This is a genomic window from Streptomyces sp. NPDC002867, from assembly GCF_053591895.1.
Map to the genome: position 1 here is coordinate 1 of NZ_JBSFUR010000007.1, position 55,507 is coordinate 55,507.

Genomic DNA, 55,507 nt, shown 5'->3' on the forward strand with positions numbered 1-55,507 from the left:
GTCCTCCGGGGGGGTGGGGTGGTGGGGGGTGATGTCCCCCGCCCCCCGCCCCGCCGCGCGCCCCCCCGCGACCCAGTCGGCGAGCTCCGCGCGCAGCGGTGTGCCGGCCGCCTGGCCGCCGAGAGTCCGGGTCACGAAGGTGCCGAGGCCGCGGCGGGGCTCGACGAGTCCCTCGCGTTCGAGTTCGCGGTAGGCCTTGAGCACGGTGTTCGGATTGATCGCCGTGGCCTCGACGACCTCGCGGGCCGTGGGAAGGCGGTCCCCGGGCCGCAGCAGTCCGAGGCGCAGGGCCTGTTTGGTCTGCTGGACGATCTGGAGATAGGTGGCGACGCCACTGCGCCGGTCGATGCGGAACTCGACCACGTCACTGCACCACCCTTTCACTAATTGAGTAGTGAAAGGGTGGTGTAAGAGAGGGGCGGTGTCAATGACGCCGCCCCCTCCGCCGGTGGGCGGACCGGATCAGGTCTCCGTGCGGTACATGAGATCCACCTCGTGGGTCACGAAGCCGAGTTGTTCGTACACCCGCAGCGCCGCCAGGTTGTCCGCGTCCACGTAGAGCATCGCCGTCGGCAGGCCCTGGGCCGCGAGGTGGCGCAGGCCGGTCGCCGTGAGGGCCCGTCCGAGGCCGCCGCCCTGGGCGTCGGGGCTGATGCCGACGACGTAGACCTCGCCGAGCTGTTCCTCCGCGTGCACCTTCGTCCAGTGGAAGCCGACGATCCGGCCCTCCCGCTCGGCCAGGAAGAAGCCCTTGGGGTCGAACCACGGCTCGGCCTTGCGGTCGTCCAGGTCCCGCTGCGTCAGCGAGCCCTGCTCGGGGTGGTGGGCGAACGCCGCGGCGTTCACCGCGAGCCATTCGGCGTCGTCCTGCCCCGGCACGAAGGTCCGTACGGTGACACCCGGCGGGTAGGTCGGCTCGGGGATGCTCTGGGGGCTCAACGGGCGGCGCAACTGGCGCAGTTCGCGGAAGAGCGTCAGGCCGAGGACCTGCGCCATGTGCCGGGCCGCGGACTTCCCGCCGTGCGCCCACATCCGCAGCCGCTTGCCCGAGGCGTCGAGGAGCGTCGTCCCCAGGGCCCGTCCGTGCCCGCGTCCGCGGTGGCTCGGGTGGACGACGAGCTCGGCGGCCGGGGCCTCGACGGGGTCGGTGTCCTCCAGCTGCGCGTAGCCGACGAGCTGTCCCTCGACGGAGACCAGGAAGTGCTGTACGCCTTCCCGCCGGCCGCCGCGCAGCTGCAGCCGGCCCTGCTCGGACACGGCCTGCATCCCGTCGGACCGGGCGGCCTCGGCGAGCAGTTCGGACACGGCCTCGGCCTGCTCGGCGGTGAGTTCTTCCAGGGACTGGATCTGCCGGCCGGGCTCCGGAATCACTGCGTCGATCGTCATGTGTCGAGGGTACGGCGGTGGGTGGCACCGCGGGCAGCGTCCGCCACGGGATGTGTCACCCGACGGGGGCGGCCTCCGGCCGCGTGGCCGAGTCATGCACCCGGGCGGGGGTGCCGCAGACGGCGGCTACGCCGTCGGAGTGACGCGGCCCGCCGAGGCGGGCGCCCGCGATGCGCCTACCGCCTCACCCCGAGCCGGGACGCGCCGTACCCACGTGCGGCTACCCGCGCCGCGTCCCACCCGCGACGCGCCCGGCCTGAGGGGAGCCCGCCCCGCGCCGGGCTCGCCCGCGACAGCACCGCCCGTGGCCCGCCCCGCCCGCCGATGCACCCCGCGTTGGAGGGGCATGGCGGGCCAGGCGGTCAATTCGACCGGTACGTCCCGTTCCTGAGTGATGGCAACCAGGTCGTAACCCGTATCCCCCTGTCGCGCTACGCGCGTTGACCCTAGGCTGCCGCTCGCCCCTCTCTCCCCGTTTGACCTGACAAGGAGACAGATGTCAGCGACACCACCCCACCACCGCGCGGACAGGCGGACCCGGCGCGTGCTCGTCGCCGCCGCCGGCCTGGCCACGGTCGGCGCGCTCGCGGCCGCGCTGCCGGCCGGCGCCACCGGCGCCGACCGGCAGGGCTCCGGTGACCACCACCCGCGGACCGTCGATGTGCAGCTGCTCTCCTTCAACGACCTGCACGGCAACCTGGAGCCGCCGGCCGGCTCGGCCGGCACCGTCTCCGAGAAGCAGGCCGACGGCACGGTCAAGACGATCCCGGCCGGTGGTGTCGAGTACCTCGCGACCTCGCTGCGCACCGCGCGCCAGGGCCACCCGTACTCCGTCACCGCCGCCGCGGGCGACCTGGTGGGCGCGAGCCCGCTGCTGTCGGGTCTCTTCCACGACGAGCCGACCGTCGAGGCGCTCAACAAGCTGGACCTCGACGTGACGGGCGTGGGCAACCACGAGTTCGACGAGGGCGCCGTCGAGCTGGCCCGCCTGCAGAACGGCGGCTGCCACCCGACCGACGGCTGCTTCGAGGAGGGCAGGGAGTTCGAGGGCGCGGACTTCCCCTACCTCGCGGCGAACGTCACCAGGGAGTCGACCGGCAAGCCGATCCTCAAGCCGTACACGGTCTGGAAGAAGGACGGCGTCAAGATCGGCTTCATCGGGGTGACCCTGGAGGGCACGCCGGACATCGTCAGTGCCAACGGCATCAAGGGCCTGAAGTTCCACGACGAGATCGAGACCGTCAACAAGTACGCCCGCGAGCTGGACCGCAAGGGCGTGAAGTCGATCGTCGCGCTCATCCACGAGGGCGGCTCGCCCGCCTCCACCTCGTACAACTACGACTGCGACTCGCCGGGCGCGGGCGACGGCATCTCGGGCCCGATCGTCGACATCGCCAAGGGCATCACGCCCAAGGTCGACGCCCTGGTCACCGGCCACACCCACCAGGCGTACGTGTGCACGGTCCCGGACCCGGCCGGCAAGCCGCGCATGGTCACCTCGGCGTCCTCGTACGGCAAGCTCTACACGGACACCACGCTCACCTACGACCGGCGGACCGGCGACATCGTCCGCACGTCGGTGAAGTCGGCGAACCACGTCGTCAGCCGTGACCAGGCCAAGGCCCAGGACATGACGGACCTGATCACGCGCTGGAACAAGCTGGCCGCCCCGATCGCGAACCGCCCCCAGGGCTTCATCTCCGCCGACATCAACGGCCGCGGCGCCACCACCCCGGAGAAGCCGCTCGGCGACCTGATCGCGGACGCGCAGCTCGCGGGCCTCGCCCCGGCCGACAAGGGCGGCGCCCAGCTGGCGCTGATGAACCCGGGCGGTATCCGCTCCGACCTGGTCTACAAGGCGTCGGGCAGCGAGGGCGACGGTGTGGTGACGTACGGCGAGGCCTTCACGGTCCAGCCGTTCACCAACATGATGAATGTCGTGGACCTGACCGGCGCGCAGCTGATCACCGCGCTCCAGCAGCAGGTCAGCGGCCCCAACGAGGCGTCACCGAAGATCCTCCAGGTCTCGAAGGGCTTCACCTACACCCTGGACCTGACGAAGACCGGCGCCGACCGGGTCGTCGTGAGCTCGGTGAAGCTCAACGGCGAGGCGATCGACCCGGCGAAGACGTACCGGGTCGCGATGAACGAGTTCCTCGCGGGCGGCGGTGACGGTTTCACGGTCCTCAAGGAGCACACCAACAAGCTGGTGGGCGCCTCCGACCTGGACGTCTTCAACGCCTACCTGGCGGCCAACTCCTCGGCGTCCGCGCCGATCGCGCCGCCGGCGGCGGACCGCATCACGGTCATCCGGTAAGCGGTCGGTACAGGACGGTGGGGCGGCGGTCCGGGGGGCCCGCCGCCCCATCGGCGTTTCCGCGGACACTTTCCGGCCGGTCCAGACCTTTGGGAGGAGCGAGACGTCCGGACCCTGGCGCGCATTGTCGTGTTCGCGTCATACTCCCCGCCATGGACCGACGGAGATTTCTCGTGGGCGCGGCGGCCTTCTCCGCCGCCGCCCTCATCGGCGCCCCCCACGCCGCCGCCGCACCGCGCCGCACCCTGTCCGCGCAGGACTGGATGGCCGGTGCCGCCGACTCGACTCCCCTCCAGCGCCTGACGATTCCCGGCACCCACGACTCCGGCGCCCGTTTCGGCGGGCTGTGGACGGAGTGTCAGAACACGACTGTCGCGGAGCAACTGAACAGCGGCATCCGCTTCCTCGACGTACGGTGCCGGGTGACCGGCGGCTCGTTCGCCATCCATCACGGGCCGTACTACCAGAACCTGATGTTCGGCGACGTCCTCATCGCCTGCCGCGACTTCCTCGCCGCGCACCCGTCCGAGACGGTGCTGATGCGGGTCAAACAGGAGTACTCCGAGGAGAGCGACGCGACCTTCCGCGCGGTCTTCGACGACTACCTCGACCGCCGGGGCTGGCGGTCGCTGTTCCGCATCGGCGACGGCATCCCCGCGCTCGGCCAGGCGCGCGGCAGGGTCGTCCTTCTCGGCGACAACGGCGGCCTGCCCGGGGTGCGGTACGCGGACGGCGCGCTCTTCGACATCCAGGACGACTGGAACGCGGCGCCGAACGCCAAGTATCCCAAGATCGAGGCGCACTTCCGCAAGGCCGTGGAGCAGCCGGGGAAGCTGTTCGTCAACTACGTCAGCACGGCGGCGTACCTGCCGCCGCGCTGGAACTCCGACAACCTCAACCCGCGCGTCCACGCCTTCCTCGACGGCTCGGTGGCGAGCGGCTGGCGCGGGCTCGGAATCGTCCCCATGGACTTCCCCAACACCCGCGCGGGACTGGTCGACTCCCTCATCCGCCACAACGGCTGACGGGGCAGCGGGACCGCCGCTACGGCCGTCGCCCTACTGAACGGTGGACGGCGGCGGCGTCGCGGCGCCCGGCAGGCGGATCACCGCGCGCGTTCCGCCGCCCTCCGCCGCGGCGAGCGCCACCTCGCCGCCCGCCTGCTGGACGGTGCGGGCCACGATCGACAGCCCGAGACCCGAGCCCGGCAGCGACCGCGCCGACGGCGAGCGCCAGAACCGCTCGAAGACGTGCGGCAGTTCCTCCCCCGAGATGCCGGGCCCGTGGTCCCGGACGGTCAGTTCGCCGTCCCGCAGGCGCACCTCGATCGCGCCGCCGGGCGGCGAGAACTTCACCGCGTTGTCCAGGACGTTGACCAGCGCCCGTTCCAGGGCGGCCTGGTCGCCGCGTACGTACCAGGGCCGGACGTCGGCCTCGAAGCTCAGCTCCGGTCCGCGCAGCCGGGCCCGCTCCAGCGCGCCGTCGGCGATCTCGTGCAGCGCCACGACCTGCACCTGGCGGCCGTGGGCCGCGCTGTCCGGACGGGACAGCTCCTGCAGGTCGCCGATCAGCGACGCCAGTTCCGTCATCTGCGCCTTGACCGAAGCGAGCAGGGCCCGGCGGTCGTCCGGCGGGATCGCGCGTCCGGTGTCCTCACTGCGGGCGAGCAGTTCGATGTTCGTCCGCAGCGAGGTCAGCGGCGTGCGCAGCTCGTGGCCCGCGTCGGCGATGAGCTGCTGCTGGAGGTCGCGCGACGAGGCGAGCGCGGCGGTCATCGCGTTGAACGAGCGCGACAGCCGGGCGATCTCGTCGTTCCCGTCGACCGGGATGCGCACGCTCAGGTCCTCGGTGCGGGCCACGTGCTCGACGGCGCCGGTCAGCCGGTCCACGGGCGAGAGCCCGGCGCGCGCGACCCACAGCCCGGCCGCGCCCGCGCCGAACACCCCGATGCCGGAGACGACGAGCAGCAGCAGGGCCAGTTCGCGCAGCGTGTTCTCGGTCTCCGCGAGCGGGAACGCGTACATGACGGCCGTGTCCCGGACCACCCCGCCGCCCGGCGGGGCCGCGACGGCCGCGACGGTCAGCACCCGCACCGACCGGCCTTCCGTGTCCGTGCCGTTGCGGTACGCCTCGATCGCCGGGTCCCCGGCCCGCGCCACGTCCCGGTCGGCCGCGGTGACGCGGACCGTGCCGGCGTAGTTCCTGGCGAAGACGCACGGCCGGTCGTCGTCGGCGCGCGCGAGCTGGAAGTAGTAGTCGGACCTCGGCCCCTGGAAATCGGCCGGGTCGCTGGTCTCCCGGGCACAGCTGCCCAGCGTGGTGGCGATGTCGATGGCCCGCAGCGGCGTGTTCTCGTTCGCCGAGTGCAGCTTGCCGTCCACCTCGTCGTACAGCTTGCCGCGCACGAGGAACCAGCACACGGTGGAGACGACAGCGACCGCCGCCGCGACCGCCGTCGCCACCAGCAGCGCGAGCCGGGAACGCAGCGGCAGGGCACGGAAGCGTGCGATCACTCCGGGCCGCCCGATCGCAGCACGTAGCCCACGCCGCGCACGGTGTGCACGAGCCGCGGCTCACCGGCCGCCTCCGTCTTGCGCCGCAGATACATCACGTACACGTCCAGCGAGTTGGAACTGGGCTCGAAGTCGAAGCCCCACACGGACTTCAGGATCTGCTCGCGGGTGAGGACCTGGCGCGGATGGGCCAGGAACAGTTCGAGCAGGGTGAACTCGGTACGGGTCAGCTCGACGTGGCGGGTGCCGCGGGTGACCTCCCGGGTCGCCAGGTCCATGCGCAGATCGGCGAACGACAGCACGTCCTCGTCCCCCGCGGCCTCGGCGGCGGCGGCGTACGCGCTGCGCCGCAGCAGGGCGCGGATACGGGCGAACAGCTCGTCCAGCTCGAACGGCTTGACCAGGTAGTCGTCGGCGCCCGCGTCCAGCCCGGTGACGCGGTCGCCGACCGTGTCGCGGGCCGTCAGCATCAGGATCGGCACCCGGGACCCGGCGGACCGCAGCCGGCGGGCCGCGGTCAGGCCGTCCATCCGGGGCATCTGGATGTCGAGGACGACGAGATCGGGGGCGTACGCCTCCGCCTTGGCGAGCGCGTCGACGCCGTCGACGGCGACCTCGGTGCCGTACCCCTCGAAGGCGAGGGAGCGCCGCAGCGCCTCGCGCACGGCGGGCTCGTCGTCGACGATGAGGATGCGGTCGCCTTCAGTCATGGACCCAGCCTCGCACGCGATCAGTTGTCCCCGCCGGAGCGCAGACCGTCCAGGTCGGCCTTGACCGTGTCGATGGGGATCGCGAAGCCGAGCCCGACGCTGCCCGCGGTGGAGCCGGTGGCGGAACTGGGCGAGTACATGGCCGAGTTGATGCCGATGATCTCGCCGTTCATGTCGATGAGCGCGCCTCCGGAGTTGCCGGGGTTGAGCGAGGCGTCGGTCTGGATCGCCTTGTAGGTGGTCCTGGAGTCGCCCGTGTCGCCGTTGAACTGCTGCCCGCCGAATTCGAAGGGCCAGTTCTCGCGGGGGCCCTGCCCGCCCGAGTCCTCCTCCTTGGCAACCGTCACGTCACGGTCAAGGGCGGAGACGATGCCGCTGGTGACGGTGCCGGTCAGGCCCTCGGGGGAGCCGATCGCGACGACCTCGTCGCCGACCTTCACGCTGCCGGAGTCCCCGAGGGCGGCGGCCTTCAGGCCCTTGGCGCCGTTCAGCTCGATGAGGGCGAGGTCCTTGTCGGGGTCGGTGCCGACGATGTCGGCGGTGTACGTCCTGCCGTCGCTGAGGCGCACCTTGATCGTCTCGGCGCCGGAGACGACGTGGTTGTTGGTGACGATCTCGCCGCCGGAGGTGATGATCACGCCGGAGCCGGTGGACTGCCCGGCGGCGGAGGTGGCGTTGATCTCGACGATGCTGGGCGAGACGGCCTGGGCGACGCCGGCGACGGTGCCCTTGCTGCTCTGCGAGACGTTGGTGCCGGAGGCGACGGAGCCGCCGATGGTGCCGCCGTCGCCGTCGGCGAACCGGTCGACGAGGGCGGAGGCGGCGCCGCCGATCACCGCCGCGGCGATGGCGATGGCGACGGCGGCGACGAGCGCGACGGGCCGCTTGGCCCGGTCCACCCGATGCGCCGCCGCGCCGGGCGGGAGCGGGGGCAGGGGCGGGGGCGGCGGGTAGGCGCCGAGATGGTGAGTGTGGTGGGTTCCCTCGTCGCCGCTTCGGCGGTGGTGGTCGCTCATGGAAACGACTGTCGTGGCTGGAGATGAGAGAAGTCTGAGGGACCGCTGAGAAGCCCGACAGAAGCGTGTATGCCCGATATGAAGGACGCGACTCTTTGCTCGGGGCTCCGCCCCGGAAGCCGGGCAGGTGGCAGCCCTGACGGGCGGCAGCTCCGCGCCGCTCCTGGCCCTGCGCCGTGGGACACGGCGACACCTTCGGCCCAGCGGGCGTTGGCGTAGCGCTCGCTGGGACAGCGTCGCAACACCAGCCGCGTTGGGGCGCCACCCACGGCCGCCAAGCCGTAGGGGGAGATCGAGGCGCGGGTCCGGGGCGGCGCCCCGGCAGGCGCATCGCGCTCGCGGGTGCGGTCACGCCCGGCGTGGCGCGCGGTCACGTCGAGCGGCGCGCGCCGCCGCGTCAGGCGTTGCAGCCGCAGGAGCGGCGGATCACCAGGCCCGACGGGAAGAGCTTCACCCGCTCGCGGCGCGAGCCCCCCACCCGCAGGCCGTCGTCCAGGACCAGGTCCACCGCCGCACGGGCCATCGCGGGCCGGTCCGAGGAGATCGTCGTCAGCGGCGGATCCGTGAGCGCCGCTTCCTTCACGTCGTCGAAGCCCGCCACCGCCAGCTCGCCCGGAACGTCTATCCGCAGCTCCCGCGCCGCCCGCAGCACGCCGAAGGCCTGGTCGTCCGTCGAGCAGAAGATCGCCGGGGGCCGGTCGGGGCCGGAGAGGATCTTCAGCGCGATCTGGTACGCGTCGTAGCGGTTGTACGGCGCCTCGAAGAGCCGGCCGTCGATCGAGCGCCCGGACTCCTTCATCGCCCGGCGCCAGCCCTCGACGTGGTCGGCGACCGGGTCGCCGACCGCCGGGGTGTTCGGGACGCCGCCGAGACAGGCGACGTACTCGTGGCCGTGCTCCAGCAGGTGCCGGGTCGCGAGCTGCGCGCCGCCGATGTCGTCCGTGACGACCGCGACGTCGTCGATCGCCTCGGGCCGCTCGTGCAGCAGCACGACCCGTGCGTCCCACGCCTCGATCTCGGCCGCGGCCCGCTCGCTCATGCCCTGGCTGACCAGGATCAGTCCCGAGACGCGCATACCGAGGAACGCCCGCAGATAGTGGACCTCGCGCTCGTCGCGGTAGTCCGAATTGCCGACGAGCACCATTTTCCCGCGCTCGGCGGCGGCCTGTTCGACCGCGTGCGCCATTTCGGCGAAGAACGGCTGCCGGGCGTCCGGCACGATCATGCCTATGAGATCCGTCCGTCGCGAGGCCATCGCCTGCGCGACCCGGTCGGGCCGGTACCCCAGCTCCTTGATCGCTGCGAGAACCCGCTCGCGCGTGGCCGGGGCGACCGGCCGGGGTCCGTTGTTGATGACGTAGCTGACGACGGCGGTCGAAGTACCCGCCAGTCGCGCAACGTCGTCCCGCGTCACCTTGGCCACGGCGCGAAGTCTACGCGGGGTGACCTACCTCTGGGCAGGGCGTACGGCCGCTTCCTCGATCACAGGAGGTTCGTCCGAGTGGGTGACGGCCGCCGACGTCTTCGCCTTGGCCTCCTCCGCCGCCCGTTCGACCTTCTCCGGGGCGACGAAGCGGTAGCCCACGTTGCGTACGGTTCCGATGAGGGACTCGTGCTCGGGGCCGAGCTTGGCGCGCAGCCGCCGTACGTGGACGTCGACCGTGCGCGTACCGCCGAAGTAGTCGTAGCCCCAGACCTCCTGGAGCAGCTGGGCGCGGGTGAAGACCCGGCCGGGGTGCTGGGCGAGGTACTTCAGCAGCTCGAACTCCTTGAAGGTCAGGTCCAGGACCCTGCCCTTCAGCTTCGCGCTGTAGGTCGCCTCGTCCACCGACAGGTCGCCGTTGCGGATCTCCATGGGGGAGTCGTCGGCGGTGATCTGCTGGCGGCCCATGGCGAGCCGCAGCCGCGCCTCGACCTCGGCCGGTCCGGCGGTGTCGAGCAGGACGTCGTCGATGCCCCAGTCGGCGGTGACGGCGGCGAGGCCGCCCTCGGTGACGACCAGGACGAGCGGGCAGCCCGGCCCGGTGGAACGCAGCAGCTGGCACAGCGACCGCACCTGCGGCAGATCGCGGCGGCCGTCGACGAGGATGACGTCGGCGCCGGGGGTGTCGACGAGGGCCGGGCCCTCGGCGGGGGCCACCCGTACGTTGTGCAGCAGCAGTCCGAGGGCGGGGAGAACCTCCGTCGACGGCTGGAGGGCATTGGTCAGGAGCAGCAGAGAGCTCATCGGATTCCACCCGTCCGGATCGTCGTGCGGTGCATGTCTTCGGATCGGTGTTCGGATCGGTGCTCGGTTCGCTCGTCCATGACGTCGGTTCCTCCTCGGTCCCTGCGAGGACGCCTGCGGCACTGCTTCGTACGGCGGCTCTCTCGCGCCCGAGAGCCTTTGTGAGCTTGTGTTCACCTGGCTGTAACAAACGGCCGGAAAACACAAAAGGACCCGGGGGCGGCATTGCCCGGATCCTCTGCCCAGCAGAATAGCCCACATGAGTTGCGCGGAAGAGGGCCGATTTCACACTGTGGACGTGTCCTCGATCTACCCCGGCCCCCGGCGCGCAATGTTGCGGGCTCTCGACGGCGTTCGGATCGAGGCGTTTCACGAGCCGTGCTCGGCCGGTCCGGCCGCGACGGCGATCGTCGTCGCCCACGGTTTCACGGGCTCCGTGGACCGGCCCGCGCTGCGGCGCGCGGCCGGCGTCTTCGCGCGGCGGGCGGGTGTGGTGACGTTCTCTTTCCGGGGGCACGGCCGCTCCGGAGGACGCTCCACCGTGGGCGACCGCGAGGTGCTCGATCTGGCCGCCGCGGTGGAGTGGGCCCGCTCGCTCGGCTACGCCAGGGTGGTGACGGTCGGGTTCTCCATGGGCGGCTCCGTCGTCCTGCGCCACGCGGCCGTGCAGAAGCGCGAGGGGCGCACGGAGGCACGGGCGGATGCGGTGGCCGCCGTGAGCGCCCCCGCGCGCTGGTACTACCGGGGTACGGCCCCGATGCGCCGACTCCACTGGGTCGTCACGCGCCCGGTCGGCCGGCTGGTGGGCCGCTACGGCTTCCGCACCCGTATCCACCACCGGGACTGGGACCCGGTTCCCCTCTCGCCGGTCGAGTCCGTGCCGCTGATCGCGCCGACCCCGCTGCTGATCGTCCACGGCGACAGCGATCCCTACTTCCCGCTCGACCATCCGCGCATGCTGGCCGCGGCCGCCGCAGGCTCGGCCGAGCTGTGGCTGGAATCGGGCATGGGCCACGCCGAGAACGCCGCGGACGAGGCGCTGCTCGTCCGCCTCGCGGACTGGCTGGTCGCCGCATGACCCATGATGGAGGGCGGCGCGACACGAAGGAGAGGAGTGCCGTTATGGCAGCGGGAACCATCCGCTATTGGGCCGCGGCCAAGGCGGCGGCCGGCGTCGCGGAGGAGCCGTACGCCGCGAAGACGCTCGCCGAGGCGCTCGACGCGGTGCGCGAACGGCACCCGGGCGAGCTGACGCGGGTACTCCGTCGGTGTTCGTTCCTCGTCGACGGTGACCCCGTCGGGACCCGGAGCCATGAGACCGTACGCCTTGCCGAGGGCGGCACGGTCGAGGTGCTCCCGCCGTTCGCAGGAGGGTGAACCGCACAGCATGAGCAGCGATCAGCAGTATCCGTACGGCTCCTACGAGCCGTACCGGCAGCAGCAGCCGGAGCCGTACCCGGCGCAGCAGGACGCGTACGGGCAGCAGCCCTACCCGGACTCGGGCGCCACGCAGACCTGGCAGGGCGACACCTGGGACACCCGGTACCAGCCGGTCGTGCAGCCTGCTGCCGCGGCCGGCGCCGCCTACCTGCCGCCGCGGCCCGCCGAGGCGGCCGCTCCGCTGCCGCCCGAGTCCCCTGCGGCCCCGGCCGGCGAGGGCCACGGCGCGCCCGGGGACGCTCCGCGGCCGCGGCTCACGGAAGCCCAGAGGGCCCGTGCCGAGGGCCGCTCGCCGATCATCGCGCCCGGTCTGCAGCCCGCCGGACTGACCGCCCTGCTGGGTCTGCTGCTCGCGGGCGGCGCCGCCCTCGGCACGTACGCGCTGCTCGTCCCCCTCGTGCTGCTCCAGGCGGTCACCGCGGCGGGCTGGTTCCGGCTGAACGGGATGTGGCCCGCGCGGCAGGGCATCGCCCTGGCCTTCGCGGGCGGCCTCGCCGCCGACGCCGCGCTGCTCGCGGCGGGCCGGGGGAACGCCCCGGCCGCGATCATCGGCACGCTCGGCGTGTGGGTGCTGCTCACGCTCGTGCTGCAGCTGCGCAGCCACGCGAGCGCGGACGAGCGCATGGCCGGGCTGATGGCGACGGTCGCCTCGGCCGCGCTGGCGATCCTCGCCACGGGACTCCTCGCGGCGGACGCCGACGCGGTGACGATCGGCGCGATCGGCGTCGCCGTGGCCGTCGTCGCCCGTGCGCTGCCGCTGCCGGGTGTGGTCTCCGTCGTGGTCGCGCTGCTCGCGGCCGCCGGAGCGGGCATCGCCGCCGGCGGGCTGACGGGTGCGGGGTCCGGGGGCGTGCTGCTCGGGTGCGCGGCCGGCGCCTGTGCGCTGATCGGACTGCGGGTGGCGAGCTACGACTACCCGTCCCGCTTCGTGCACATGACGGCGGGCGTGGCGCTGCCGCTGACGGCCGCGGCTCCCGTGGTGTATCTGCTCGGCCGCGCACTGGTCTGAGCGCGCGCCGGCCCGGCGGCCGTGGTGCGCGACGCAGACCCGGTACGGAACCAATGCCGGGCCCCGGACGTCGATCATTGAGCAGACGGCGTCGTCCGGACCGATTCACGCCCGCGGGCGGCCGGGGGCCGACAGGACAGGGCCAGGACAGGGTGGGGGACTCCGAGCAATGCGTGCACTGCGGATACTGCTGATCGTCGGCGTGATCCTCGGCGGCCTCTTCGTCGCCGCCGACCGGCTGGCGGTCAACCTGGCCGAGTCCGAGGCGGCGGACAGGATCAAGAGCAGTCAGGGGCTGTCCACGACGCCCGAGGTGTCCATCGGCGGCTTCCCGTTCCTCACCCAGGTGCTGGGCAGGGAGCTGGACGAGGTCGACGTGAGCCTCTCCGGCATCACCGCCACCGCGGGCGGGCGCGAGGTCAACGTCACCGAGGTGAAGGCCGCATTGCGCCAGGTGCGCGTCGACGGGAGCTTCTCCTCCGCCACCGCCGGCCGGGCCGACGGGTCGGCCCGCATCTCGTACGCGGACCTGACGGAGGCGGCCCCCAGGGGCGCCGCCGTCGGATACGCCGGTCCCGAGCGGGCCGCGAAGGGGCAGGTCAAGGTGACCGGTCCGCTGACCGGGCTGCTGGAGGGCGCGGGCGTCCCGGTGCCCGACACCCTGAAGGCGCTGCTCGGCGACCGTCAGGTCAGCACGTACAGCACGGTCGGCCTGAGCGACGGGACCACGGTGCGGCTGAAGGCGCAGGAGCTGCCGCGGCTGCCCCTCCCGGGCTTCGACGACAAGCTCCGCGAGGCCGTGGACTACGACCTGAAGATCGACGGGCTGCCGTCGAGCATCACCCTCGACAAGGTGGCGGTCACGGACGAGGGGCTGCGGTTCTCGGGTACCGGCAAGGACGTGGCGCTGACCGGCTGAGACCCGGTCGAGGGGGCAGGACCGAAGGCGCCGGACGGGCCGGCGGCCGCATGGTGAGACGGCTGCGTCCGAGGGGCAGGAGAGGCCGGCGCGCAGATCGTCGGCGACGGGACGGACGCACGTTCCGGGCGCCGACTGTCCCGCATAGTGGATGATCGCGTCTCACCATACGACACACCGGTGACATGGCAGCCGACTCGTCCCTACGATCGGTTCCATGAAGCAGCGACAGGCGGATCTCACGAAGCGGCGGGCAGTAGACCTGTGCCGCGTCGCCGCCATGCTCTGTCGCACTGTCTGAGCGGGCCCCGACTCCCGTATCCCTCAGGCCCTTCGACCTCTGTCAGGGCCGCCGTGCTGATCCACGCGCCTTCCGCGTACCCGCACACCTCTCGCGCACAACCCCTCGCGCACCACCGCCGCACACTGCCCCGGAGGAGAAGAAGCATGAGCCGCAGCGACGTCCTGGTAGACGCCGACTGGGTCGAGGCCCACATCGACGACCCGAAGGTCGTCATCGTCGAGGTCGACGAGGACACCTCGGCCTACGACAAGAACCACATCAAGAACGCGGTCCGCATCGACTGGACCAAGGACCTGCAGGACCCGGTCCGCCGTGACTTCATCGACCAGGAGGGCTTCGAGAAGCTCCTTTCGGCGAAGGGGATCGCGAACGACTCCACGGTCGTCCTCTACGGCGGCAACAACAACTGGTTCGCGTCCTACGCCTTCTGGTACTTCAAGCTCTACGGCCACGGCGACGTCCGTCTCCTCGACGGCGGCCGCAAGAAGTGGGAGCTCGACTCCCGCGACCTGGTGGACGGTTCCCAGGTGCCCGCCCGTCCGGCCACCGAGTACAAGGCCCAGCCGCAGGACACGTCCATCCGCGCCTTCCGTGACGACGTCGTCGCCGCGATCGGCAGCCAGAACCTGGTCGACGTGCGGTCGCCCGACGAGTTCAGCGGCAAGCTGCTCGCCCCGGCGCACCTCCCGCAGGAGCAGTCGCAGCGCCCCGGCCACGTGCCGAGCGCCCGCAACATCCCGTGGTCGAAGAACGCCAACGACGACGGCACCTTCAAGTCGGACGAGGAGCTCCGCGAGCTCTACGCCGAGGAGCAGGTCGACCTGGCGAAGGACACCATCGCCTACTGCCGTATCGGTGAGCGCTCCGCGCTGACCTGGTTCGTGCTGCACGAGCTGCTCGGTGTCGAGAACGTCAAGAACTACGACGGCTCCTGGACCGAGTACGGCTCCCTCGTCGGCGTGCCGATCGAGCTCGGCGCCAACAAGTAATCCGCCCCGACCCGACCCATAAGAAGGACGAAAGACATGTGTGGAGCGAAGGCCGGCGGCCCCGACGCCTCGACGATCAAGCCCGGTGAGACCACCATCCAGGGCCAGGTGACCCGCGACGGCGAGCCCGTCACCGGCTACGTGCGCCTGCTGGACTCGACCGGCGAGTTCACCGCCGAGGTCCCGACCTCGGCGACCGGACAGTTCCGCTTCTACGCGGCCGAGGGCACGTGGACCGTGCGCGCCCTGGTCCCGGGCGCCACGGCGGACCGTACCGTGGTCGCGCAGACGGGCGGGCTCTCCGAGGTCGCGATCGCCGTCTGATCGCCGAGTGACCGGCCGAAGGGCCGCACCTCCTGGGGGTTGGACGCTTACCGGGAACGAGGTGCGGCCCTTCGGTCGTACGCTGAAGACATGTACGCGCGACGGCGTCGCACCTACTTGTTGATGATGGGCGGATGCCTCGTCCTGTTCGTCTCCGCCTGGGCCGTCGTGCGGCTGTGGTCGGTCCCGGTGGCCGTCGGCATGTGCCTCGTCGCCATGGTCGTCCCGCCGGTCGCGGCGGTGATCGCCAACCGGCGGGGCCCGGACGACCGCTGGTGGGACGACCCGTCCGGGGACCCGCAGTCCGACGAGTGGTGGGACGAGATCGACGGGAAACGCAGGCCGCGTCAGTAGACGAGGGACTGCACGTCGTCCTGCACGGCCTCGCTGACGAAGACCTGGGCGCCCGCGATCCGTACGCCCTCCAGCACGTCCTTCTCCGTGATCTCGCGCCGGGCCGCGCACTGGGTGCACAGGGTGACGCGCCCGCCGGCCAGGATCGACTCGAGAAGATCGGGCAGCGGCGCGGCGTGCGGCAGTTCGAACTCGGCCGCGCGCCCGGGCAGGGCGAACCACGAGGACTCACCGGTCAGCCAGAGCGAGACCTCGACCCCACTGGCCACGGCGACGGCCGCCACGGTGAAGGCCTGGGAGCAGCGTTCGGGTGCGTCGGCACCTGCGGTCACCTTGATCACGAGCTTCTTCGCCATATGCCGAACTGTAATGCTCCCCGCCACAACCCCCGGCCGGTGCCAGGGGTCAGGTGTGTACGCGGATACGGAAGCCGCGCTTCACGTCTCGTGGGGGGACTCTTTGGAAACGCAGGACACCGAGGCCTCGCCGGTCTCGGCCCCTGACACACCTCCGGAACCGGCCGGACGGCCGGCCGATCCGGCGCCGTCTGCCGCCGACCCCGGACCGGCGGGCACCGAACCTGCCGCCGACCCCGGACCGGCTGGCACCGAAGCCGTGCCGTCTGCCGCCGAACCCGCGCCCGCGCCCGTCGCGGCCGGGCGCGTGCGCCGGCGCCGCCGCACCGTCGCGCTGATCGCCGCCGCCGCGGTGCTCGGCGTCGTCGCCGGCACGGTCACCGGCTACGCCGTGCAGTACCAGCGCGAGCCCACTCCGCTGCCCGTGCTGTCGCAGCCCGACATCAGGACCCCGAAGCCCGTCCCGGCCAAGGCGGGCACGACCGCCCGGTCCCTGAACGCGAACCGGTGGGTCAAGACCGACGGCGACCTGCGGGAGCTGCTGCTGCCGAAGCCGAAGGGCGCCAAGACCGAGAGTGAGGCCGGCTGGGAGGACCTGTACTCCTTCGCGACATGGTTCAAGGAGGAGGGGGACATGTTCGAGTTCCTCGCCGAGGACGGGTTCCGCCGGTGCGCGACCGTGAGCTGGTCCGTGGACGGCGAGGTCTACGTCGACATCCGGCTGGTGCAGTTCCGCGAGGACGAGGAACTGAACGCCGGGATCTTCGGCGAGGCGCAGCAGTGGTACCTGGACGACGAGAAGTGGGCGGGCAACGACGGTGAGCCGATTCCCGGCAGCGCCGACGGCCGTACCTACGTCTGGGACGAGCCGCTGCGCGAGGCCGGCTACGAGCCCCTGTACCAGGGCCGGGCCGTGGCCTGGCGGGGCGACACCGTGATGATCATCGAGTACGCGAACAACTCGGGACCGGTCGACGAGAAGGACCTGAAGTCGCTCGCCAAGCGCCAGTTGGAGCGACTGTGAACGAGCCGACAGATCCCACCACGCAGGCGGATCTCGTGCAGGACGGACCCGATCCCGCGACGCCGCGCCGGCGCCGCCTCCCGGTCGCGCTGGTCGCCGCCGCCGTGAGCCTCGGCCTGGTCGCCGGCGGAGGCGCCTGGGGCTGGTCCGCCCTCCAGGACGCGGACCGGACCGCGCCCACCGTCGTCTGGGCGGAACCCGCCGAGCACCCGGAATCCGACATCCCGGCGCTGGAGCCGACCGGCCTGGCGGCCGAGCTTCTGCCGATGCCTCCCCACTACCGGCCGGGCCCCGATGTGGACGAATTCGGCAACGACAGCGTGCTGGACGCCGAGCGGGCCGTCGCGCTGTTCAAGGAGGGCTCGCGCGGGCTGCCGAGCGCCAAGCGCAAGCGGCACGACAAGGCCGTCGACAAGCTGGGCATCAAGGGCCTGGCCGTGCGCAGCTACCGTCCCACCGATTCCCGCTTCGTCATGGAGACCCGGCTGGCGCAGCTGGAGAACACCAAGGCCGTCGGCAGTCTGGCCGCGTTCCGGAAGGAGATGACCGATGCCTTCGGGGTCTTCCGCAAGGGCCCGAAGATCAAGGGCCACCCGAAGGCGACATGCTTCCTGATGCCCGAGACCGACGACGTGGAGCTCGACATCATGATGTGCACCGCCCCCGTGGGCGAGGTGCTCGTGAGCGTGTACGCGTACGGCGCCAAGCCGCTCGCCACCGGCACGATCAAGAGTCTCGTGCGCGAGCAGCTCGACCACATCTCGTCGCCCGGGGAGGCCGTGTGACCGACAACGCCCAGCCCACGCCGCCCCACCCCGTCGCGCCGCCGGAGGCACCCGCGCCGGACTCCGTGCCGCCCGCGCCGGACTTCACCGCGCCCTCCGTGCCGCCTGCGCCGGACTTCACACCACTCCCCGTACCGCCGCGGGACCGGCGGGTCCTCAGGGCCGTGCTGCGCTGGACGGCCGCCGTGGTCGTCTTCGCCGCGGTGGGCACCGGCACCGCGTACGGCATCGTCTCGCAGGAGCGCACCGACGTCCCGGGGCTGTCGACGCTCGGTGACGGGCGGTGGGACTACCCGAAGCTCACCAAGCCGGTGCTGCCGGCCGGTGCTCCGCTGCCGTTCGACCAGACGAACCCGGCCGAGATCCACTACGCCGACCTGGAGCAGCTCCTGCTCCCGGCACCGGCGGGCAGCACGCCTGACCCGGCCCTGCGCGGCGAGCGCGGCCGGGTGCCGTTCGACCGGTTCACGGGGCAGTACGTGAGCGACGAGCGGGACAGCCTGCTCGAGCACCTCACGGAGTCCCGCGCGCGCCACGTCGTGGCACGCGGCTGGACGATGCCGGACGGCACCTCGGTCCGGATCTTCCTGCTCCGCTTCCACACCTCGGCGATCGCGGGCGACTTCTTCGACACGCAGATGGGCGGCAGCCCCGACACGACGCTGCAGCCGAACGGCGTGGAGGAGATGTCGTCGTACGACGAGGCCTACGACGCGAAGGCGAAGGTGACCTCCACCGAGCGCTACGTGTACGACGAGGCCGCGCCCCGCGGCCCCGTCCACGTCCGCCACGCCTACATCACGGCGGGTGACACGGTCGCGTTCGTCGTCTTCTCCCGCAAGGGCGAGGTCCCGCGGGTGCCGTTCCACCAGACGGTCGTCCTGCAGAACCAGCTCCTCGGCTGACGCGGACCTCACAGAACGGGTCCGGCCCCGGCCTACTAAGCTGGGGCCCGGCCCGTTCTGCCTTCACCGCTCATTCGAGGAGCACTCCGTGATCGTTTTCTTCGAAGCCCTGCTGGTCCTGGTCTGTGTCGGCGTCCTCGCCTTCACCGGTCTGGCTGTGAAGAAGCTGTACCAGGGCCAGCGCTGACCGCCCGTACCGTCACCGACCCACAGAGCTGCTCATGATCGAGATTCCGTCCGACCTGAACCCGGACCTCGTCCCCCTCGCGTTCCTCCTCGGCACGTGGGAGGGCGCGGGCGTATCGGACTTCCCCGGCGCAGAGAAGTGCAACTTCGGCCAGTCCGTGACCTTCAGCCATGACGGCCGCGACTTCATCGAGTACGTCTCGCACTCGTGGGTCCTCGACGGCGAGGGCAACAAGGTCAAGCCGCTGGAGAGCGAGAGCGGCTACTGGCGCGTCGACAAGGACCGCAAGGTCGAGGTCGTCATGGTCCGCGACCAGGGCATCGTGGAGATCTGGTACGGCGAGCTCGCCGATCAGAAGCCGCAGATCGACCTGGTGACGGACGCCGTCGCGCGCACTGCCGTCTCCGGCCCGTACAGCGGTGGCAAGCGGCTCTACGGCTACGTGAAGAGCGACCTGATGTGGGTGGGCGAGAAGGCCACCCCCGAGGTCCCGCTGCGGCCGTACATGTCGGCGCACCTGAAGAAGGTCGTCACCCCGGAGCAGGTCGAGTCCTGGGCCAAGGACCTCGGCGACCTGCCCGACGACGGCATCGCGTTCTTCAAGTAGGCAGGCCCTTCGGGAATGCCAGTGGTGCGGCCGGGTCCGTGGCTGACCAGGCAGGGGCCGTTGACGGCCCTGCCGGTGGCCGGTTTCCACGCGCCCGGCCGGGGCCGGGCGGCGTGCCGCTGCCTAGACTGGGGGCTGTGGTGAGCACTGACTGGAAGAGCGATCTGCGGCAGCGCGGCTACCGGCTGACCCCACAGCGCCAGCTTGTCCTGGAAGCCGTGGACACCCTCGAGCACGCCACCCCGGACGAGATCCTGGGCGAGGTGCGCAAGACGGCGTCCGGGGTCAACATCTCCACGGTCTACCGGACGCTGGAGCTGCTGGAGGAGCTGGGCCTGGTCTCGCACGCCCATCTCGGGCACGGCGCCCCCACCTATCACCTCGCGGACCGGCACCACCACCTGCATCTGGTGTGCCGGGACTGCACGAACGTGATCGAGGCGGACGTCGAGGTGGCCGCCGACTTCACCGCGAAACTGCGCGCGACGTTCGGCTTCGACACGGACATGAAGCACTTCGCGATCTTCGGCCGGTGCGAGGAGTGCACGGAGAAGGCGCAGGCCAAGGCGTCCGGCGGGACACCGTCCGCCGAGTCGTAGTCTTACTCGTATGAAGAGCCCTCTCCTGTCCCTGCCCGGCGCGGTTCCCGCCGAGGGACGCGACGAAGGGGTCGCCGCGCACTACGGCGACCTGTTCCGTGAGCAGCGCGCACTCGCCGCCGGGAGGGGTCTCGTCGACCTCTCGCACCGCGGCGTCGTGACCGTCAGCGGCGACGACCGGCTGAGCTGGCTGCACCTGCTGCTCACCCAGCACGTGAGCGAGCTGCCGGCGGGGCAGGCCACCGAGGCGCTGATCCTCTCCGCGCACGGGCACATCGAACACGCCCTGTACCTCGTCGACGACGGCGAGACGGTGTGGGCCCACGTGGAGCCGGGCACCCAGGAGGCGCTGATCGCCTATCTGGAATCGATGAAGTTCTTCTACCGGGTGGAGGTCGCCGACCGCACCGACGAGTTCGCCGTCGTCCACCTGCCGGCCGGTTCGATAGCCGAGGTGCCGGACGGCGTGGTCGTCCGGGAGACCGCGTACGGCCGCGACCTGTTCCTGCCGCGCGCGGACCTGGAGGCGTACGCGGCGCAGCACGGTCCGGTGGCGGGGATCCTCGCGTACGAGGCGCTGCGGATCGAGCAGCACCGGCCGCGGCTCGGTTTCGAGACCGACCACCGCACCATCCCGCACGAGCTGGGCTGGATCGGCAGCGCGGTCCATCTGCAGAAGGGCTGCTACCGCGGCCAGGAGACCGTCGCGCGTGTCCACAACCTAGGGAAGCCGCCACGGAGGCTGGTCTTCCTCCACCTGGACGGCAGCGAGGTGCACCTGCCCGCGCCCGGCACGCCGGTGCGGCTGGCCGCGGACAACGAGGGCCGCCAGCTGGGCTTCGTCACCACGTCCGGCCGCCACCACGAACTGGGGCCGATCGCGCTCGCGCTGGTGAAGCGGAACGTACCGGTGGACGCCGAGCTCCTGGCCGGCGACACGGCCGCCGCCCAGGAGACGGTCGTCGAGCCGTAGGCCCGCCGCTACACCTCGACGATGATCGTGAACGGGCCGTTGTTCGTCAGCGAGACGCGCATCTGCGCTCCGAACCGGCCCGTCTCCACGTGCGCGCCCAGCGCCCGCAGCTGGGCGACCACCTCGTCGACCAGCGGTTCGGCGACGGGGCCCGGCGCCGCCGCGTTCCAGGTGGGGCGGCGGCCCTTTCGGGCGTCCCCGTAGAGAGTGAACTGCGAGATCACCAGAAGCGGCGCCCCCGTGTCCGAGCAGGACTTCTCCCCCTCCAGCAACCGTACGGACCAGAGCTTGCGGGCCAGTTGGGCCGCCTTCTCCCTCGTGTCCTCGTGGGTGACCCCCACCAGCACACACAGTCCCTCGCCGACGATCTCGCCGACCGTCTCCGGCCCCGACTCACCGGGCATCACGACGCTCGCGCCGTCCACCCTCTGCACCACTGCACGCATACCGAGAAAACTACCTGGCCGCCATTCGGGGCCGAACAGGTGCAGACCGCCTGCGACGGGACGTATCGGGATGGCACGATGCACGCAGGCGGTGCATCCCCGGGCCCTCCGGGTCGGGAGAGGGCCCATGCACCGGTTGCGAGGGGACGGACATACGCACATGAGCACATCTGGCGCCGGGCGGTCGCTCGGCCCCGTATCGGTTTCCGCGCCGGTCTCCGTGGCGGACCGGCGGGCGGCGTCCGCGACGGAAGCCGCCCCGGCCGCCCGGCCACCCCACCAGCGCGCCGGCGCCGAGCTGCCCGAGCCCGTCCGGCACGATCTGGCCACGCTGAAGCTGCCGGAGCTGCGCGCCCTGCGCCGGGACTCGCAGCGCGACGAGGCCGACCTCAGCTATGTGCGGCGGCTGGTGCAGGGCCGGATCGACATCCTGCGGGCCGAACTGGAGCGCAGGGCCGACCCGGAGGCGCCGGTCGTCGACCGGCTCTCCGAGATCCTCGCCGACACCCCGTCGCGGCGGGGCTCGTCCGCCCGGCACGTCACGCTGTCGACGCCGCACGGGGAGGAGTACCGCCGCCTCGCGTCCGACATGCTCGACGAGGTCGGCCTGTCCGACCTCGACGCCCGCACGGACGACGAGCTGCACACCGCGATGGGGCGGCTGCTCGCCTACGAGCAGCAGGTCTCGCGCCGCCGGCAGCAGCTCCAGCGGACCGCCGACGACTGCAGCGCCGAGATCACCCGCAGGTACCGTGAGGGCGAAGCTCAGGTCGACGACCTGCTGACCTGACACGGGCCGCCGGGAGGGCGTTCGCGCACCGGCCGCCGGCCCGAAAAGGGCATGCGCGGGCCTCGGCGGGCGGCCTAGCGTGGGTCGCATGAGTGTCGAGACGCGTCGGATCGCCGAGACCGAGTTCCCCGACTGGCTGAGGGCACTGGCCACCGGCTTCCTGCAGCCGCCGGTCGTCACCGACGAGGAGGTCGCGAGCCGCCTCCCGCACACCGATCTCACCCGTACACAGGGCGCGTTCGACGACGGCCGCTGCGTGGCGACGTACCGCTCGTTCGCCCAGGAGCTCACCGTGGTGGGCGGCGCCCGGATCACGGCGAGTGCCGTGTCGAACGTGTCCGTCTCGCCGACCCACCGCCGCCGCGGCCTGCTCACCCGGATGATCATCGAGGACCTGGCGGAGGCCAAGGAGCGCGGCGACGCGGTATCGACGCTGATCGCCGCGGAGTACCCGATCTACGGGCGGTACGGCTACGGCCCCGCCGCCTCGCTGACCGAGTGGTCCGTCGACGTGCCGCGCGCCGGCCTGGACGGCCGCTGGTCGCGGCCGGACGACGGCGGCCGTGTCGACCTGGTCGACGGCTCGGACGTCCGCAAGCTGGGCCCGGAGCTGCACGGGCGGCTCGCGGCGCGGCAGCACGGCGTGGTCAGCCGCGACGAGCGGTGGTGGCAGGTCAACACGGGCCAGGCGGTGACATCCGCGTTCCCGTGGACGGAGCCGTTCTACGCGGTGTACCGGTCGGCCGCAGGGGACGTGGAGGGCCTGCTGACGTACGCGGCCGACGACAAGTGGGGCGACGCCAAGCAGCCGCTGAACACGGCCACGGTCCGGGATCTGATCGCGGTGACGCCGGCGGCCGAGCGGGCGCTGTGGCACTTCGTGTGCTCGGTGGACTGGGTCACCACGGTCCGTTCGGGCGGGCGTGCCCCCGACGACCTGCTGCCGGATCTGCTGCCCGACCCGAGGGCGGCCCGGGTGGTCACGCAGGCGGACTTCCTGTGGGTGCGCGTGCTGGACGTCGTACGGGCGCTGGAGGCGCGGACGTATGCGGTGCCGGCGTCGCTGGTGCTGGAGGTCGTCGACGCCTCGGGCATCGCGGGCGGCCGTTTCGGCCTGACGGTGTCGCCGGACGGGGCGGCCTGCGCCCCGTCCTCGTCCGCGCCCGATCTGACGCTGGACGTGCGTGAGCTGGGTGCGCTGTACCTGGGAGACGCCTCGGTGCTGCGGCTGGCGGCGCTGGGCCGCGTGGAGGAGCACAGCCCGGGAGCGGCGGCGCTGGCCGACAGGGTGTTCCGCACGGCGCGCCGCGCCTGGTGCCCGGACGTCTTCTGAGGGGGCTGTCAGGCGCCGGGGGCCATGGCGGGCGCCACCAGCAGGAGGCCGCCGACACCGGCGCAGGTGGCGTTCTCCGCCTTTACACCGACGGCCAGCAGGGCGCATCCGAGCGCGGCCGTGAGGCCGAAGCGCCACTGCACGTACTGCTCGATGACAAGAGTGATCAGGGGCACGGCGATCCCTCCTCGGTTAGGAGTGGAGCGGCTCAGGGGGTGCGGACGAGTCCGCGCGCGGCACCCGTACGACTCTGGACGGGCGAGCAGATGGCGCTTGAGCGAGCGTGAGCGCGTGTTGATACATCACGCCCTGGTTGGCCAACTTGTCCGCCAACTCACTGAAGTTGTCCCCACTTGGCCGGTAGCAATAAACAGGATCCCGGTAACTCCCCATACCTGACTGGAAGTTGTAACGTTCTGTTGTGACCCTTGAGCACCACGCAGTGAACGGCGCCGGAACGCCCTCACCGGATCAGGTGGCGGACGCCCTGGCCGAGCGCATCCGATCGGGCCGGCTGAAAGAGGGCGAGCGGATTCCGACCCAGGGGCAACTGGTCGAGGAATTCAAGGTGGAGCGGCGCACGGTTCGACAGGCACAGGCCTTGCTGCGTCAAGCCGGTCTGATCGCCGGTGGCGGCAAAGGAGCTCCGGCCCGCGTTGCGTCACCGCATGCCCAGGGAGTGGTGCCGGAGGAACCGCAGGAGACGGTCGCGGTCCTCGGTCCGCGCGTCATCGAGGCGTTCGAGGTGCAGGACGTGCGCATCGACGCGATCTGCCTGACCACCGAGACACTGAACCAGGCGCTCGCCGAGCCGCTGCGGCGGGTGCAGGCACGGCAGATCACACCGCAGAGCATCCGGATCAGGGTGCTGGTTCCCGCGCGTTCCCTGCGCCTGGCGTTTCCGCGGCCGGCCGAGGACTCGGTCACCGAGGACGCGGTTCACGAGCACTGGCTCACGCTGCGGAACAGGTACGGCAGTGAGCTGCTGAAGAGGGCCCGGGAGATCACGTCCCGCGGCATCGATGTCGACGTGACGCTCAGGACCCTGCCGGTGACGCCGATCGCCAAGCTCTACCTGCTGAACGGCTCAGAGGCGCTCTTCGCGTTCTACAACGTCACCAGGCGCGAGGAACAGATCGCGGGAACGCCGTCCGCGATCTACGACACGCTCGGCGCGGAATCGATGCTCTTTCCTTTCGAGCTGCACGCCGGACGCCGGGACGAGGCGTTCGTCCAGCAGTCGCAGGCGTGGTTCGACAGCCTGTGGGGCACGCTGGCCGAGGACAACATCGAGTTGAGCAGCTGACCGGCCGCCTCCCGTGTGAATCGCCGCCGCCGTCAACTACGCCTACAGCATGCATAGTTGTGGGCAGTATGGGGGGTGACGGCACCGGCAGTCCGACGACGCTGCCCCGACGGACGGAGCGATGTGACCGACTCGCACCCGACCGCTGTGTTCGCCCTTCTCGCCACTGCGAAGTGCGTCCTGTTCGACTTCGACGGTCCGATCTGCCATCTCTTCAGCGGGCATCCGTCCCAGCAGGTGGCGGCCGAGCTCCGGGACTGGATCGTGCGGAACGTTCCGGGCGATGTGCCGGTGGGCGCCGACCGCAGGCACGATCCGCTCGCCCTGCTCAGGGCCACGGCGACCCGGTACCCGGGCAGCGACCTGGTGACGGCGATGGAGCGACAGCTGACCGAGCACGAGCTCCGGGCCGTCGTGGCGGCCGAGCCGGCCGAAGGCGCCGGAGACCTGATACGCCGGCTCGACGGCGCGGGCTTCCGCCTCGCCGTCACGACGAACAACTCGGCGAGCGCGGTGCGAAGCTATCTCGACCGCGAGGGGCTGACCGTCCACTTCGGACCTCACATCCACGGCCGAATGCCTGATCCGCACCTGATGAAGCCGCATCCGAACTGCCTCAGTCAGGCTCTGGAGACGACCGGCTCGACCGCCGCCGAGTCCCTGATGATCGGGGACTCGGCGGCCGACTATGAGGCGGCCGCACATCTCGGTGTCCCGTTTCTGGGGTATGCGCGTAACGAGAGGAAGCGATCCGAGCTCAAGGAAGCCGGAGCCACGGAGATCGTCTCCAGCATGGCGGCTCTGCTGCCGGTCCTGGGCGCGCTGGAGACCGGCCGCCCAGCAGGAGGTGACAAGTGTGCCGGTTCTTCCGAAAGTTGGTCGACTTCTCCGACCAACTGACATGAGTTGTACGCCGTTGTATTTTCGCTGAAGGGCCGTCGGTCGAGCGGAGTGCCGGGCCGGGACAGCTCTGCGCTCCCGGCGTGCCGAACAGGAGCGATGACTCCGGTCTGATGATGTCGGCAGCAGCTCCCCACGGAAGACAGAACGGGAGGGTAGTTTTCCTCGAATCAGCACCTGATCCGGAGCACCAAGGGCACCAGTGATGACAGTCGGCGCGGAAACGGACTCCGAGGCTCGTCGGCGGGCCGTGATGTGGAGCGATGGCGGTGACCGCGTGATCGTGGGACCGCTCAAGGGCTACCACCACGAGACGTATGCCTTTCCCCTGCCGTCGGAAAGCCCGCTGCGCCCCCGCTACAAGTGGGGCAAACTTCGCTCACCGCGCAGTGGCGTGCTCTGGTACGACCGCAGGTGCTTCGCGTCCGAGGACCGGCTTCTGCTGATGCTCGAAGGGCGTGTCGACCGGGTTCCGGAGTCCGTCGAGGTCGCGCCAGGCGTCTTTCTCCAGGGATTCGTGGAGGGGCGACCGCCCGGGGGCGGGCCGCTGACGGGGCGCCCGCTGTCCGGCCACCACGAGGGCCAGCTCGCACGGCTCTTTCAGCAGGTGGTCGCGATCAAGACCGATGAGTTCGACGACCTGCCCCGAACCTGCTTGCCGGATGGCCACCCTGTGCTCGACGACGATTCGACGGTGTTCCTCAACCGGTTGACGGATTTCACCGCCACCCAGGTGTACGACCGGCACGCCGAGGAATACGGCGAGCTGTTCGAGAGGCTCGGCGTGCGCAGAAGGGCACTGGAGGCTCTGGCGATGCCCGCAGGGCGGTTGGCGAACCGCCCCTTCACGCTCGTGCACGGGGACCTGCACCGCCACAATTTCATCGTCGACCACGCGGGCGATCTGTGGACCATCGACTGGGAGCTGGCCATGATCGGCGATCCCCTTTACGAGCTGGCCACCCACCTCCATCTCATGCGCTACTCGCCTCGTGACGCGCAACGCGTCGGCACGATGTGGGCCGGCGCGGTGGAAGAAGTCCGCCCAGGCGCCTCCCGGGAATGGCAGCGGGATCTTCCGTATCTGCTCGCCTACAAGCGGGTCCAGTCCGTTGTCACCGATGTCGTCCGCGCGGCCGTGGGGCTGGGCCCGCGCAACGATCCCCACCGCGTCGCCCTCCCGGTCGCGGCCTGGAAGGTCCGGCGTGTGCTGGAGGCGGCCAAGGGACCGCTGGGCCTGACGCAGGTGCCGACGGTGCCGCAGGTGATGTCCGCCTATGCGGGCTGGCTCAAGCGGTCGGGACCCGCCGCCGCGCCGTGACCGTGCGGCGGTTCGCGGCCTGATCCTCCCCGTCCCGTGCGGTGGCCCGTGCGGCCCTGGCGGGTGGTGTACTGGACAGGGCCCGCGGCGCCGGCCGGTGCCGTGCGGGGTGTGGAGGAGAGGCGGCGGCATGAGCGGCGGGACGGGACTCCGCGAGCGCAAGAAGCGGCAGACGTACCGGGCGATCTCCGAGGCCGCCATCGCCCTCTTCCTGGAGAAGGGCTTCGACGCGGTGTCCGTGGCCGAGGTCGCCGCCGCCGACGTGTCCAAGCCGACGCTGTTCCGGTACTTCCCCGCGAAGGAGGACCTCGCGCTGCACCGGTTCGCCGACCACGAGGACGAGGCCGCCCGGGTCGTCACGGCCGCCCGCGCGGAAGGAGTCCCGCCGCTCGACGCGCTGCACCGCCACTTCCTCGACGGCCTGGAGCGGCGGACCCGGTCACGGGGCTGAGCGACGAGGCCGGCGTGCTCGCGTTCCATCGGCTGCTGTACGGGACACCGAGCCTGGTGGCCCGGCTGTACGCGTACCAGGGCAGGTCGGAGCAGGCGCTCGCGGAGGCGCTGGGCGCCGTGGGAAAGCCGGGCACGGCCGGTCTGGCAGCGCGGCTCGCGGCCGGGCACGGTGCTCACGCGGGCGGTCTCCCGGCTCGACGTCCTGCACACCCGTCCGTTGCCGCCGGCGATGGCGGGCGGCGCATGATCGTCCGGGCCCACGGGCGCAGGCGGCGCACCCGGTCGTGCTGGCTAGGCTGACCCGCATGAACTCCCTTCAGGCGAACGGTATTTCGATCGGCTACGACGACCGTGGCCCGGCGGACGGCCTGCCCGTCGTGCTCGTCCACGGGCACCCGTTCAACCGCAGCATGTGGGACCCCCAGGCCGACGCGCTCACCCGCGCGGGCCACCGCGTCATCACCGCGGATCTGCGCGGCTACGGCACGAGCGAGGTCGTCCCCGGCACGGTGCCGCTCTCCGTCTTCGCGCGGGACACCGCCGCCGTGATGGACCGGCTCGGCGTCCGACGGGCCGTGATCGGCGGCCTGTCGATGGGCGGGCAGATCACGATGGAGTTCCACCGGCTGTTCCCCGAGCGGGTGCGCGCCCTGATCCTCGCCGACACCTCGCCGGCCGCCGAGACACAGGAGGGCAAGGCGTTCCGCAACGCGATGGCCGACCGGCTGCTGGCCGAGGGGCTCGACGGATACGCCGACGAGGTGATCGACAAGATGGTCGCCCCGTACAACGTCACCGGTATACCCGAAGTCGCCCGGCACGTCCTCGCCATGATGCGCGCGACCTCCCCGCAGGGAGCCGCGGCCGCCCTGCGGGGCCGGGCCCAACGCCCCGACTACCGCGCCTCGCTGGCCGCGGCCCAGGTGCCCGCGCTGGTCGTGGTCGGCGCGGACGACACGTACACGCCGGTCGCCGAGGCGCGTGCCCTGCACGCCCTGCTGCCCGACGCGACGCTGGCGATCGTCGAAGGTGCCGCCCACATGCCCAACCTGGAACGTCCGGCGGATTTCAACGCGGCGGTGCTGGAGTTCCTGGGGCGCGTCGCACGGTAGGGGTGTGCCGATGGCCCGGACGGCTGCCAGGCCGGGCCGGCGACCTGGCGAGTGGTGGCGCCCGGGGCGCGCGTCGGCCCTGAAGGGAATGTCAGCTCTCGGCGGCCAGGCGCAGCGCGATCCACGGCACGGTGTCGCCGGGCAGCAGGTACCGCTCGACCTCGACGAATCCGTGCCGGAGCGCGAACCTCAGACCGTCGGGGTTGGATTCCAGGACGACCGTCTCGATTCCCTCGCCGCCGAGCTCGCGCGCCCGCGCCAGACCGTGTGCGTAGAGCTCCGTGCCGAAGCCCTGCCCACGGTGGGCGGCGAGCACTCGCGCGATCACGGTGACCACCGGTTCCTCGCTCGTGGGCGGGCGCACCGTCGAGCAGCCCACGAGCTCGTCGCCGAGGTACGCCACCTCGAGGTGGTAGCGCCCGGAACGCTCGCGGACCTCGTCGAGCGACAGGGTGTCGGTCGGGATGATCACGTTGTGGACGTACTGCCAGTCCCTGAGCACGGCGTCGTCGCCGTGGGCCTTTTCGATGCGGAGATCGGTCATCGCAGCAGACAACCGGGTGCATGACGGAGCGTCAACCGGGTACGCGCCCCGGGGCCGGTGCCGCACCCCTTGCCAAGGCCCCGCCCCGCATGGAGCACTCCCTCACCCCACTGGACGCGACCTCGTGGAGCACCTCGTTCCGCTCACCGGGCGGATCGCCGGCCGTGCCGACGCCGTCGTGGACGGCTCCGCCGCTCCAGGCGTCACGGCTCGGCCCCGACCCGGCACCAGGGTGGCATGGAACACTCTTGCAAGCAGATGCTTGCAATTGTTAGCGCTCATCGGGCACTATCGAAGCATGGCATCGCTCAACGTCGGCAACCTCGGTGACTACCTCCGCGAGCAGCGGCGCAGCGCGCAGCTCTCGCTGCGGCAGCTCGCCGACGCCGCCGGGGTGTCCAATCCGTATCTGAGTCAGATCGAGCGCGGACTGCGCAAGCCGAGCGCGGAAGTGCTCCAGCAGGTCGCCAAGGCCCTGCGGATCTCCGCCGAGACCCTCTACGTCCGGGCGGGGATCCTCGACGAGCAGGAGCGGGACGAGCTGGAGACGCGTGCCGTCATACTGGCCGACCCCTCGATCAACGAGCGGCAGAAGCAGGTGCTGCTGCAGATCTACGAGTCCTTCCGCAAGGAGAACGGGCTCGACAGCGCGAGCGGACCCGCGAGCGCCCCCGAGGACACCACCGCTGACGGCCCCCGCACGGCCGGCGCGGGCGATGCCGATCCGAAGAACGACTGAGACGTACCGATCTGCCTTCCGGGAGGACGACAGTCATGGCCATCACCGATGACCTGCGCAAGACCTTCAGCGACCCGACTCCCCTCTACTTCGCCGCCGGCACCGCCGACCTCGCCGTGCAGCAGGCGAAGAAGGTGCCCGCGCTGCTCGAGCAGCTCGCGGCCGAGGCGCCGAGCCGCTTCGAGGCCGTGCGCAACACCGACCCCAAGGCCGTGCAGGAGAAGGTGACCGCGCAGGCCAAGGAGGCGCAGGCCACCGTGCAGGCCAAGGTCACCGAGGTGCTCGGCAACATCGACACCGACCTGAAGAAGCTCGGCGAGAGCGCCCAGGACCTCGCGCTGCGCAGTGTCGGCGTCGCCGCCGAGTACGCCGTCAAGGCGCGTGAGGCGTACGAGAAGGTCGCCGAGCACGGCGAGCAGACCGTGAGGGCCTGGCGCGGCGAGGCCGCCGAGGAGCTCACCGAGATCGCCGTGGCCGTCGAGCCGGATTCCGCGAAGCCCGCCGGGTCGGCGCAGGACGCGAAGCCCGCGGAGGCCAAGGCCGAGAGCAAGAAGCCGGCCCCGCCACGCAAGCCGGCCCCCCGCAAGCCCGTGGCGAAGAAGGCGACGCCTTCGGCCGAGTGACGCCAGGAGCGCGGGCACCGCGGCGACGCGGTGCCCCGCCCCCGGCAGGCTCATCGCCTCGGAGGCGTTCCCGGAGGTACCTTGGCGCGAGGCGCCACAAACCACTGACTAGGCGGTGTTCGGGATGCTGGCTGACAACTTCGACTTCGGGCTCTGGATGATCACCAGGCTCGTCTTCCTCGTGACGTCCGTGACCGCCCTGGTCATGGCCGCTGTGGCCCGTGAGGACGCCTACCGGGCGGCGGACAAGAAGACGAAGTCCTTCTGGCTGATCATCCTCGGTGTCGCCGTCGCCGTGAACCTCTTCATCCCGATGCTGTTCCTGTCGATCGCCGGACTGATCGCGGCAATCGTCTTCTTCGTGGACGTGCGCCCGGCGCTGGCGCAGGTGTCCGGCGGCGGCCGCCGCCGGGGCGGATCCAGCAGCGACGGTCCGTACGGCCCGTACAACGGCGGCCGCTAGCGGGCCCGCCCCCGCTGGGCGCAGCGCGCCCCGGCCGGCGTTTCTCCTTGCTCGGACGCCCTGGTCCGCGGTGGACCGGGGCCGTCCGTGCTGCGCACGGACGGCCGCTCGTCCGACTTCGTGGACCGGTGCCTCATGCGCACCGTGCGCGTGTGCCGTGGTCCGCATTGCCTCGACCGGGGCGACAGTCCGCCCGCGGGTCAGTGAACCCCGCGCACCGAAACCGACCCTCCAGCGCCCCGCGCGGGCGGATCGGCACCGCGCGCCCCGCGGCAAGCCGCCGCCTCTCGCCTGGGAGCCGCGATCCTGCCCGATGCGGAGCGGGTCAGCAGGCTGCCCGCAGGACCGGGCCGGGGCAGGCCCGTCCCGGGGTCGGCCGCTGCCGAGGAGCGGTCTCGCGTCTCGCGACAACGCTGTCGGCTCTCGCCCGAGGGCTGCGTCGCCCGCCCGCCCACGCCCCCGCTGGCCGAGGAGCGCGCGCCTGTCGTGTCAGGCCCGGGAGCCGCGGCTCAGGAGCAGGACCGCGACGTCGTCCGTCAGGTCGCCGCCGTTCAGCTCACGCACCTCGCCGACCGCCGCCTCCAGCAGAGACTCGCCGTGCAGCCCCGCCGCCAGCTGGCGGTTGATCATCGCGACCATGCCGTCCTGGCCCAGGCGCTGTTTCGTGTCCGGGCCCTGGCGGCCCTCGATCAGGCCGTCCGTGTACATCATCAGGCTCCACGAGCCGCCGAGCTCCACCTGGCGGCGCGGCCAGCGGGCGCGCGGCAGCAGGCCCAGCGCCGGGCCGCCGTCGTCGTACGGCAGCAGCTGCGCGGCCCGCCCGTGCCGGGCGATCAGCGGGCTCGGGTGGCCGGCCAGGCACAGCCCGGCCCGCCGGCCGTCCGGCGCGATGTCCATCGTGCAGAGCGTCGCAAAGATCTCGTCGCTCTCCCGCTCGTGCTCCAGCACCTGCTGGAGCGTGGACAGCAGCTCGTCCCCGCACAGCCCGGCGAAGGTCAGCGCCCGCCAGGCGATGCGCAGCTCCACACCGAGCGCCGCCTCATCCGGACCGTGGCCGCAGACGTCGCCGATCATCGCGTGGACGGTGCCGTCGGGCGTGCGGACCGTGTCGTAGAAGTCGCCGCCGAGCAGGGCGCGTGAGCGCCCGGGGCGGTAGCGCGCGGCGAAACGCAGGTCCGAGCCCTCCAACAGGGGAGTGGGCAGCAGACCGCGCTCCAGACGGGCGTTCTCCTGCGCGCGCATGCGGGACTCGGCGAGCTTCACCTGGGCGGTGTCGGCGCGCTTGCGCTCCACCGCGTAGCGCACGGCGCGGCTCAGCAGCCGTCCGTCGAGCTCCTCGCGGACGAGGTGGTCCTGGGCGCCGACCCGTACCGCCTCGGCGGCCAGCCGGCTGTCGCCGGACGCGGTCAGCGCCAGCACCGCGTGGCGCGGCGCCAGGCGCAGGACGTGCTTGAGGGCGCCCAGCTCGTCGCCCGTGGTGCGACCGGGCAGGGCGAGGTCGACGAGTACGCAGTGCACGTCGTCGGTGAGCAGTCGCTCGGCCTCGGTGAGATTCCGGGCCGTCCGGATACGCACGCGGGTACCGGCCGCGTCGAGCAGCTCCGGGACGCTGATGGTGCCCGCCGGGTCGTCCTCGATGATCAGGAGCGTGAGGTCGCCGCCGCTGGTCGTCCCGCCGGGGGCGGTCTCCACGACGGGGACGTTCCTCTGTCGCGGTACGGGTACGGGCATCGGTTCTGTTTCCTTCCCTCCCCCCGAGGGCGGCAGGGCGACGAACGACGTCCCGCCAGACGGGGACCATAGCGGTAGGCGGTGGCCGAACGGAATGCCGATCAACGAAGAGCCACTGGCATATGCCGCGCATGGGGAGGTAGTTACCGGGCGCGCCATGACGAACATCACGCCGCCCTCACCCCGGCTGCCCCTTTCGCCCCATGTGCCGGGTGGCGCACGTCACTTGCGCCACGGAGCCGGTGTCCGGCCGGCGCCGGGGCGCGTGCGGGCATGGGACGCACATCACGCGCCGGCCCCGGAGGGCGACCCGCGTCACCTGTCGGGGCGCACGACTCCGAGGATGCTCATCGACCCGGCGCCGGCGACGGTGACGTTCCTTCCCGGGCGGGGGGCGTGGATGATCGCGCCGTCGCCGACGTACATCCCGACGTGGCTCGCGTCGGCGTGGTAGATGATCAGGTCGCCGGGGCGCATGTCCTGGACGGCGATCCGGGGCAGCAGCCGCCACTGCTCCTGCGAGGTGCGCGGAATGCCGCGCCCGGCGGCCGCCCAGGCCTGTGAGGTCAGCCCCGAGCAGTCGTACGACCCCGGGCCCTCGGCTCCCCACACGTACGGCTTGCCGAGCTGCGCGGTGGCGAACTCGACGGCCTTCCTGCCCTGTTCGCTCGCGCGGCCGTCGATCTCGTCGAGTATGCCCGAGTCGAGCCACTGGCTCTGGGCCTTGTACTGCGCCTGCTGCTCCAGCTGGAGGAGGTGCCGGAGCTCCTCCTTCTCCAGCTTGTCCTCGAGCTTCTTGGCTGCGGCGATCTTGGCCTTGATCTGCTTCTTGGCCTTCTCCTGCTTGAGCCTGTTGGCCTCCAGCCGCTCCCAGTGGGCGCTGGCGTCCTTGCTGTACGCAGCCAAATCGGCCTGGGTCTGCGTCAGTTCGGCGATGAGGTCCTTCGTGGCCTTCTGGCCCTGCTGGATGCGGCCGACGCCGTCCAGGAACAGCTGCGGGTCGTCGACGAGTGCCAGCTGCGCCTCGGGCGGCAGGCCGCCTGCGCGGTACTGCGCGCGGGCGGCGGCGCCTGCGCGGTTCTTCAGGTCCTGGATGCGGGCCTGACCCTTGGCCATCTCCTGGGCCAGCTTCACGATTTCATCCGACTGCTTCTCGGTCCGCTCCTTGGCCAGGTTGTACGCGTCGGTGGCGGACGCGGCCTGGCGGTAGAGCGCGTCGATCTGCAGGCGCACCGCTTCGAGCGAGGCGCTCGGCGGGGGAGGTGCCATCGGTCCGGGCACGGTGACCGAGGCAGGCGGCTGCGGCTCCGGTGCCGCGAGCGCTTGGCCGGGGACCGCGAGCACGGTCAGTGCGCAGACCAGGCTGATCGCTGCGGCAGTGGCACAGCGGCGTCGGTTCACGACTCCCCCTCCGGGCGGGCGCCGGTCAATCGCATGTGATTGACCGTCAGTAACTTGGGTTCAACGTCGTGATGGTGTCATGGCGACCGCCAAAACGACAGGCGCGACCGGCACTTCGTTCCCCGCAGATTTCCCCACCCCGGCGATGTCTGCCGCTCGTCCCCACCGTCACTACGAGCGGGCCCGTCCCGGTGTTCCCCCGGCCGGATCCGTTCATCCGTCATGGTGTCCCGTTCACCACAAACCAGGAGGTGTTCACCCGTATTGCTGGTTTGCCCCGGTCCGTGGCGGGGAGCGGTGCGTCGGCGGGGACCGGCGCCTCCCGTGCCTCAGCCGGGGGCGGGCGCCAGCGCTTCCCATGCGACGGTGACCTCGCCCTGCCGCCACCGCCGCCGGTCGTCCCTCAAGGGCCACTCGCCCGCCAGGTCGCGCACCGCCCGGATCCAGCGCTGGCGCGCCCCCAGCGAGGCGTACGGCGCGGCCGCCGCCCAGGCGCGGTCGAAGTCCCGCAGGAACGCGTGCACCGGCTCGCCCGGCACATTGCGGTGGATGAGCGCCTTCGGCAGCCGCTCGGCCAGGTCGGAGGGGCGCTCCAGGGAGCCGAGCCGGGTCGCGAACGTGACCGTCCGCGGCCCCTCGGGTCCGAGCGCCACCCAGACGTGCCGCCGCCCGATCTCGTCGCACGTGCCCTCGACGAGCAGCCCGCCGGGCGCCAGTCGCCCGCAGAGCCGCGACCAGACCGCCGCGACCTGGTCCTCGTCGTACTGGCGCAGCACATTGGCCGCCCTGATCAGCGCCGGCCGGTCCTGTGTCGGCACCTCGAAGCCGCCGTGCCGGAAGGTGAGCCCGGCGCGTTGGTACGGCTTCGCGGCGGCGACGCGGGCCGGGTCGATCTCGACGCCGACGACCTCGCACCGCGGTTCGGCGGTGCGCAGCCGCTGGAGCAGCTCCACGGCGGTCCAGGGGGCCGCCCCGTACCCGAGGTCGACGGCGAGGGGGGCCGCGGCGCTGCGGCGCAGGGCGGGGCCGTGTGTCGCGGCGATCCAGCGGTCCATGCGGCGCAGCCGGTTCGGGTTGGTCGTCCCGCGGGTCGCGGTCCCGACGGGGCGATTCATGTCACCGAGGGTAAGCGTTCGCGCCGCGGGCCCCGGAGCCCGGCCGCGCGGCCCGGTACGCATCGCCCTCCGGGGGCGGGGCCGTCCGCCCGGTCCGGGAGGTGCCCCCGCCCTCAGTAACACTCGGCCGCCCCCGCAGGCCCCCGGACGGGCCCCGCCCCGACCGGTGGGCCCGCCGTTCCGGGCCGCGTGGACGGCAATGATTTGGCAAAGTGGGAGCAGTCGGGAAATGGAAGTGTCCGCTCCGCTGTTGTGCAGGCGTGCGGGACCCCAGCCCCGCAGTTTGTCGTGCCCGCAGCGAGAGGACCGCCGACGTGAGCCAGTACGTCTCCCGCCTCGGCAGCAGCCGGATGGCGCCCCGTCTCCGGTTCCCCGGCGGCCCCCGCAAGCCGCGCAGGGTCGCGATGCTCAGCGTCCACACCTCGCCGCTGCACCAGCCGGGCACGGGCGACGCGGGCGGCATGAACGTCTACATCGTCGAGCTCGCCAAGCGGCTCGCGGCCATCAACATCGAGGTCGAGATCTTCACGCGGGCCACCACCGGCGGTCTGCAGCCGGTCGTCGAGCTCGCGCCCGGTGTCCTCGTGCGGCACGTCGACGCGGGGCCCTACGAGGGTCTGGCCAAGGAGGACCTGCCGCCCCAGCTGTGCGCGTTCACGCACGGTGTCATGCAGGCGTGGGCGGGCCACCGCCCGGGGCACTACGACCTCGTCCACTCGCACTACTGGCTCTCCGGCCACGTCGGCTGGCTCGCCGCCGAACGCTGGGGCGTCCCCCTCGTCCACGCCATGCACACCATGGCCAAGGTCAAGAACGCCGCGCTCGCCGAGGGCGACACACCCGAACCCGCCTCCCGCGTCATCGGCGAGACCCAGATAGTGGGCGCCGCGGACCGGCTGATAGCCAACACGGCGGAGGAGGCCGACGAGCTCGTCCGCTTCTACGACGCCGATCCGGCGAAGGTCGCCGTCGTCCACCCGGGCGTCAACCTCGACGTCTTCCGTCCGGACGACGGGCGGGCCGCGGCACGGGCGAGGCTCGGGCTGCCGCAGGACGCGTTCATCCCGCTGTTCGCGGGCCGCATCCAGCCGCTCAAGGCCCCCGACGTCCTGCTGCGCGCCGTCGCGCTGCTGCTGGAGCGCGACCCGGCCCTGCGTCACCGCATCCATGTGCCCGTCGTCGGCGGCCCCAGCGGCAGCGGACTGGCCAAGCCCGAGGGTCTGCAGAAGCTCGCCGCCCGGCTCGGCATCGCGGACGTCGTCCACTTCCGGCCCCCGGTCGGGCAGGTGCGGCTCGCGGACTGGTTCCGGGCCGCGTCCGTCCTGGTCATGCCCTCGTACAGCGAGTCCTTCGGGCTGGTGGCGATCGAGGCCCAGGCGGCCGGCACCCCGGTCGTGGCCGCCGCGGTCGGCGGGCTGCCGGTGGCGGTGCGCGACGAGGAGACGGGCTTCCTGGTCCCCGGTCACGCCCCCGCCCACTACGCGGACGTCCTGGCGAGCTTCTTGCGCGACCCGTCGCTGACCGACCGCATGGGCGCGGCCGCCGCCCGGCACGCGCAGTCCTTCGGCTGGGGCACGGCGGCGTCGGCGACGGCGGACGTGTACACGGCGGCGATGTACGAGCACCGCCACCGCACGCGGGCCCATCACCACTGACGTACGCTCCCTGCATGGCTGACGCAGAGCGCGCGATGCAGGTCATCGAGCAGACCCTGAAGGACGCGGAACTCGAGTGGGAGAGCCCGGACGCGGGCTCGTACATCGTCAAACTCCCCGGTACCCGCAAGCTGTCGACGACCTGCTCCCTCCTGGTCGGCAGGCACTCGCTCTCCGTCAACGCCTTCGTCATCCGCCACCCCGACGAGAACGACGCGGCCGTCCACCGCTGGCTGTTGGAGCGCAACCTCAAGCTGTACGGGGTCAGTTACGCCGTCGACCGGCTCGGCGACATCTATCTCGTCGGCAAACTGCCGCTGGCCGTGGTCACTCCCGAGGAGCTGGACCGGCTGCTCGGGTCGATCCTGGAGGCGGCGGACGGCTCCTTCAACACGCTCCTCGAACTGGGCTTCGCGAGCGCGATCCGCCGTGAGTACGCGTGGCGGGTGTCGCGCGGCGAATCGACGCGCAACCTGGACGCGTTCACGAACCTGACCCAGCGGCCCGCCGACTGATCCCGCCGACACCTCCCCGCTTCTGCTGCCCCCCTTCATTCCCGGTGCACGCTTCTATCCTGTGCACCGGGATGCCGTGGCATGCTCACCGCCGACGCGGACATGAACGACGTTCATATACGGGGAAGGTGGGCTCATGGGGACCGACCGGCACTCCCTTGGCAGACGCACCCTGCTGGGCGGCGCGACAGCCGTGGCCGCGGCCTGGGCCGCGGGCGGCGGCACCGCGCCCTCGGCGGCCGCCGCCGCACAGGCCACGTCCCCCCTCTGGCACGAGTACCGGCGCACGCCGTACACCCACCCGCAGATCCCAGGACAGCGCGTCGGCGCCGAGCGCCTCCCGCGGCTCCCGGTGAAGGCCGACGTCCTCGCGTACGGCGCGAGGAACGACGGCTCCGCGGACGCCGCTCCCGCCATCAACCGCGCCACCGCCGAGGTGGGCGAACGCGGCGGCGGCACGGTCGTCGTCCCGCCCGGCACCTACCGCGTCGACGACGTCATCCGCATCGGCCACAGCAACGTCGTCCTGCGCGGCGCCGGCAGCGGCCGCACCAAGCTCCTCGCCACCAGGAACCTCACCGAACTCGTCGGCCCTTACGGCTCCCGCTACGGTGGCGACAAGTCCTCCTGGTCGTGGGCCGGCGGCCTCATCTGGCTGTGCCCGAAGGACCGTTGGGACTCCCTCACCGAGGCCATCAGGACAAGGGCGTGGCCCTTCGAGGGATGGACCGGCAACAGGCGCGACGAATGGACCACCCTCACCACCGTCGCCCCCGCCCGCCGCGGCGACCGGTCCGTCACGGTCCACGACGCCTCGAAGCTGCGCCGCGGACAGCTCGTCCTGCTGCGTCTGGCCGACGACGCCGACCACACGCTGCTGGAGCACATGGCGGGCGACGTCGAGGGCGCGGCGTCCTATGTCTGGGACGACGAGACCAAGTTGACGTACGTACGTCCCCTACGAGTGGCCCGTGCGCATCACGGCCGTCGCACGCGACCGGGTGACCCTCGAACGCCCGCTGCCGCTGGACCTGCGCCCCGCGTGGGACCCCTGCCTGACCACTCTCGTCACCCCGCTCACCGGCTCCGGAATCGAGGGACTGACGCTGGAGGCCGTCCTGACCCCGCAGGCCCCGCACCTTCTCGACAAGGGCTACAACGGCGTCACTTTCCAGTGCGCGTACGACTGCTGGGCCGACGACATCACCGTCCGCCACGTCGACAACGGCTTCGGTCTCGTCGCCGCCTCCGCCTGCACCCTGCGGCGCACCCGGGTCGAGGGCCGCGGCAGCCACCACACCTACTTCTGCCGCGAGGGCTCGCACGACAACCTGATCGAGGACTTCACCGTCGCGCAGCGCACGGTCGCCGCGCCCGCCGGGACCCATCTGCACGGGACCAACGTGGAGGGTCTGTCGAGCCACAACGTCTGGTCGCGGGGCGTGATGGAGATGGGCACCTTCGACACCCACCGCGGGATGCCGTTCGCCAATGTCCGCACCGAGATCACGGTGGACAACACCGGCAGGCGCGGCGGCGACGCCGGCGCGGGACCGCTGTACGGGGCGCGCTTCACGCACTGGAACGTGACCGTCACCAACGAGCGCGCCGGACTGGTCGGGATCGACGGGGTCGCCCCGTACAGCGCGACCGTCGCGATCAGCACGGTGCGCGAGTTCGACCAGATCGACGTGCCGGACGTCGCGGGGGACCTCCGCACCCGGCTCGAGGCGTACGGCTCTCCGGGCGGCGTGCGCCCGGCGAACCTCTACGAGGCCCAGCGCGAACTGCGCTGGTGACGACCCGTCTCTCCGGCCGGTGCACCGCCCGCGCGCGGGACGCGCCGACCGGAGAGGCAGCGCCTACCTGCCCACCCTGTCCGCCTTCTTCGCCCTCGGCGGGCGGCAGTCCGACATCGTCGGCCCTCGCCTTCCTGTGTTCGCTGCGGCATCCGGGGCACGCGGGTGACGGGCCGGTCGGCGCAGGAGGGACCGCCGCGCGGCTGAGGGCCGGGCGAGACCTCAGGCCTCGACGGGCTCGGCCTTCTCGGAGGCGGTCTCCGCAGCCTCGGGCCGGGCGTTCTCGGCCAGCGCCCGGCGCAGCAGGAGCATGTACCCGGCAGCCGCGACGCAGCCCACGGCCGCACAGCCGATCCACAGGACGTCCGGCCCGGGCCCGTCGACCACCCAGCCGGCCAGGATCGGCGCGACGAATCCGGCGACCGCCCAGGACATGCCCATCACACCCTGGTAGCGGCCGCGGGCGTGCTCGGGGGCCAGGCGGGCCGTGGCGGCCGCGTTGGTCGGCACGTGCACCATTTCGCCGACGGTCCACACCACCACGGTGGCCGCGAACAGCAGAGGCGTGCCGGCCAGTGCCGTGACTCCCGTACCGGCGGCGAAGAGCAGCGAGGAGACGGTGAGCAGCGCGGCCGGCGAACGCTTCTCGGTGATCCTGTTGACCAGCAGCTGGAACGCGACGATCACCACCCCGTTGACCGCGATGACCATGCCGTACGCGTCGGCCGACAGGCCCTCGCCCGCCATGGTCAGCGGCAGACCCACCCAGGGGGCGGTGAAGATCAGGCAGACGAGCAGGTTGAGCAGGACCAGCGTCCTGAAGGGCGCGTCCTTCAGCACGTCGAACACGGTCAGCCGCTCGTCCTCCGGGGCGCCCTCGACGGCGTCGGACCGCTTCTCGGGGCGCGTCTCCGGCAGCCGCAGGAAGACGATCAGCGCGCACAGGGCGGTGGCGAGGGCGTCGACCACGAACAGGGTCCGGTAGCCGAGGAAGATCGCGGCGCCGCCCCCGAGGGCGGCGATGGCGAAGCCGAGGTTGAGCGCCCAGTAGTTCAGCGCGTAGGCCCGGCGCAGCCCGGACTCGGGCACGAGGTCGGCGATGGTGGCGCTGATCGCGGGCCGTACGGCCTGCATCGCCACGCCCATCAGCAGCACCACGACCGCGATGCCCCACGCGCTCGTCACCACGGCGAGCGCGGCGGCGCACGCGCCGCCGGCCAGATGCATCGAGATCATCGTGGGGCGCCGGCCCCACCGGTCGGTCAGCATGCCGCCCAGCGGCGACCCGGCGACGCCGCCGAGTCCGTGCAGCGCGACGACGAGGCCCGCGTACCAGGCGGAGTAGCCCAGTTCCTGGGTCAGATAGAGCGACAGGAAGGTGAGGACGAAGGCGCCGGTACGGTTCACCAGCGTCGAGGTCCACAGCCACCAGAAGCCCGCGGGCAGCCCCGAGACGGTCCCGCGCAACGCGCGTCTGAACGAGGCGACGGACATGACGGAGACCCCCGGGTGTAAGCGGCTCAAGCGGCATCCGTAACTTACTGAGCCGCGTCTCGTCGCCGCCACTCATTTGACGGCGACCGTCAATCGAGTCCGCTCCTCGGTCACCCGCGCGGGGGGCGCGGGCCGTCGATTAGGCTCGGGCCCATGGCCGACGCACCGTACAAGCTGATCCTCCTCCGCCACGGCGAGAGCGAATGGAACGCGAAGAACCTGTTCACCGGCTGGGTGGACGTCAACCTCACGGAGAAGGGCGAGAAGGAGGCAGTCCGCGGCGGTGAGCTGCTCAAGGACGCCGGCCTGCTCCCCGATGTTCTCCACACCTCGCTCCAGAAGCGGGCCATCCGCACCGCGCAGCTCGCGCTGGAGGCCGCGGACCGCCACTGGATCCCGGTCCACCGCTCCTGGCGCCTGAACGAGCGCCACTACGGCGCGCTGCAGGGCAAGGACAAGGCCCAGACGCTGGCCGAGTTCGGCGAGGAGCAGTTCATGCTCTGGCGCCGCTCGTACGACACCCCGCCGCCGGTCCTCGCCGACGACAACGAGTTCTCGCAGGCCAACGACGCCCGCTACGCGACGATCCCGAGCGAGCTGCGCCCGCGCACCGAGTGCCTCAAGGACGTCGTCGAGCGCATGCTGCCGTACTGGTACGACGGCATCGTCCCCGACCTGCTGGCCGGCCGCACGGTCCTGATCGCCGCCCACGGCAACAGCCTGCGCGCGCTGGTCAAGCACCTCGACGGCATCTCCGACGCCGACATCGCGGGCCTGAACATCCCGACGGGCATCCCGCTGGTCTACGAGCTCGACGCCGACTTCAACCCGATCACCCGGGGCGGCACCTACCTCGACCCGGACGCGGCGGCGGCGGCGATCGAGGCCGTGAAGAACCAGGGCAAGAAGAAGTAAGCACGCAGTCCGAGCCCCCGGCCCCGGCGACCTCGTCGCCGGGGCCGGGGCTTCGTGTTCCTGGTGCCCGCTGCTGCGGACGGTGGCAGTCGTGACAGCACCTCGAGACACCCAGGACCGGGCGCCCCAGCTGTCGCCGCCGCGGACGTACACCGCGGCGCCGTACGGTCGCCGCGCCGGCGCCCCGGAACGCGGAAGTCCCGCCCCCTTCTCCTGGGGCGGGACCTTCTCCGCGTGCCGCCGTCGGCTACCCGCAGCAGCCGCCGCACTGGCAGGGCGCGCCCGACTGGCAGCCGCAGCCGCAGCCCGAGCCGCACCCGCAGGCGCCGAGGACGGGCAGGAAGACGACTTCGACGGAGCTCGCTTCCTGCGGGGAGTCGGTCATGGGGGACTCGGCCATGGGTGCCTCCTCATGGGCGCGCGCTGCCGGGCGCACGCATCACCGGCATAGGGAAATGCCGCCTTCGCCCATTGCACGCCCGGCAGGCCCGGCGCATCAACGGCGCACATGCGCAACCGCCCCCAGTGCGCCGCCGGATGCCGCCACGCGCCCTCTACTACGCGCCCTCGACGGCGCTCTGCTGCTGGAGCTCGTCCGCGTGCTCGCCCGTCACCAGGTACACCACGCGCTTGGCCACCGACACCGCGTGGTCCGCGAAACGCTCGTAGTAGCGGCCGAGCAGCGTCACGTCCACGGCCGTCTCGATGCCGTGCTTCCAGCGGTCATCCATCAGGTGCTGGAAGAGCGTGCGGTGCAGCAGGTCCATCTCGTCGTCGTCCTGCTCCAGCTGGAGCGCCAGGTCGACGTCCTTGGTGATGATGACCTCCGCGGCCTTCGCCATCAGGCGCTGCGCCAGCTGACCCATCTGCAGAATCGTCGCGTGCAGGTCGTTCGGCACCGCGCGGTCCGGGAAGCGCAGCCGCGCCAGCTTCGCCACGTGCTGCGCGAGGTCGCCCGAGCGCTCCAGGTCGGCGCTCATCCGCAGCGAGGTCACCACGATCCGCAGATCCGTCGCGACCGGCTGCTGCCGGGCCAGGAGGGCGATCGCACGCGCCTCCAGGTCGTGCTGGAGGTCGTCGACCTTCTGGTCGGCGGCGATCACCGTCTCGGCCAGTTTGAGGTCGGCGTCGAGCATGGCCGTCGTGGCGCGCCCGATCGCCGACCCGACCAGCCGGGCCATCTCGACCAGGCCCTCGCCGATCGAGTCCAGTTCCTCGTGGTACGCGTCACGCATTGGGTGTCCCTCTCTTGATGCGACCGGGTCCGGGTGGGGCTCCGAACCCCCACGCTCCCACGTTCGGCCCTTCAGTGGTCCGAACGCTCCCCCGCAAATGAACCATCACTTTCCCCTTGGTGAACTCTGAGCGACGACTGTTCGAGGTGCCACCCGTTTGGCTGGGAGAGTGTCCGGGACCCCGCATAACCTGGGATGCATGGACGTGAACGCGGCGGTCGCCGCAGCGGCAGCGATCGCCGGTCTTTGCACCGGCGTCATCGCGGTGCTGGCGTTCCGCTGGAGCGAGCGGGAACAGAAGCGCCCCACCCGCACCTCGCTCCACACCGATGCCGTGCTGCCGCCCGGCGTCGACACGGTGCTGTCCGTCCTCCGTTCCTCCGCGGTCGTCCTGGACGAGTCCGACTCGGTCGTCAAGGCCAGCTCCGCGGCGTACGCACTCGGTCTGGTCCGCGGCGGAAAGCTCGCCGTCGAACCGATGCTGCACATGGCCCGTGACACCCGGCGCGACGGCGAGATACGGCAGGTCGAGCTGGACCTGCCCCGGCGCGGCACCGGCCGCGGCGAGGCCCTGGCCGTCTCCGCCCGCGTCGCCCCGCTCGGCTCGCGCCTCGTCCTCCTCCTCGTCGAGGACCTCACCGAGGCACGCCGGATAGAGGCGGTGCGGCGCGACTTCGTCGCCAACGTCAGCCATGAGCTCAAGACCCCGGTCGGCGCACTCTCCCTGCTCTCCGAGGCGGTCATGGACGCCTCGGACGACCCCGAGGCGGTCATGCGCTTCGCCGGCCGGATGCAGATCGAGGCGACCCGGCTCACCAACCTCGTACAGGAGCTCATCGACCTCTCCCGGGTCCAGAACGACGACCCCCTGGAGGACTCCGAGCCCGTGCGCGTGGACGAACTGGTCGCCGAGGCCATCGACCGCTCCCGGCACACCGCGTCCACCAAGCAGATCACCATGGCCTCGGGCGGCACCGCCGACCTCAGCATCTGGGGAAACCGCGGCCAGCTCGCCGCCGCCCTCGGCAACCTCGTCGAGAACGCGGTCAACTACTCACCGGCCCGTACGCGCGTCGGCATCTCCGCCCGCCGGGTCAGCGCACCCGGGGGCGACCTCATCGAGATCGCCGTCACCGACCAGGGCATCGGTATCTCCGAGAAGGACCGCGAGCGGATCTTCGAGCGGTTCTACCGCGTCGATCCCGCCCGCTCCCGTGCCACCGGAGGCACCGGCCTGGGCCTTGCCATCGTCAAGCACGTGGCCGCCTCGCACGGCGGGGAGGTCACGGTGTGGAGCTCCGAGGGACAGGGCTCCACGTTCACCCTGCGGCTGCCCGAGGCGGGCGCCGCACGGGACCGCGCCACCACCACCGGCCCGGATCGCGTCGACGAGGACGACGACCGGCCTTACGACACCGATCCGAACAGTGAAATTCCTGCCCCGGAGGTCCTTCCGTGACCCGAGTGCTCGTCGTCGAGGATGAGGAATCCTTCAGCGACGCCCTGTCCTACATGCTCCGCAAGGAGGGCTTCGAGGTCGCCGTGGCGACCACGGGTCCCGAGGGTCTCGACGAGTTCGAGCGCAACGGCGCCGACCTCGTGCTCCTCGACCTGATGCTGCCCGGCCTGCCCGGTACCGAGGTCTGCCGCCAGCTGCGCGGCCGCTCGAACGTCCCGGTCATCATGGTGACCGCGAAGGACAGCGAGATCGACAAGGTCGTCGGGCTGGAGATAGGAGCCGACGACTACGTGACCAAGCCCTTCTCCTCGCGGGAGCTGGTCGCCCGCATCCGCGCGGTGCTGCGCCGCCGCGGTGAGCCGGAGGAGGTCACCCCCGCCGCCCTGGAGGCCGGCCCCGTCCGGATGGACGTGGACCGCCACGTCGTCACCGTCTCCGGCGGCAAGGTCGACCTGCCGCTGAAGGAGTTCGACCTGCTGGAGATGCTGCTGCGCAACGCGGGCCGGGTCCTGACCCGTATGCAGCTCATCGACCGGGTCTGGGGCGCGGACTACGTCGGCGACACCAAGACCCTCGACGTCCACGTCAAGCGCCTGCGCGCGAAGATCGAGCCGGACCCGGGAGCCCCGCGCTACCTGGTGACGGTCCGCGGCCTGGGCTACAAGTTCGAGCCGTAGACCGCGGAAGAGCGGAACGCGTACGGCCGGCGCTGAGCGCGTCCGGCACGCATGCCGGAAAGGGCGCCCACCGATCTCGGTGGGCGCCCTTCCCGTACGCCTGGTGCGCGGTGTGTCAGTGACCCGAGCCGTGCGACGCCGACGCCGAGTCCGACGGGGACGCCGCCTCGCCGCCCGCGGCCTCGCGCTGCTCGTCGGAGACGGCCGGAGAGCCCGACGGGGAACCGGCCGGAGAGGCCGGCGGCGACTGGCCGGCCGGCTGCTCGGCCGTCGGCTTCGGCGACGAGGACGGGCCGAAGCCCGCGTAGTAGCCGGTGGCCGGGACGACGAACGCCAGCATCTTCACGTCGCCGGTCTCGCTGAAGCGGAAGACGACCTCCTGCGTGTCGCCGTTCTTCACCGCCTCGTGGCCGCCCGCGATCACGGCGGACGCGTTGCCCTTGCCGCCGATGATCACCGAGCCGCCGGCCGGGACCGTGATCGGGCCCGAACCCTGGGCCGCCTTGAGCTCGACCTTCGCGCCGGAGCCCGGGAGCGTGATCGAGTCGAGGGTCTGCTTCTGGGTGCCGTCGTTGAAGACCGTGACGCTGACGGCCGCCGCGCCCTGGGCCGCGGCCTCGGGCTGGGTGATGACGGTCGCGTTCTGGAGCTTGAGGTTGTCGACGGCCGTCGCGGCGTTGTCCGGCTTGACGCCGAGGGTCTGCGCGTCGTTGCCCGCACCGCAGGCGGAGAGCGAGGCGATCGAGAAGACGATGGCAGCGCCGGCGAGGGCACCGCGTCGAAGGCTGCTGCTCACGGCGGCGGCATCTCCTTGGACGTACGGACTGTTGGGTGGCTGTCACCGGCCTGTGGCGTCAGCTCGCGCTCAGGTTACCGAGCCGCAGGTCGCGCCCCGCACCCGACCCGCCCTTTGCCCGCGCGGCCCGCGTACCGGGGGGCGAGGGCCCGCGGCGGCAGCATGCTTTCCGACGTCGGAAGGCTGCCCCGATCATGCCGATACGCACGCCGTTCACATAACGCCGCTGATCAATTTCCCGGGCGGCCATGCTTTCCTTACGAATAGCCCGAGGTGATCAATTGTGGATTCTGTGCCGCCAGGGCCGTACGAGTGACCGATCCTCGAACGGACTACATGAACTCGGCCATCGAGAACCCGGCAAATCGGGACGTTCAACCCCTTGGAAGGGGGGTGTGCGGTGTGTAACGTGTGCGTTTCTGTGTGCCCGCGCAGCCGCTCCGACCTGCGAATACCCCCCTCCGCAAGCCGTCCGCAGCACGTTCGTGTCGCTGTTGTCAAGCCCCGAGATATGCCCTGACCTGCGAAAACGCCATTCAGAAGAAGCCGTATCCGTGTTACCCTGGATAGCCACGGAAGGGGTACCTGTCACATGACGTTCAAGGTTGGCGACACCGTGGTCTATCCCCATCACGGGGCCGCGCTGATCGAGGCCATCGAAACTCGCCAGATCAAAGGCGTGGACAAGACCTACTTGGTGCTCAAGGTCGCCCAGGGCGACCTGACGGTTCGCGTACCGGCGGACAATGCGGAGTTCGTCGGCGTTCGCGATGTGGTCGGTCAGGACGGGCTCGACCGGGTCTTCGAGGTCCTTCGCGCACCTTACGCGGAGGAGCCGACGAACTGGTCCCGGCGCTACAAGGCAAATCTCGAGAAGCTCGCCTCCGGCGATGTCATCAAGGTCGCCGAAGTAGTACGTGACCTGTGGCGGCGCGAGCGCGAGCGCGGGCTTTCCGCCGGTGAGAAGCGGATGCTCGCAAAGGCACGCCAGATCCTGGTGAGCGAGCTCGCCCTCGCAGAGAACACCAACGAGGACAAGGCCGAGGCCCTGCTCGACGAGGTCCTCGCGTCCTGACGCACGATTGATGCCGCGGTGCCCGCTGACACGCTGGACGATCCAGCCTGTCGCCGGGCGCTGCGGCATGTTCGTCCACGAGTGTCATGTCGTCGACGTCTGACGTCGACCACCCGCCGCTCGCACATCACACCGTGCGCTGTTGTGGTGTGCCGGGCCCGGGCGGCTGGCGCAGACCAGTGGTCACGGAAGGGTCCGGTCAAGGCGTCGCGCCCGGCACTCCCCCCACCCGACGGCCGGGGGCATGCCCAGGCCATACCCATGTCGGCCGAGGAAACAAACCTGCCGGAGTGCAACCGATGCCAGACCAACCGCGCCCCTACCGCACCGCAGCCGTGATCCCGGCAGCCGGCCGGGGCGTGCGCCTCGGACCGGGCGCCCCCAAGGCCCTGCGCGCGCTGAACGGCACGCCCATCCTGGTCCACGCCGTCCGCGCCATGGCCGCGTCCCGCGCCGTCTCCCTCGTCGTCGTCGTGGCGCCGCCGGACGGTGCCGCCGACGTCAAGCGCCTCATGGACGCCCACGCCCTGCCGGAGCGGACGGACTACCTCGTCGTCCCTGGCGGCGACAGCCGCCAGGAATCCGTACGCCTCGGGCTCGAGGCCCTCCCCGACGGCATCGACATCGTCCTGGTCCACGACGCGGCGCGCCCGCTCGTGCCCGTCGACACCGTGGACGCCGTCATCGAGGCTGTGCGCGACGGCGCGCCCGCCGTCGTACCGGCGCTGCCGCTCGCCGACACCGTCAAGGAGATCGAGCCGGCACCGGAGGGCGAGCCCGAGCCGGTCGTCGCCACCCCCGAGCGAGCCCGCCTGCGCGCCGTGCAGACCCCGCAGGGCTTCGACCACGACACCCTCGTCCGCGCGCACCGGTCGGTGACCGGCGACGTCACCGACGACGCCAGCATGGTCGAGCAGCTCGGCCTGAAGGTCGTCGTCGTCCCCGGCCACGAAGAGGCCTTCAAGGTGACCCGGCCGCTCGACCTCGTCCTCGCCGAGGCCGTACTCGCCCGCAGGAGGGCCAACGATGGCTTCTGAGCCGCTGAACCTCCCCCTCGTCGGCATCGGCACCGATGTGCACGCCTTCGAGAAGGGCCGCGAACTGTGGTGCGCGGGCCTGCTCTGGGAGGACGCCGACGGATACGGGCTCGCCGGCCACTCGGACGGTGACGTCGCCGCGCACGCCGCCTGCGACGCCCTGTTCTCCGCCGCCGGCATCGGCGACCTCGGCGCCCACTTCGGCACCTCCCGGCCCGAGTGGTCCGGCGCCTCCGGCGTCACCCTCCTCGCGGAGGCCGCGCGGATCGTGCGTGCCGAGGGATTCGAGATCGGCAATGTCTCCGTTCAGGTGATCGGCGTGCGGCCGAAGATCGGAAAGCGGCGCGACGAGGCGCAGAAGGCGCTCTCGGCCGCCGCGGGCGCCCCCGTCTCCGTGTCCGGCACCACCACCGACGGACTCGGCCTGACCGGACGGGCCGAGGGGCTCGCCGCCGTCGCGACCGCACTCATCGTGCGGAGAGGCTGAATCCGTTTCCCGGGCGATATCACAAGTTGCCCCGCGAACCCCACAGGGGGCGCGGGGCACTGCCATCCGCCCACTACCCTTGATGCGTGACTATTCGCCTGTACGACACCAGCGCCCGGCAGATCCGTGACTTCACCCCCCTCGTGCCGGGGTGCGTCTCGATCTACCTGTGTGGCGCCACCGTGCAGGCCGCACCGCACATCGGGCACATCAGGTCCGGCCTCAACTTCGACATCATGCGCCGCTGGTTCGAGTACCGCGGCTACGACGTGACGTTCATCCGCAACGTCACGGACATCGACGACAAGATCATCAACAAGTCGGCCGAGCAGAACCGGCCGTGGTGGTCCATCGGCTACGAGAACGAGCGCGCGTTCAACGACGGCTACGAGGCACTCGGCTGCCTCCCGCCCACCTACGAACCGCGCGCCACCGGCCACGTCACCGAGATGGTCGAGATGATGCGCGGCCTCATCGAGCGCGGCCACGCGTACGAGGCGGACGGCAGCGTCTATTTCGACGTGCGCTCCTTCCCCGACTACCTGGCGCTGTCCAACCAGGACATCGACGACCTGCGCCAGCCCGCCGAGGAAGGCATCACCGGCAAGCGCGACCCGCGCGACTTCGCCATGTGGAAGGCGACCAAGCCGGGCGAGCCCGACTGGGAGACGCCCTGGGGACGCGGCCGCCCCGGCTGGCACCTCGAGTGCTCGGCCATGGCCCACAAGTACCTGGGCTCCGCGTTCGACATCCACGGCGGCGGCCTCGACCTGATCTTCCCGCACCACGAGAACGAGATCGCCCAGGCCAAGGCCTTCGGCGACGACTTCGCCTCGTACTGGGTGCACAACGCCTGGGTCACCATGAGCGGCGAGAAGATGTCCAAGTCACTCGGCAACTCGGTGCTCGTCAGCGAGATGGTCAAGAACTGGCGCCCCATCGTCCTGCGTTACTACCTCGGCACCCCGCACTACCGCTCGATGATCGAGTACAGCGAGGAGGCACTGCGGGAGGCCGAGTCCGCGTTCGCCCGCATCGAGGGCTTCGTGCAACGCGTCGTGGAGAAGGCGGGGGGCGTCGTCGCGCCCGCCGACGAGGTGCCGCTCGCGTTCGCCGAGGCCATGGACGACGACCTCGGGGTGCCGCAGGCCCTCGCGATCGTCCACACCACCGTCCGCCAGGGCAACTCCGCCCTGGCCGCCGACGACAAGGAAGCCGCCGTGGCCCGCCTCGCCGAGGTCCGTGCCATGCTCGGCGTCCTCGGCCTCGACCCGCTGGACGAGCGCTGGGCGGGCGAGGGCGACCGCGGCGACGACCTCCACGGCGTGGTCGACTCCCTGGTGCGCCTGGTGCTGGAGCAGCGCGAGGCCGCCCGCTCCCGCAAGGACTGGGCCACCGCCGACGCCATCCGCGACCAGCTCGGCCAGTCCGGGCTCGTCATCGAGGACAGCCCCGACGGACCCCGGTGGACCCTCGGGCCCCGCTGAGCCACAGGCGCGATGTGCCGCCCGGAGCGCCGGGCGGCACACTTCCTTACGTACACACTTTTGTTTGAGCGAGCTTTACAGAAACAGGTAGGTCATGGCCGGGAACAGCCAGCGCAGGAACCGCCGCACGTCCAACAAGAAGGGCGCGCAGGTCGGCAGCGGTGGCAAGCGGCGCCGCTCACTCGAGGGCAAGGGGCCGACGCCGCCCGCCTCCGCCCGCAAGGGACACGTCAAGAACCGCCTCGCCAACGCCAAGGCCAAGCAGGCCCAGCGCCGTCCCGTGGCCCGCCGCGGCGGCAAGGGCACCTCGGAGATGGTCGTCGGCCGCAACCCGGTCTTCGAGGCGCTACGCGACGGCGTGCCCGCCTCCACCCTCTACGTGCAGCAGTTCATCGACAACGACGAGCGCGTCCGCGAGGCGCTCCAGCTCGCCACCGGCCGCGGCAACATCAACATCATGGAGGCGCCGCGCCCCGAGCTCGACCGCATGACGAACGGGCTCAACCACCAGGGCCTGGTGCTCCAGGTCCCGCCGTACGAGTACGCCCACCCCGAGGACCTCGCGGCCGCCGCCTTCGACGACGGCGAGGACCCGCTGATCGTCGCGCTCGACGGCGTGACCGATCCGCGCAACCTCGGCGCGGTCGTCCGCTCCGTATCGGCGTTCGGCGGCCACGGCGTTGTCGTGCCCGAGCGCCGGGCGGCCGGCATGACCGCCGGCGCCTGGAAGACCTCGGCCGGCACGGCCGCGCGCACGCCGGTCGCGCGCGCCACCAACCTGACCCGCGCACTGGAGTCGTACCAGAAGGCCGGTCTCACCGTCGTCGGCCTCGCCGCCGACGGCGACACCGAGATCGGCGAGCTGGAGGCGCTCGGCGGCCCCGTCGTGATCGTGGTCGGCAGCGAGGGCAAGGGCCTGTCCCGCCTGGTCGGCGAGACCTGCGACCACCTGGTCCGCATCCCGATGCCCGGCGGCGCGGAGTCCCTGAACGCGGGCGTCGCGGCGGGCGTCGTGCTCTACGAGGCGGCCAAGCGCCGCTGACTTGCCCAGCGGGCCGCCCCGGGAACGCGAGCGTTCCCGGGGCGCGTCCCTATCGGGCAGACCCGGTAAAGCGCGGTCGAAAAGGCTCAAGAGGAGCGCTTGACGGGTCTCGGACAGATCGGGCCCGTCGGGGCCGTGCCCTAAACACACATCACTCGGTTAGATGAGTGTGGACACCAGAACGCCCCGGTCCGGGTTCGATGATCAGCCTGCGCTGAGCATGGTCAAGGTGGACTGCGATCCCGCGCAGGTCATCGTCAACCACGCCAGCTTCCGGGTGCGGCTCGCCCAGAGCGCGCGCCCCGCACGTGGCCTGGCGGACACCGCACGGCTCGCCTCCGTCGGCGCGGGCGCCGCGCGGCGCAGGGCGCCCGTCGTGTGGAGCGGCAGGTCCGCCCCCGGGGACTCCGGCGCGACCGGCCTCCTCCAGGCCGTGCGCAACTCCACCCTGGAGCACGACCCCTACAACTCCGGCGCCACCCAGGTCATGCCGCGCGTCGACCTCGGCGGCGACACCGTGCAGTACCCCGCGGTCACCGACGCACGACCCCTGCTGCCGCCCATGCGCCAGGCCGTCGGCGCCTACGACTCGTACGACTCCGACAGCCAGGGCGGTCAGGACAGGTACAGCAGGGGCACGTACGGCACGGACACGTATGGCACTGATACGTACGGCACGGACCCGTACGGCCACAGCACGTACGACCCGGCGCCGTACGCCGAGATTTCGCCCGCCGCCCACGCGCCCGCCACCCACCGGTCCGCCGGCGACCCCACACGGCACGCCTACTACCCCGGCCGCCGCCTGAACCTCGGCGTGGTGCTCCTGCCGCTGCGCGTGTTCCTCGGACTGATCTCCGTGTACGCCGGCATGGGCAAGCTCTGCGACCCCGTCTACTTCGACGGCGGCCACCGCGGCTCCCTGGTCAAGTGGCTGAGCTCGCTCCACCCCTGGGCACTGGCCGAGCCCCTGCGCGACTTCGCGCTCGCCCACCCCGTCGGCGCCGGACTCACCGTCGCCTTCCTCCAGGTCGTCGTCGGCGTCCTCACCGTCCTCGGCCTGTGGCAGCGCGTCGCCGCCGTCCTCGGCGCGCTGCTGTCCTCGGTGCTGATCCTCACCGTCAGCTGGCGGACCGTCCCCGTCTACGACGCCCCCGACTTCATCTTCCTCGCCGCCTGGTCCCCGCTGATCATCGCGGGCGCCCCCGTCTACTCCGTCGACGGACGCCTCGCGGGCGAGGCCTGGCGCACCCTCGGCCCGCGCTCCGCGATCTGGGACCTGCGCCGCCGCGTCCTGTGCCGCGGCGGACTCGTCGCCGCCGTCGTCGTCGGCCTCACCATGCTCGTCGGCTCCATGCTCGGCGGCGCCGTCCGCTCCACCGAGATCGTCACCGTCCCCGGCCCCGGCCAGAACCCCAGCAACCACCTGCCCGGCGCCTCACTCCCGCAGGAATCGAGCATCGAGCGCAGCTCCTCGAGCCCGCGCCAGGACAGGCCCTCCCCGTCCGCCAGCCGCTCAGGCACCCCCACCTCCACGACCTCCGCACCCGCCGAGGACACCGTCCGCGAGACCGTCCCGGCCGACGGCGCCCCCAGCCAGACCCAGGGCACCGGCCAGCAGCCCCCCACCGGCTCCCAGCCCGCCCCGCCGCCCACCAGCGCCGGCCCCACGTCCAGCGGCGGCACCGGCTCCGGCGGCGCCTCCGGCGGCACCTCGGGCGGCACGACCGGAGGCTCCGGCGGAGGCTCCGGCGGCAGCGGCGGCTCAGGGAGCGGCGCCGTCATCGGCGGCCTGCTGGGCTGAGACCGCACACGCCGAGAGGGCGGTCACCGGAAGCGTCCGGTGACCGCCCTCTCGGCACGGGTCCTCGACTGCCCGCGCCGCCTGCCGACGCCGGCTCAGCGCACCTGCGAAGCCAGCTCCTTCGCGGCCTCCGTCAGATCCTTCGCCGTGTCGATCGCCCGCCAGTACGCCCCCTGCGGCAGCGGGAAGCCCGCCAGCCGCCGCTCACGCGCCAGCCGCGGAAACGTCGTGCGCTCGTGGTCGCCGACGTCCGGCAGCAACCCCGTGAACGCCGCCGAGAACACGTACACGCCCGCGTTGATCAGATACGGCGACGGCGGCGACTCGACGAAGTCCGTGATGTGCCCGAACGCGTCCGTCTCCACCGCGCCCCACGGGATCCGCGGACGCGCCAGCGCCAGCGTCGCCGTCGCATCGCGCTCCTCGTGGAACGCCGCCATCTCCCGCAGCGAGAACCGCGTCCAGATGTCACCGTTCGTCGCGTACCACGGCTGTTCGGGATGCGGCAGGCTCTTCGCCGCGTACTTCAGACCGCCGCCACGGCCCAGCGGCTCCGTCTCCACCACCGTCGTGACCCGCAGCGGCAGATCGGCGCTCTCCAGCCACTTCTGGAGCACCTCGGCGAGATGGCCGCACGAGACCACCGCATCGGTCACGCCCTCCGCGGCCATCCAGGCCAGCTGGTGCCCGATGATCGGCATCCCCGTGCCGGGGATCTCCACCATCGGCTTCGGGCGGTCGTCGGTGTACGGGCGCAGCCGGGAGCCCTGGCCACCGGCCAGGACCACGGCCTGCGTCGGATACGTAGGGGTCTGCATGCCGTGAACGATATGCGCACCGCCGGACACGACACGGACCGGACCCGCGAGTGCGGGCCCGGTCCGTCGAACCGGTCCGTGCGGTGCGCCGGCTGCCCGCGGCGCCGGGCCTCAGTGCCCGAGCGCCTGCTGCTGGACGCCCGTGGCGAAGGAGGTGTCGCAGACGGGCCGCGAGAACCGCTGCGCGCGCGTGGGCCCGTAACGGTCCACGGCGGCCCGGCCCAGCGAGCGGGCGATCGACATGCAGTGCTGGGCGAGCGACGGATGTGCCTCGACCTCGCGCTGCAGATGCGTGAGCGCGACGCCCGGGTCCTTCGTCTGCAGCTCCGTGAGCAGCCTGTCCCGCAGAACGTCCTGCGGGGCACGGGACGTGGCCCGTGTCGAGACGTGCTCGGAGGAGGCCGTGAGCATCTGCGACTTGGTGGCCTGTCCTGCCCACGGGACGGTGGAGACCGCGAGGGTTCCGGAGAGCACCAGGACGACAGGCAGAACGAGAGCGAGAGTGCGGCCGATTCGGCGGGCTGTGTGGGTCACGCGAGCGAGCGTAGCGGCCAGTAATGGTATGGCGACATCCAGTCACTCACGCGGGCGATGGTTCGAGGGTTCTTTTCGAATCGCACGTTGACGCATGGGGTGAAATGCCGCTGAATGCGCGAGATATATCAGAATGTGCGAAAAGCCGGGCTCCGCACCTCGAGTGCGGAGCCCGGCCTCTGCGCCACCGAACCGGAGCCGACGGCGCGTCAGTCGCTCAGACGCTCGCCCGTCGACGTCGAGAAGACGTGGATCTCGCCCGGACGCGGCACGACGTGCAGCTCACTGCCCTTGGCCGGCACGCTGCGGCCGCCGACGCGGACGACCAGGTCCTTGTGCTCGCCGCCGACCTGGGCCGAGCCGTACACGTAGCCGTCGGCGCCGAGCTCCTCGACGACGTTCACCGACACGGCGAGGCCGGCCGGGGCGTCCTTGGAGAGCGTCCTGGTCTCGGCGCCGCCGTGCTCGACGACGTCGAAGTGCTCGGGGCGTACGCCGACCGTCACCGTCGTGTCGCCCTTGTCGGCGGCGGCGGACAGGGCCTCGCGGGAGACCGGGACGACGCTGTTGCCGAACTTCACGCCGCCGTCGGTGATCGGGACCTCGACCAGGTTCATGGCCGGGGAGCCGATGAAGCCGGCGACGAAGAGGTTGGCCGGACGGTCGTACATGTTGCGCGGCGAGTCGACCTGCTGGAGCAGACCGTCCTTGAGCACCGCCACGCGGTCGCCCATGGTCATGGCCTCGACCTGGTCGTGCGTGACGTACACCGTGGTGATGCCGAGACGGCGCTGGAGCGAGGCGATCTGCGTACGCGTGGAGACACGCAGCTTGGCGTCGAGGTTCGACAGCGGCTCGTCCATGAGGAAGACCTGCGGCTCACGCACGATGGCCCGGCCCATGGCGACACGCTGGCGCTGACCACCGGAGAGCGCCTTGGGCTTGCGGTCCAGGTACTCGGTCAGGTCGAGGATCTTCGCGGCCTCTTCGACCTTCTTGCGGATCTCGCTCTTGTTGACGCCGGCGATCTTGAGCGCGAAGCCCATGTTGTCGGCGACGGTCATGTGCGGGTAGAGCGCGTAGTTCTGGAACACCATGGCGATGTCCCGGTCCTTGGGCGGCAGGTGCGTGACGTCGCGGTCACCGATGCGGATGGCGCCGCCGTTGACGTCCTCGAGCCCGGCGAGCATGCGCAGGGAGGTGGACTTTCCGCAGCCGGAGGGACCGACGAGGACGAGGAACTCGCCGTCCTCGGTCTGGATGTCGAGCTGGTCGACGGCGGGCTTGTCGGAACCCGGGTAGATCCGGGTCGCCTTGTCGAACGTGACAGTAGCCATGGTGAATGGCTCCCTTCACCGGCAGGAACGTGCCGGACGATCCGTTGTAGAGGGAGTGGTCCAGTCCACCCGTGGATGGACTTGCGGTGACGCTACCTGGCGATGCCGGATCTGTCAGCA

The 55,507-nt window shown here is 71.6% G+C and carries 57 protein-coding genes and 2 pseudogenes; 38 read left to right on the plus strand and 21 right to left on the minus strand.

Annotated elements, in window-relative coordinates; genetic code table 11:
- On the minus strand, nt 1-363 hold a 363-nt coding region (locus ACWD0A_RS08685; protein WP_451295970.1), incomplete at its 3' end, for a GntR family transcriptional regulator.
- A 99-nt stretch (nt 364-462) separates the two neighbouring features.
- On the minus strand, nt 463-1,386 hold the full coding sequence (mshD, locus tag ACWD0A_RS08690; RefSeq protein ID WP_451295972.1) for a mycothiol synthase: 924 nt from the start codon (nt 1,384-1,386) through the stop codon (nt 463-465).
- A 496-nt stretch (nt 1,387-1,882) separates the two neighbouring features.
- Here mshD and ACWD0A_RS08695 point away from each other — a divergent pair, with 496 nt between their 5' ends.
- Both ACWD0A_RS08695 and ACWD0A_RS08700 read left to right on the plus strand, forming a co-directional pair.
- A complete protein-coding gene (locus ACWD0A_RS08695) occupies nt 1,883-3,703 on the plus strand; it encodes a bifunctional metallophosphatase/5'-nucleotidase (protein ID WP_451295974.1) in 1,821 nt (606 codons plus the stop codon).
- Between the two features lie 152 nt (nt 3,704-3,855).
- A complete protein-coding gene (locus ACWD0A_RS08700; RefSeq protein WP_451295976.1) occupies nt 3,856-4,728 on the plus strand; it encodes a phosphatidylinositol-specific phospholipase C in 873 nt (290 codons plus the stop codon).
- A 33-nt stretch (nt 4,729-4,761) separates the two neighbouring features.
- Here the strand turns inward: ACWD0A_RS08700 and ACWD0A_RS08705 are convergent, their stop codons facing one another.
- From ACWD0A_RS08705 to ACWD0A_RS08725, 5 genes are all read right to left on the minus strand, one after another.
- A complete protein-coding gene (locus ACWD0A_RS08705; protein ID WP_451295978.1) occupies nt 4,762-6,216 on the minus strand; it encodes a sensor histidine kinase in 1,455 nt (484 codons plus the stop codon).
- Complete coding sequence (locus ACWD0A_RS08710; protein WP_451295980.1) at nt 6,213-6,926, minus strand: response regulator transcription factor; 714 nt, start codon at nt 6,924-6,926, stop codon at nt 6,213-6,215. Before ACWD0A_RS08710 ends, ACWD0A_RS08705 begins: the two co-directional genes overlap by 4 nt.
- 20 nt (nt 6,927-6,946) lie before the next feature.
- On the minus strand, nt 6,947-7,942 hold the full coding sequence (locus tag ACWD0A_RS08715) for a S1C family serine protease (RefSeq protein WP_451295982.1): 996 nt from the start codon (nt 7,940-7,942) through the stop codon (nt 6,947-6,949).
- Nucleotides 7,943-8,339: 397 nt separating this feature from the next.
- On the minus strand, nt 8,340-9,365 hold the full coding sequence (locus ACWD0A_RS08720) for a LacI family DNA-binding transcriptional regulator (protein ID WP_307714752.1): 1,026 nt from the start codon (nt 9,363-9,365) through the stop codon (nt 8,340-8,342).
- A 24-nt stretch (nt 9,366-9,389) separates the two neighbouring features.
- Complete coding sequence (locus ACWD0A_RS08725; protein WP_177150228.1) at nt 9,390-10,169, minus strand: winged helix-turn-helix transcriptional regulator; 780 nt, start codon at nt 10,167-10,169, stop codon at nt 9,390-9,392.
- A gap of 259 nt (nt 10,170-10,428) precedes the next feature.
- On the opposite strand from ACWD0A_RS08725, the gene ACWD0A_RS08730 reads away from it, so the two are divergent.
- From ACWD0A_RS08730 to ACWD0A_RS08765, 8 genes are all read left to right on the plus strand, one after another.
- A complete protein-coding gene (locus ACWD0A_RS08730) occupies nt 10,429-11,247 on the plus strand; it encodes an alpha/beta hydrolase (RefSeq protein WP_451295985.1) in 819 nt (272 codons plus the stop codon).
- A 44-nt stretch (nt 11,248-11,291) separates the two neighbouring features.
- Nucleotides 11,292-11,546, plus strand: coding sequence for a MoaD/ThiS family protein (locus tag ACWD0A_RS08735; RefSeq protein WP_177150230.1), 255 nt, complete (start codon nt 11,292-11,294; stop codon nt 11,544-11,546).
- 10 nt (nt 11,547-11,556) lie between these two features.
- On the plus strand, nt 11,557-12,618 hold the full coding sequence (locus ACWD0A_RS08740; protein WP_451295987.1) for a hypothetical protein: 1,062 nt from the start codon (nt 11,557-11,559) through the stop codon (nt 12,616-12,618).
- A 169-nt stretch (nt 12,619-12,787) separates the two neighbouring features.
- The gene (locus ACWD0A_RS08745) at nt 12,788-13,537 is read left to right on the plus strand and encodes an LmeA family phospholipid-binding protein (protein ID WP_451295989.1); all 750 of its coding nucleotides are present in this window, start codon (nt 12,788-12,790) and stop codon (nt 13,535-13,537) included.
- A gap of 217 nt (nt 13,538-13,754) precedes the next feature.
- Nucleotides 13,755-13,838 (plus strand): putative leader peptide, encoded by an 84-nt coding sequence (locus tag ACWD0A_RS08750; RefSeq protein ID WP_355648638.1) that lies wholly within the window; start codon nt 13,755-13,757, stop codon nt 13,836-13,838.
- A 146-nt stretch (nt 13,839-13,984) separates the two neighbouring features.
- Nucleotides 13,985-14,830: a sulfurtransferase gene (locus tag ACWD0A_RS08755; RefSeq protein WP_451295991.1), complete on the plus strand. Its 846-nt coding sequence runs from the start codon at nt 13,985-13,987 to the stop codon at nt 14,828-14,830.
- Between the two features lie 36 nt (nt 14,831-14,866).
- On the plus strand, nt 14,867-15,154 hold the full coding sequence (locus tag ACWD0A_RS08760; protein ID WP_017945923.1) for a DUF1416 domain-containing protein: 288 nt from the start codon (nt 14,867-14,869) through the stop codon (nt 15,152-15,154).
- 39 nt (nt 15,155-15,193) lie between these two features.
- Entirely contained in the window at nt 15,194-15,508 is a 315-nt protein-coding gene (locus tag ACWD0A_RS08765; protein ID WP_177150234.1) for a DUF3099 domain-containing protein, read from the plus strand.
- Here ACWD0A_RS08765 and ACWD0A_RS08770 read toward each other — a convergent pair.
- On the minus strand, nt 15,502-15,864 hold the full coding sequence (locus ACWD0A_RS08770) for a DsrE family protein (protein ID WP_177150235.1): 363 nt from the start codon (nt 15,862-15,864) through the stop codon (nt 15,502-15,504). The genes ACWD0A_RS08765 and ACWD0A_RS08770 overlap by 7 nt on opposite strands.
- A 259-nt stretch (nt 15,865-16,123) precedes the next feature.
- Here ACWD0A_RS08770 and ACWD0A_RS08775 point away from each other — a divergent pair, with 259 nt between their 5' ends.
- From ACWD0A_RS08775 to ygfZ, 6 genes are all read left to right on the plus strand, one after another.
- Complete coding sequence (locus ACWD0A_RS08775) at nt 16,124-16,888, plus strand: hypothetical protein (protein WP_451295994.1); 765 nt, start codon at nt 16,124-16,126, stop codon at nt 16,886-16,888.
- A complete protein-coding gene (locus tag ACWD0A_RS08780; RefSeq protein WP_451295996.1) occupies nt 16,885-17,673 on the plus strand; it encodes a hypothetical protein in 789 nt (262 codons plus the stop codon). Before ACWD0A_RS08775 ends, ACWD0A_RS08780 begins: the two co-directional genes overlap by 4 nt.
- Entirely contained in the window at nt 17,670-18,578 is a 909-nt protein-coding gene (locus tag ACWD0A_RS08785) for a hypothetical protein (protein WP_451295998.1), read from the plus strand. The genes ACWD0A_RS08780 and ACWD0A_RS08785 overlap by 4 nt, the downstream gene beginning before the upstream one ends.
- Before the next feature lie 221 nt (nt 18,579-18,799).
- A complete protein-coding gene (locus ACWD0A_RS08790; protein ID WP_451296000.1) occupies nt 18,800-19,372 on the plus strand; it encodes an FABP family protein in 573 nt (190 codons plus the stop codon).
- A 137-nt stretch (nt 19,373-19,509) separates the two neighbouring features.
- The gene (locus ACWD0A_RS08795; RefSeq protein WP_451296002.1) at nt 19,510-19,971 is read left to right on the plus strand and encodes a Fur family transcriptional regulator; all 462 of its coding nucleotides are present in this window, start codon (nt 19,510-19,512) and stop codon (nt 19,969-19,971) included.
- 10 nt (nt 19,972-19,981) lie between these two features.
- Nucleotides 19,982-20,944 carry a CAF17-like 4Fe-4S cluster assembly/insertion protein YgfZ gene (gene ygfZ / locus ACWD0A_RS08800; protein WP_451296004.1) on the plus strand — a complete coding sequence of 321 codons (963 nt, stop codon included), beginning with the start codon at nt 19,982-19,984 and terminating at the stop codon, nt 20,942-20,944.
- An 8-nt stretch (nt 20,945-20,952) separates the two neighbouring features.
- On the opposite strand, the gene dtd is transcribed toward ygfZ, so the two are convergent.
- A complete protein-coding gene (dtd, locus tag ACWD0A_RS08805; RefSeq protein ID WP_451296006.1) occupies nt 20,953-21,390 on the minus strand; it encodes a D-aminoacyl-tRNA deacylase in 438 nt (145 codons plus the stop codon).
- A 160-nt stretch (nt 21,391-21,550) separates the two neighbouring features.
- Here dtd and ACWD0A_RS08810 point away from each other — a divergent pair, with 160 nt between their 5' ends.
- Together ACWD0A_RS08810 and ACWD0A_RS08815 are read left to right on the plus strand one after the other, a co-directional pair.
- Nucleotides 21,551-22,180, plus strand: coding sequence for an RsiG family protein (locus ACWD0A_RS08810; protein WP_451296008.1), 630 nt, complete (start codon nt 21,551-21,553; stop codon nt 22,178-22,180).
- Nucleotides 22,181-22,268: 88 nt separating this feature from the next.
- On the plus strand, nt 22,269-23,513 hold the full coding sequence (locus tag ACWD0A_RS08815; protein WP_451296010.1) for a GNAT family N-acetyltransferase: 1,245 nt from the start codon (nt 22,269-22,271) through the stop codon (nt 23,511-23,513).
- An 8-nt stretch (nt 23,514-23,521) separates the two neighbouring features.
- Here ACWD0A_RS08815 and ACWD0A_RS08820 read toward each other — a convergent pair whose 3' ends face one another.
- Complete coding sequence (locus ACWD0A_RS08820) at nt 23,522-23,689, minus strand: hypothetical protein (protein ID WP_451296012.1); 168 nt, start codon at nt 23,687-23,689, stop codon at nt 23,522-23,524.
- 245 nt (nt 23,690-23,934) lie between these two features.
- Here ACWD0A_RS08820 and ACWD0A_RS08825 point away from each other — a divergent pair, with 245 nt between their 5' ends.
- The 5 genes and pseudogenes from ACWD0A_RS08825 (at nt 23,935) to ACWD0A_RS08845 (ending at nt 28,605) form a co-directional block, all read left to right on the plus strand.
- Entirely contained in the window at nt 23,935-24,819 is an 885-nt protein-coding gene (locus tag ACWD0A_RS08825) for a GntR family transcriptional regulator (RefSeq protein ID WP_451296014.1), read from the plus strand.
- Between the two features lie 123 nt (nt 24,820-24,942).
- Nucleotides 24,943-25,719, plus strand: a complete 777-nt coding sequence (locus tag ACWD0A_RS08830; protein ID WP_451296016.1) for an HAD family hydrolase — start codon at nt 24,943-24,945, stop codon at nt 25,717-25,719.
- A 277-nt stretch (nt 25,720-25,996) separates the two neighbouring features.
- On the plus strand, nt 25,997-27,040 hold the full coding sequence (locus tag ACWD0A_RS08835) for a phosphotransferase (protein WP_451296018.1): 1,044 nt from the start codon (nt 25,997-25,999) through the stop codon (nt 27,038-27,040).
- A gap of 130 nt (nt 27,041-27,170) precedes the next feature.
- Nucleotides 27,171-27,658 (plus strand): annotated as a pseudogene (locus tag ACWD0A_RS08840) (TetR/AcrR family transcriptional regulator); the annotation flags it as partial.
- 140 nt (nt 27,659-27,798) lie between these two features.
- Complete coding sequence (locus ACWD0A_RS08845) at nt 27,799-28,605, plus strand: alpha/beta fold hydrolase (RefSeq protein ID WP_451296020.1); 807 nt, start codon at nt 27,799-27,801, stop codon at nt 28,603-28,605.
- A 91-nt stretch (nt 28,606-28,696) separates the two neighbouring features.
- Here the strand turns inward: ACWD0A_RS08845 and ACWD0A_RS08850 are convergent, their stop codons facing one another.
- Nucleotides 28,697-29,149 (minus strand): GNAT family N-acetyltransferase, encoded by a 453-nt coding sequence (locus ACWD0A_RS08850; protein ID WP_451296022.1) that lies wholly within the window; start codon nt 29,147-29,149, stop codon nt 28,697-28,699.
- 298 nt (nt 29,150-29,447) lie between these two features.
- On the opposite strand from ACWD0A_RS08850, the gene ACWD0A_RS08855 reads away from it, so the two are divergent.
- The 3 genes from ACWD0A_RS08855 (at nt 29,448) to ACWD0A_RS08865 (ending at nt 30,974) form a co-directional block, all read left to right on the plus strand.
- Nucleotides 29,448-29,888, plus strand: a complete 441-nt coding sequence (locus tag ACWD0A_RS08855; RefSeq protein ID WP_177150246.1) for a helix-turn-helix domain-containing protein — start codon at nt 29,448-29,450, stop codon at nt 29,886-29,888.
- 35 nt (nt 29,889-29,923) lie between these two features.
- Nucleotides 29,924-30,511 (plus strand): hypothetical protein, encoded by a 588-nt coding sequence (locus tag ACWD0A_RS08860; RefSeq protein ID WP_451296024.1) that lies wholly within the window; start codon nt 29,924-29,926, stop codon nt 30,509-30,511.
- A 124-nt stretch (nt 30,512-30,635) separates the two neighbouring features.
- Nucleotides 30,636-30,974, plus strand: a complete 339-nt coding sequence (locus tag ACWD0A_RS08865; RefSeq protein ID WP_177150248.1) for a DUF2516 family protein — start codon at nt 30,636-30,638, stop codon at nt 30,972-30,974.
- A 489-nt stretch (nt 30,975-31,463) separates the two neighbouring features.
- On the opposite strand, the gene ACWD0A_RS08870 is transcribed toward ACWD0A_RS08865, so the two are convergent.
- From ACWD0A_RS08870 to ACWD0A_RS08880, 3 genes are all read right to left on the minus strand, one after another.
- Nucleotides 31,464-32,705: a PP2C family protein-serine/threonine phosphatase gene (locus ACWD0A_RS08870; protein WP_451296026.1), complete on the minus strand. Its 1,242-nt coding sequence runs from the start codon at nt 32,703-32,705 to the stop codon at nt 31,464-31,466.
- 315 nt (nt 32,706-33,020) lie between these two features.
- A complete protein-coding gene (locus tag ACWD0A_RS08875; protein WP_451296028.1) occupies nt 33,021-34,106 on the minus strand; it encodes a C40 family peptidase in 1,086 nt (361 codons plus the stop codon).
- A 329-nt stretch (nt 34,107-34,435) separates the two neighbouring features.
- The gene (locus tag ACWD0A_RS08880) at nt 34,436-35,221 is read right to left on the minus strand and encodes a class I SAM-dependent methyltransferase (RefSeq protein WP_451296030.1); all 786 of its coding nucleotides are present in this window, start codon (nt 35,219-35,221) and stop codon (nt 34,436-34,438) included.
- A 314-nt stretch (nt 35,222-35,535) separates the two neighbouring features.
- Between ACWD0A_RS08880 and mshA the strand changes: the two genes are divergently transcribed.
- The 3 genes and pseudogenes from mshA (at nt 35,536) to ACWD0A_RS08895 (ending at nt 39,190) form a co-directional block, all read left to right on the plus strand.
- Complete coding sequence (gene mshA, locus ACWD0A_RS08885) at nt 35,536-36,876, plus strand: D-inositol-3-phosphate glycosyltransferase (RefSeq protein ID WP_451296032.1); 1,341 nt, start codon at nt 35,536-35,538, stop codon at nt 36,874-36,876.
- Between the two features lie 14 nt (nt 36,877-36,890).
- A complete protein-coding gene (locus ACWD0A_RS08890) occupies nt 36,891-37,391 on the plus strand; it encodes a YbjN domain-containing protein (RefSeq protein WP_451296034.1) in 501 nt (166 codons plus the stop codon).
- A 136-nt stretch (nt 37,392-37,527) separates the two neighbouring features.
- Nucleotides 37,528-39,190, plus strand: a pseudogene (locus ACWD0A_RS08895) (glycosyl hydrolase family 28-related protein).
- 222 nt (nt 39,191-39,412) lie between these two features.
- Here the strand turns inward: ACWD0A_RS08895 and ACWD0A_RS08900 are convergent.
- Entirely contained in the window at nt 39,413-40,684 is a 1,272-nt protein-coding gene (locus ACWD0A_RS08900) for an MDR family MFS transporter (RefSeq protein ID WP_451296036.1), read from the minus strand.
- Nucleotides 40,685-40,837: 153 nt separating this feature from the next.
- On the opposite strand from ACWD0A_RS08900, the gene ACWD0A_RS08905 reads away from it, so the two are divergent.
- Nucleotides 40,838-41,599 (plus strand): phosphoglyceromutase, encoded by a 762-nt coding sequence (locus tag ACWD0A_RS08905; RefSeq protein ID WP_307714780.1) that lies wholly within the window; start codon nt 40,838-40,840, stop codon nt 41,597-41,599.
- Between the two features lie 247 nt (nt 41,600-41,846).
- Here the strand turns inward: ACWD0A_RS08905 and ACWD0A_RS08910 are convergent, their stop codons facing one another.
- Together ACWD0A_RS08910 and phoU are read right to left on the minus strand one after the other, a co-directional pair.
- On the minus strand, nt 41,847-41,999 hold the full coding sequence (locus tag ACWD0A_RS08910) for a hypothetical protein (RefSeq protein WP_307714783.1): 153 nt from the start codon (nt 41,997-41,999) through the stop codon (nt 41,847-41,849).
- Nucleotides 42,000-42,156: 157 nt separating this feature from the next.
- On the minus strand, nt 42,157-42,834 hold the full coding sequence (phoU, locus tag ACWD0A_RS08915; RefSeq protein WP_451296039.1) for a phosphate signaling complex protein PhoU: 678 nt from the start codon (nt 42,832-42,834) through the stop codon (nt 42,157-42,159).
- 199 nt (nt 42,835-43,033) lie between these two features.
- Between phoU and ACWD0A_RS08920 the strand changes: the two genes are divergently transcribed.
- Both ACWD0A_RS08920 and ACWD0A_RS08925 read left to right on the plus strand, forming a co-directional pair.
- Nucleotides 43,034-44,293 carry a sensor histidine kinase gene (locus ACWD0A_RS08920; protein WP_451296041.1) on the plus strand — a complete coding sequence of 420 codons (1,260 nt, stop codon included), beginning with the start codon at nt 43,034-43,036 and terminating at the stop codon, nt 44,291-44,293.
- Nucleotides 44,290-44,970, plus strand: coding sequence for a response regulator transcription factor (locus ACWD0A_RS08925; protein WP_018847140.1), 681 nt, complete (start codon nt 44,290-44,292; stop codon nt 44,968-44,970). Before ACWD0A_RS08920 ends, ACWD0A_RS08925 begins: the two co-directional genes overlap by 4 nt.
- Nucleotides 44,971-45,085: 115 nt before the next feature.
- Here ACWD0A_RS08925 and ACWD0A_RS08930 read toward each other — a convergent pair whose 3' ends face one another.
- Entirely contained in the window at nt 45,086-45,766 is a 681-nt protein-coding gene (locus ACWD0A_RS08930) for a DUF461 domain-containing protein (RefSeq protein WP_451296043.1), read from the minus strand.
- A gap of 592 nt (nt 45,767-46,358) precedes the next feature.
- On the opposite strand from ACWD0A_RS08930, the gene ACWD0A_RS08935 reads away from it, so the two are divergent.
- From ACWD0A_RS08935 to ACWD0A_RS08960, 6 genes are all read left to right on the plus strand, one after another.
- Entirely contained in the window at nt 46,359-46,841 is a 483-nt protein-coding gene (locus ACWD0A_RS08935; protein WP_003953493.1) for a CarD family transcriptional regulator, read from the plus strand.
- Nucleotides 46,842-47,140: 299 nt separating this feature from the next.
- Nucleotides 47,141-47,878: a 2-C-methyl-D-erythritol 4-phosphate cytidylyltransferase gene (ispD, locus tag ACWD0A_RS08940; protein WP_451296045.1), complete on the plus strand. Its 738-nt coding sequence runs from the start codon at nt 47,141-47,143 to the stop codon at nt 47,876-47,878.
- On the plus strand, nt 47,868-48,365 hold the full coding sequence (ispF, locus tag ACWD0A_RS08945; RefSeq protein ID WP_307714788.1) for a 2-C-methyl-D-erythritol 2,4-cyclodiphosphate synthase: 498 nt from the start codon (nt 47,868-47,870) through the stop codon (nt 48,363-48,365). The genes ispD and ispF overlap by 11 nt, the downstream gene beginning before the upstream one ends.
- A gap of 86 nt (nt 48,366-48,451) precedes the next feature.
- On the plus strand, nt 48,452-49,852 hold the full coding sequence (gene cysS / locus ACWD0A_RS08950; protein WP_451296047.1) for a cysteine--tRNA ligase: 1,401 nt from the start codon (nt 48,452-48,454) through the stop codon (nt 49,850-49,852).
- A gap of 94 nt (nt 49,853-49,946) precedes the next feature.
- Nucleotides 49,947-50,894: a 23S rRNA (guanosine(2251)-2'-O)-methyltransferase RlmB gene (gene rlmB / locus ACWD0A_RS08955; protein ID WP_307714790.1), complete on the plus strand. Its 948-nt coding sequence runs from the start codon at nt 49,947-49,949 to the stop codon at nt 50,892-50,894.
- A gap of 163 nt (nt 50,895-51,057) precedes the next feature.
- Nucleotides 51,058-52,698 carry a DoxX family membrane protein gene (locus tag ACWD0A_RS08960; RefSeq protein ID WP_451296049.1) on the plus strand — a complete coding sequence of 547 codons (1,641 nt, stop codon included), beginning with the start codon at nt 51,058-51,060 and terminating at the stop codon, nt 52,696-52,698.
- 95 nt (nt 52,699-52,793) lie between these two features.
- On the opposite strand, the gene ACWD0A_RS08965 is transcribed toward ACWD0A_RS08960, so the two are convergent.
- From ACWD0A_RS08965 to ACWD0A_RS08975, 3 genes are all read right to left on the minus strand, one after another.
- Nucleotides 52,794-53,516 (minus strand): nucleotidyltransferase family protein, encoded by a 723-nt coding sequence (locus ACWD0A_RS08965; RefSeq protein ID WP_451296051.1) that lies wholly within the window; start codon nt 53,514-53,516, stop codon nt 52,794-52,796.
- A gap of 111 nt (nt 53,517-53,627) precedes the next feature.
- Nucleotides 53,628-54,050, minus strand: coding sequence for a hypothetical protein (locus tag ACWD0A_RS08970; protein WP_451296053.1), 423 nt, complete (start codon nt 54,048-54,050; stop codon nt 53,628-53,630).
- A 209-nt stretch (nt 54,051-54,259) separates the two neighbouring features.
- Nucleotides 54,260-55,387, minus strand: coding sequence for an ABC transporter ATP-binding protein (locus ACWD0A_RS08975; RefSeq protein ID WP_451296055.1), 1,128 nt, complete (start codon nt 55,385-55,387; stop codon nt 54,260-54,262).
- Nucleotides 55,388-55,507 lie beyond the last annotated feature (120 nt).

Bases quoted from the DNA above. Each gene is read 5' to 3' on its own strand.
- mshD (WP_451295972.1), bottom strand. From the start codon at position 1,386: ATGACGATCGACGCAGTGATTCCGGAGCCCGGCCGGCAGATCCAGTCC.
- ACWD0A_RS08695 (WP_451295974.1), top strand. From the start codon at position 1,883: ATGTCAGCGACACCACCCCACCACCGCGCGGACAGGCGGACCCGGCGC.
- ACWD0A_RS08700 (WP_451295976.1), top strand. From the start codon at position 3,856: ATGGACCGACGGAGATTTCTCGTGGGCGCGGCGGCCTTCTCCGCCGCC.
- ACWD0A_RS08710 (WP_451295980.1), bottom strand. From the start codon at position 6,926: ATGACTGAAGGCGACCGCATCCTCATCGTCGACGACGAGCCCGCCGTG.
- ACWD0A_RS08715 (WP_451295982.1), bottom strand. From the start codon at position 7,942: ATGAGCGACCACCACCGCCGAAGCGGCGACGAGGGAACCCACCACACT.
- ACWD0A_RS08725 (WP_177150228.1), bottom strand. From the start codon at position 10,169: ATGAGCTCTCTGCTGCTCCTGACCAATGCCCTCCAGCCGTCGACGGAG.
- ACWD0A_RS08730 (WP_451295985.1), top strand. From the start codon at position 10,429: ATGAGTTGCGCGGAAGAGGGCCGATTTCACACTGTGGACGTGTCCTCG.
- ACWD0A_RS08735 (WP_177150230.1), top strand. From the start codon at position 11,292: ATGGCAGCGGGAACCATCCGCTATTGGGCCGCGGCCAAGGCGGCGGCC.
- ACWD0A_RS08740 (WP_451295987.1), top strand. From the start codon at position 11,557: ATGAGCAGCGATCAGCAGTATCCGTACGGCTCCTACGAGCCGTACCGG.
- ACWD0A_RS08745 (WP_451295989.1), top strand. From the start codon at position 12,788: ATGCGTGCACTGCGGATACTGCTGATCGTCGGCGTGATCCTCGGCGGC.
- ACWD0A_RS08750 (WP_355648638.1), top strand. From the start codon at position 13,755: ATGAAGCAGCGACAGGCGGATCTCACGAAGCGGCGGGCAGTAGACCTG.
- ACWD0A_RS08755 (WP_451295991.1), top strand. From the start codon at position 13,985: ATGAGCCGCAGCGACGTCCTGGTAGACGCCGACTGGGTCGAGGCCCAC.
- ACWD0A_RS08760 (WP_017945923.1), top strand. From the start codon at position 14,867: ATGTGTGGAGCGAAGGCCGGCGGCCCCGACGCCTCGACGATCAAGCCC.
- ACWD0A_RS08770 (WP_177150235.1), bottom strand. From the start codon at position 15,864: ATGGCGAAGAAGCTCGTGATCAAGGTGACCGCAGGTGCCGACGCACCC.
- ACWD0A_RS08790 (WP_451296000.1), top strand. From the start codon at position 18,800: ATGATCGAGATTCCGTCCGACCTGAACCCGGACCTCGTCCCCCTCGCG.
- ygfZ (WP_451296004.1), top strand. From the start codon at position 19,982: ATGAAGAGCCCTCTCCTGTCCCTGCCCGGCGCGGTTCCCGCCGAGGGA.
- dtd (WP_451296006.1), bottom strand. From the start codon at position 21,390: ATGCGTGCAGTGGTGCAGAGGGTGGACGGCGCGAGCGTCGTGATGCCC.
- ACWD0A_RS08810 (WP_451296008.1), top strand. From the start codon at position 21,551: ATGAGCACATCTGGCGCCGGGCGGTCGCTCGGCCCCGTATCGGTTTCC.
- ACWD0A_RS08815 (WP_451296010.1), top strand. From the start codon at position 22,269: ATGAGTGTCGAGACGCGTCGGATCGCCGAGACCGAGTTCCCCGACTGG.
- ACWD0A_RS08845 (WP_451296020.1), top strand. From the start codon at position 27,799: ATGAACTCCCTTCAGGCGAACGGTATTTCGATCGGCTACGACGACCGT.
- ACWD0A_RS08850 (WP_451296022.1), bottom strand. From the start codon at position 29,149: ATGACCGATCTCCGCATCGAAAAGGCCCACGGCGACGACGCCGTGCTC.
- ACWD0A_RS08855 (WP_177150246.1), top strand. From the start codon at position 29,448: ATGGCATCGCTCAACGTCGGCAACCTCGGTGACTACCTCCGCGAGCAG.
- ACWD0A_RS08860 (WP_451296024.1), top strand. From the start codon at position 29,924: ATGGCCATCACCGATGACCTGCGCAAGACCTTCAGCGACCCGACTCCC.
- ACWD0A_RS08865 (WP_177150248.1), top strand. From the start codon at position 30,636: ATGCTGGCTGACAACTTCGACTTCGGGCTCTGGATGATCACCAGGCTC.
- ACWD0A_RS08870 (WP_451296026.1), bottom strand. From the start codon at position 32,705: ATGCCCGTACCCGTACCGCGACAGAGGAACGTCCCCGTCGTGGAGACC.
- ACWD0A_RS08880 (WP_451296030.1), bottom strand. From the start codon at position 35,221: ATGAATCGCCCCGTCGGGACCGCGACCCGCGGGACGACCAACCCGAAC.
- ACWD0A_RS08890 (WP_451296034.1), top strand. From the start codon at position 36,891: ATGGCTGACGCAGAGCGCGCGATGCAGGTCATCGAGCAGACCCTGAAG.
- ACWD0A_RS08900 (WP_451296036.1), bottom strand. From the start codon at position 40,684: ATGTCCGTCGCCTCGTTCAGACGCGCGTTGCGCGGGACCGTCTCGGGG.
- ACWD0A_RS08905 (WP_307714780.1), top strand. From the start codon at position 40,838: ATGGCCGACGCACCGTACAAGCTGATCCTCCTCCGCCACGGCGAGAGC.
- ACWD0A_RS08910 (WP_307714783.1), bottom strand. From the start codon at position 41,999: ATGGCCGAGTCCCCCATGACCGACTCCCCGCAGGAAGCGAGCTCCGTC.
- phoU (WP_451296039.1), bottom strand. From the start codon at position 42,834: ATGCGTGACGCGTACCACGAGGAACTGGACTCGATCGGCGAGGGCCTG.
- ACWD0A_RS08920 (WP_451296041.1), top strand. From the start codon at position 43,034: ATGGACGTGAACGCGGCGGTCGCCGCAGCGGCAGCGATCGCCGGTCTT.
- ACWD0A_RS08935 (WP_003953493.1), top strand. From the start codon at position 46,359: ATGACGTTCAAGGTTGGCGACACCGTGGTCTATCCCCATCACGGGGCC.
- ispD (WP_451296045.1), top strand. From the start codon at position 47,141: ATGCCAGACCAACCGCGCCCCTACCGCACCGCAGCCGTGATCCCGGCA.
- ispF (WP_307714788.1), top strand. From the start codon at position 47,868: ATGGCTTCTGAGCCGCTGAACCTCCCCCTCGTCGGCATCGGCACCGAT.
- rlmB (WP_307714790.1), top strand. From the start codon at position 49,947: ATGGCCGGGAACAGCCAGCGCAGGAACCGCCGCACGTCCAACAAGAAG.
- ACWD0A_RS08960 (WP_451296049.1), top strand. From the start codon at position 51,058: ATGAGTGTGGACACCAGAACGCCCCGGTCCGGGTTCGATGATCAGCCT.
- ACWD0A_RS08965 (WP_451296051.1), bottom strand. From the start codon at position 53,516: ATGCAGACCCCTACGTATCCGACGCAGGCCGTGGTCCTGGCCGGTGGC.
- ACWD0A_RS08975 (WP_451296055.1), bottom strand. From the start codon at position 55,387: ATGGCTACTGTCACGTTCGACAAGGCGACCCGGATCTACCCGGGTTCC.